Origin of the sequence: Paraburkholderia sp. NMBU_R16, from assembly GCF_013282575.1 — a bacterium.
Classification (GTDB): Bacteria; Pseudomonadota; Gammaproteobacteria; order Burkholderiales; family Burkholderiaceae; genus Trinickia.
On the sequence record NZ_JAAAYE010000014.1, the window covers coordinates 57,672 to 115,342 of the forward strand.

Below are 57,671 nucleotides of genomic sequence, written 5' to 3' on the forward strand. Positions count from 1 at the left end.
ATCTCCTGACGAAACGCGCAACGCGCAACGCGCAGACGCACGGCGCAGCGCATATTTCTTCGGGATGTCATCGCCCCGGCACGCCTTCCTCGACGAGCAATGCAACGGGCAATGCGCTCAGCACCTCGCGCACGAAGAGGCGGCCGTCGTCGCCCACCTTCGGCGCCGCGGGGCTCAACCAGTCGAATAGTGCACGGCCGGCGAGCGCGAGCGGCAACTCGATCGACGTATCCTCCCACCGCGACGGCTCGACGAGCGGCAGGTCGCGTTGCGGCGAAAGCAGCGCGGCGGCGAGCCGGGTCCCGACGACGATGGCATATGCATCACCGTGCCGGCGCGCGAATGCAACCACGTTGCGCGCGCCGCTACCGTGCACGCGCAACGGTAAATAGGCACCCGCGAGAAAAAGCGCCGGCGAGACGGCACGCAGCGCCAGCGCGCGATGAACGATACCGAGCTTGACGCGCGCATCGCGCCACGTGCCAAGTCGTTCGCTCGGTGGCGTATCCGCGAGTGCGGCACGGCGTGCCTCAAAGTCGACGGGCCGGCGATTGTCGGGATCGACGAGGCTGAAATCCCAAAGTTCGGTGCCCTGGTAAAGGTCGGGGACGCCCGGCGATGCAATGCGCACGATGGTTTGCAACAAACTGTTCACGGCTCCCGCAGGCGCGATACGCGCGACGAACACGGCAAGCTCGTTCAAGAAGCCATCGCGGCGCTGCGGAGCGAGGATATCGAAGAGAAATGCGCGCGAAGCTGCTTCGTAGGCGAGATCGGGCGCCTGCCAGCTCGTGCGCAGCTTCGCCTCGCGCAGGGCTTTCAGTTGCCACGTGGCCACCCGCTCGGCGAAGGCCTCGACGCCCCGCGCGTCGGACGGGTCGAGATCGAGCGGCCAACAGCCCACGAGCGTCTGATAGAGCATCGCCTCGGCGCATGCGCCGGGCGCCCAGTCGCGCGATGCGGCCGCTCCAGGCGCGGCCGCATCGGCGGCCAGTTCCCCTGTCGCGGTACGTCGATGCGGCGCGTTGAGCGCCGACCACGCACGCTGCACGGCGCACCACTCGGTCGCGATTTCGCTGAGCACGGCGAGCCGCGCGCGTACATCCTCGCCGCGCTTGTGGTCATGTGTGGCAGTGGTGACGAGACCGTGCGGGAAGCGCTGCGCACGCTCGAGGTTCGCCGCATGGAATTGCTCGACCGTCAACGCGAATACGCCGGGGTCGGCGCCGACCTCGTTGCGCGACAATAGCCGTCCATAGCGGTAAAACGCCGTGTCTTCGACGGCCTTGGCGGCCAGCGGCGCGCTCAGTTGCGTGAAATAGGCGCAGGCTGTGCGGCGTTCGCGGCCCGCCGCGCCGGCGCCCGCGTTCGAAGCTTCCGCCTGCTCGTCGCGTGCATCGTGTCGGCCGAGCCATCGATCGATCTGATCGAGTACGGCCGAGTAGCTTGCCGGCAGCGATGCGCGCGCGCCGTCCAGCGCGGCTTGAAAATACGGTTCGTCGTCCTCCGTCCGGACGCCGTTATTCGGATAGATCCGGTAGACCGGAAAATGCACGGCCAGCTCGGTCAACGCGCGCCGGATCGCGGTGAACGTGAAATCGCGCGTGGTGGGGTGCTCGCGTGCCAACCGGTGCAGGGCACGGCTTGCGCGATCGAGCTCGGCCGAGAGGTTCTCGGCAAGAATCTTTCGACGGGCTGCACGCGCTGTCTCGACGAACGAGGTTTCGCTGCCGGCGAGGTCGTTCCACGCGGCAGTGAGCGGCGCTTCGCCGTTGGGGTCGTGCAGCAGTGCACCGATCTGATCCATGAAGTCGTAGCCGGTCGTGCCGTCGGCGTCCCAGTCGACAGGCAGCGTTTCGCCTGCCGCCAGGATTTTCTCGACGATCAGATATGCGCGCGCATCGCCGAGCTGGGGTGGGCGTTGCCCCTGTCGTTGAGCGAAGCGCTCGCGCAAGCGGTGGCAATAGTCGCGTGGATCGACGAGGCCATCGATGTGATCGATGCGTACACCGTCGATGATGCCCTCGGTATAAAGCCGCAGGATGAGCGCGTGCGCTGCCTCGAAGACTTCCGCGCGTTCGGTACGAACGGCGGCGAGCGAGCCGATATCGAAAAAGCGCCGCCAATTGATTTCGTCGGCGGCCGTGCGCCACCAGGCGAGGCGATAGAACTGGCGATCGAGCAGCCGATGCAGGCGCTCGCGCGAGGCCCCCGCATGCGGGCCATAGGCGGCGAGCGCGTTCTCGATTGCCTGCGTGCCGTGCGTGGCGACATAGCCTCGCAAGGCATCGAGCGCGCTCGATGCGCGGGTGCGGTCCTCCGGCTGCGGCGTGAGGTTGTCGAAGCGTTCGGCGATCGTAGCCAGCGCCGGGTCGAGCTCGGTTTCCGCGGTTGCCCCGCCCCGCAGGATCGCCGCGTAGTCGACGGGGCAAATTGGAAAGACATGCTCCGCATAGCGTGCGGCGAAGCGCGCGTGCTGGGCATCGAACACGAGCGTAATGCGGCCAGCGGCGAGCTCCGCGCCATATTGCGCGCCGAGGCACGGAGCGAGGACCTTGCCGCGCAGGGCCGGATCCGGCGAGTGCCAGTCGATGTCGAAGTGCCGTGCGTAGGTGCTGTGGCGACCCCACTGGAGCACATCGAGCCACCATCCGTTGCCCGCCTGCCAGATGCCCATGTGATTGGGCACGATATCGGCGACGATGCCCATTTGCCGTGCGCGCAGCACATCGGCTAGGCGCTTTAGCGCGGCTTCGCCGCCGAGCTCCGGATTGACGATGCCGTAGTCCACTACGTCGTAGCCATGCATCGAGCCGCGCGCGGCCATCGTCAGCGGAGACAGGTAAAGGTGGCTGACACCGAGTGCCGCGAAGTAGTCGGCGTTGGCGGCCGCATCGTCGAACGTGAATTCGCGGTGCAGCTGCAACCGAAGCGTGGAGCGCGGCAGCGTCATGATCGGCGGGACGCCCTGTCCGGCGCTTGCGCGGGCGGCGCCGTGCCGGCGTTGCCGGTGTTGCGCGGGCGCGCATGGGCGATCGCGCGTAGCCTGTCGTTGAAATCGTCGTCGGCGAAGAGCGCATCGATCGATACCGCGAGACGGCGCCGCCAGTTCGGATGTTCATCCACGGAACCGGGCAGATTGGGTTGCTCGGCGAGACCCATGAGGTCTTCGAGCGGATAGACGACGAGCGGTGCCGGCGTGGCGCACACGTAGGCCAGCGCTTCGTCGATGGGCGGCTGCTCCGGCGGGGGTGCGTCGACGGCGCGCGGGGCAATGCCCGCTTGCTGGAGCGCGCGCCAGAGGGCATCGCGATCGGCAGCGCGTTCCGCCTTTGCAAGCGCGACAGGGTCTCGGCGATCCGGTCGCGCCGCCGTTTGTCCGATACGGTGGCGCCAGTCGATATCGTGACCTTGCCACCACCCCGCGATCGTGGGTAGATCGTGCGTGGTCGTGGTGGCGAGCGCCCGGTCATCCCATTGCCCGGGCGCGGCAAAGCCGCTGCCGTCGGCAGTTCGCTCGAACCAGAGCACGCGCATGCCCAGCATGCCGTGATGCGCGAGACGATCGCGGAAGCCGGCCGGCACGGTGCCGAGGTCCTCGCCGATCACGACGGCATGATGCCGCCACGATTCGAGCGCGATGAGCCGCAGCAGGTCGTCGAAGGGATAGGCCAGGTACGCGCCGTCGGCTGCCCGCGCGCCCTCCGGCACGAGCCATAGCCGTTTGAGTCCGAGCACGTGGTCGATGCGCAGGCCGCCCGAATGCGCGAAGGCGGCGCGCAGCATGTCGATGAATGCGGCGTAGCCTTGTTTGCTCATGGCGCGCGGTGAAAACGTGGTCAGCCCCCACGCTTGGCCTGCCTGATTGAATAGATCGGGAGGCGCACCGACGGAAACGCCTTGCAGCATCTCGTCCCGATACGACCACGCATGGCTGCCGGCGCCATCGCAGCCGACGGCGAGGTCGGCGATCAGGCCGATCGCCATCCCGGCATCGCGCGCGGCATGTTGCGCGTGGTCGAGTCCTTTGGCGGCCAGCCACTGCAGGAACAGGTGAAAGTCGATTTCTTGCCGCTGCTCGCGTGCGAAGGCTTCGGTTTGCGAACTGCGCGGATGCCTCAAATCGACTGGCCAATCGCGCCAGTGATCGTGGCCGTGGCGGTTGCGCTCCAACGCATCGATCGCTTCGAAACGCGCGTGGTCCTCCAGCGGCTGTCCGCCGCGCGCGCAAAACGCCTCGAAGTCGGCTGCATTCGGTGAGCTGCCGGCCCGATCGCGCAGACAGAACCGCTCGAACAGCGCCCGCAGCACGATGAGCCGCAGCCCCACGGCATTCGGCCAATCGACGAGCGGCTCGGCCTCCAGGGCCGCCCACGCCTGCGTCGCTCCGACGGTCTGCAGCGCGCTCTGGGCAGCATCGCGCCCGAGCACGGCCGCGGGATCGATATGCGCGACGTTCAGAAAGAGGCGTGACGACGGGGAGTACGGACTGAACTTGGCCGGTGCCGCGCTGAACATCGCATGCGTCGGGCTGATGGCCAATGCGTGCGCGCCGCGGCGCGCACTCTCGATCGCAAACGCGGCAAGCGCGGAGTAGTCGCCGATGCCGCCGTCCCCGTCGCGGCGCAGACCGTACAACTGCGCCGCGATACCCCACAGCGCGGGGCGCGCGGCCTCGATGCCGGCTGCGCGGCACGCGTCGGTCACGGTATGGCAACGGCTGGGCGCGACGGCCAGCTGCACGCAACGATCATCGACGCAAAGCGTGTGATAGCCGGGCTGCGAGACTGGGACGAGCAGTGCCGTTTCGCCGCTCGGGGTGCCGAGACGCCCTTCGATCGATTCGCCGCCTTCGAGCTCGATCCGATATCGGCTGGTCGGCTTTACGCCGTGTGCGGGCAACGCGATGGCGTGGCCGCATTCGGCGGTGACGAGCTGCGGCAACGTGTGCGCGGTTTGCTCCGCATCCAGCGTGGCAAGGCTCGCTTGCGCTTCGCGGCGCGTGCGGCAGGGCAGCCCTAGAGCATCGAGGAGCGTGGCGAGCGTGTCGTGCGGCACGCGATGCTCGTGGCCGTGGGCGTCCTTCCATCGCACTTTGAAGCCGGCGCGGGTGGCGAGGCGCTCGATCGCGTCGTGTTCCGATCGGTTGGGCGGGGCCTTTGCCATGATCGCGCTCACGTGTCGCGCCGCTGCGTGTCGACGGCGCGCGCATCGTGCCGCAACGCATAGCTGTTGACGTCGCCGGTCAGCCAGGCGATGCAGGCGTACGGCGGCAGTTCCCCGGCGTCCACGGCATCGCGCGTGCGCGGCGGAGTTTCGAAAACGACCATCCCGTCGGGCCGTTCGGGAAACGGCAGCGGATCGGGCGTGAGATTGAGGGCGATCGACAAGATCTCGCCGTCGGCGAGCCGCCAGCGCGCGACGAGCGCATTGGCGTCGAGTCCGCTTGGCATTTTCAATACCGATGCGCCGAGCGCACGCGAATGCGCAATGCGCGGCGCGATCAGTTTGGCGCGCACCGCCAGCGCGGAGCGATAGAAGTGCAACCAGGCGTCGTGTTCGCCCACGGCGCTCGTGCGCGGTGCCGTTTGGGCCTCGCAGACATCGTCCGGTGCCGGCGGCGAAGACAGGGCGAACGTCTGCGCGGCATTCGGATCGGGAATGCGGGCGCGCCGTTCCGGATCGCTGAATGCGGCGAACTTCGCGAACTCCTGCCGCCGCCCTTCGCGTACCGCGTCGGCGAGTTCACCCGCGTAATCGGTGAAATAGAAGAACGGTTGCGTGGAGCCCGATTCTTCCTCCATGAAAATCAGCGGAATTTGCGGCGCGAGCAGCATGAGCGCGCTTGCCGCGAGCAGCGCCTGCGGCGCGCACAACGTGCGCAGACGCTCGCCGAAGGCGCGATTGCCGACCTGATCGTGATTCTGCAAGAACATCACGAACGAGGTGGGCGACAGATGCGCGCTCGGTTCGCCACGCGGCGCGCCATCGTGGATGGGCGAGGGCTCGCCCTGGTAGGCGAAACCTTCGGCCAGCACGCGCGCGAGCTTCTCGATCGGCTTGTCGGCGTAGGCGCGGTAGTAGCCCTCGTGCTCGCCGGTCAACAGTACGTGCAGCGCGTTGTGAGCATCGTCGTTCCATTGGGCATCGAACGGACGGTCCAGCAGGCTTGCCGTGTTGTGCTCGTTCTCGAGCACGAGATGGACGTGGCGACCGGGCTCGATCGAGCGGCGCACGCGTTCGCCCAACTCGCGCAGCCACTCGTCGTTGTCGATGGCATGCACGGCATCGAAGCGCAGGCCGTCGAACCGATATTCGTGCAGCCAGTAGAGCGCGTTCTGACAAAAGAACTCGCTCACTTCCATGCGAGCGAAGTCGATCGCGGCGCCCCAGGGCGTTTTGACGTCGCTGCGAAAGAACGGCGGCGCATAGTGGGGCAGATAGTTGCCTTCGGGACCGAAGTGGTTGTAGACGACATCGAGGAAGACGGCGAGGCCGTGACCATGCGCTGCATCGATCAGCGCCTTGAGGTCTTCCGGGCGTCCGTAGGACGAATCGGGCGCGAACGGCAGCACGCCGTCGTATCCCCAGTTGCGGTGGCCGGGAAAATCGTTGAGCGGCATCAGTTCGATGGCCGTGATCCCGAGTTCGGCCAGCCGCGGCAGGCGCTTGGCGATACTCGCGTAGCCGCCCAGCGCGCCGACGTGCATCTCGTAGATGACCGTTTCCGCCCAGGGCCGGCCTTGCCATTCGGCGTGTTGCCATGCGTAGGCGCGCGGCGCGATGACCTCGCTCGGACCGTGCACGTCTTCCGGTTGAAAGCGCGAGGCCGGGTCCGGTACAGCGAGGCGGCCGACGCCGTGGTCATTGTCGATCAGATAGCGATATCGCGCGCCCGCCCCGCACGCCGCCTGCGCCTCGAACCATCCGTTGCCGGTCGCATGCATGTCGACGAGATCCGTCGACGCGTTGTATTCGATTTCAACCCGCACTGCCTTGCATGCCGGTGCCCAAAAGCGAAAACGGGTACGCGGCTGCGCGCCCGGTGCGGTATCCAGCAGGTGCGCGCCGAAGGGCAGACAGTGCGCGTGTCGGACGGCGCGGTCGAACGGATGTTCGTGCATGAGACTGATCCTTTCTTCAGCGATGAGTGTCGACCGCTGCGGTGCTATCGTGCGCGGCCGATGGACCGGCTTGCGGTGGCTGCGCGCAAAGAACGGCAAACCCGTGTTCGCCGAGAACGAGCGTTTCGCCTTCGAGGCGATGCGAGGGAACCTCCGGCTCCGTACTATCGATCAGCACGTTCCATTCCAGAGCGGGCGCGGGCGGCGTAAACGCGAGCGGCATCGGGCCCCCGTTGAGCATCAGCAACAGCACTTCGATCTCACCCGTCGTGCCCGCTCCTGCACGGCGCAGCGTGAGCGCCCGACCCTCGGGGTCCTGCCACGCTTCGTCCGTCAGTGGTTGGCCGCGCTCGTCGAACCAGCCGACGTCCTTGATGTCGGGCAACACATCGTCTGCGCCGTGTAGAAACCGCTTTGAGCGCAGCAGCGGGTGGCGCTTGCGCAGCGCGACGAGCCGCGCGACGAACGCTACGAGCGCCTGGCCATCGCCGGTTTCGGCGGCGTGCCAGTCGAGCCAGGAAATTTCGTTGTCCTGACAATACGCATTGTTGTTGCCGCCTTGCGTGCGCCCGAATTCGTCGCCGGCCGAAAGCATCGGCGTGCCGAGCGAGGTGAAGAGCGTCGCCAGCATGGAACGCGTGACGCGAGCGCGCGTGGCAACGATCGCGGCATCGTCGGTCGGGCCTTCGGCACCCCAGTTCGCGCTGCAGTTTTCGTTGTGCCCGTCGGCGTTGTTTTCGCCATTGGCTTCGTTGTGCTTTTGCTCGTATGAGACGAGGTCGGCCAGCGTGAAACCGTCGTGCGACGCGAGATAGTTGACCGACGCCCATGGCCGCCTGAAGCGATGATCGAACAGCTCGGCCGAACCTGCGATGCGCGCGGCAAGCTCGGCGCGCATATTCGAATCGCCGCGCCAGAAGCGCCGTACGCAGTCGCGGAACTTATCGTTCCATTCGGCAAAGCCCGGTGGATGCCGGCCGACCTGGTAGCCGCCCGGTCCCACATCCCAAGGCTCGGAAATCAGCTTGCGTTGCGAGAGTATCGGGTCCTGGCGAATCACGTCGAAAAATCCGGAGCCGGGATCGAAACCTGTGCCTTCGCGGCCGAGCGTCACACCGAGGTCGAAACGAAAGCCATCGACGTGATAGGCATTCACCCAGTACCGCAGCGAATCCATGACCATCTGCAGCACGCGCGGATGCGAGAGGTTCAGCGTATTGCCGCAGCCCGTATCGTTGATGTAATGACGCTCGTCGCCGGGGATCAGACGGTAGTAGCTCGCATTGTCGAGACCGCGCCAGCAGACGGTCGGCCCAAGCTCGTTGCCTTCGCACGTGTGGTTGTAGACCACGTCGAGTATCACTTCGATGCCCGCGGCATGAAATTGCCGCACGGCGATGCGGATTTCACTGAGCCGGCGCGTGGAGAGATAGGCGGGGTGCGGCGCGAAAAAGGCCGCCGTGTTGTATCCCCAGTAGTTCCTCAAGCGGCGCTCGAGCAGGAAGCGCTCATCGAGAAACGCATGGATCGGCATGAACTCGATCGTGGTGATGCCGAGTTTATGCAGATGGTCGATCAAGCGCGGCGAGGCAAGCGCGGCGAAGCTGCCGCGTTCGTGGGGACGAATGCCGTCGTCGGTCATCGACAGGCCTTTGACGTGTGCCTCATAGACGATCGTGTCGGCCCACGGAACTTCGGGGCGCACATCGTGCGACCAATCGAATGCTTCGTCGATGACGACGCACTTGGGCATGGCCGGCGCCGAATCGCGCCGGTCGATCGACAGATCGTGGCGGTTCGAATGGACGCGATAGGCGAAAAGCGCATCGGACCACCGAAAGGCGCCAGCGAGTTTCTTCGCGTAGGGATCGAGCAACAGCTTCGACGGGTTGAAGCGATGACCGTCATAGGGATGATAGGGGCCATGCGCGCGAAACCCGTACACCGTGCCTGGATGGGCGCCGGGAAGATAGCCGTGCCAGACCTCATCCGTACATTCGGGCAATGGGTAGCGCGCGAGTTCCTTATGGCCTGTCGGATCGAAGAGACAAAGATCGATTTGCTGCGCGTTGGCCGAAAACACGGCGAAGTTGACGCCGAGGCCGTCCCACGAAGCCCCAAGCGGATACGATGCACCGGCCTCGAGTCTCTCGGGTAATGCGTTCGCCATGCCCCGTCATCCTTTTCGATTCGTATGGTTCGTATCTAGGGTTGCCGCTCATGTCAGTTTGCGCGCAGCACGATCGTCGCGAGCGGAGGCAGCGTCAGCAACAGCGACTGAGGCTTGCCGTGACTCGCGACGTTTTCGGTCACGGCGACTCCGCCGTTACCGACATTCGATCCTCCGTAGATGTCAGCATCCGTATTGACGATCTCGTGCCACGGGCCCGCCCGCTGCATGCCGATGCGGTAGCCGTGACGGGGGACCGGCGTGAAGTTGCAGACTACGGCGACCTCTCTGCCGGCGCCATCGCAGCGCCGGTACGCGAACACGCTGTTCGCACTGTCGTCGCCGACGAGCCATTCGAAGCCGCCCGGCTCCGAATCGAGCGCATGCAGTGCCGGCTCCGCGGCATACAGACGGTTGAGGTCGCGTACGAGCAATTGCACGCCGCGGTGCATCGGATCGTCGATCAGATGCCAGCGCGGCGAGCCGTCGTGATCGAACTCGGTGTCCTGCGCAAACTCCCCGCCCATGAAGAGCAGCTTCTTGCCGGGATGGGTCCACATGAAGCCGAAATAGGCACGCAGATTGGCGAAGCGCTGCCACCGGTCGCCCGGCATTTTGCCGAGCAGCGAACCCTTGCCGTGTACGACCTCGTCATGCGAAAGCGGCAGTACGAAACGCTCGGAATACGCGTAGACCATACCGAACGTCATGTTGTGATGATGGTAGCGTCGATAGACCGGGTCTTCCTGCATGTAGTGCAGCGTGTCGTGCATCCAACCCATGTTCCATTTGAAGTTGAAGCCGAGTCCGCCGTCTTCGACCCGGGCCGTGACGCCGGGCCATGCCGTCGATTCCTCGGCGATGGTGATCGCACCGGGTACCCCCGGTGCGTAGCCCACTTCGTGATTGACGCGTTTGAGGAACGCGATGGCTTCGAGATTTTCGCGGCCGCCGTAGATATTGGGCACCCATTGGCCTTCGGCGCGCGAATAATCGCGATAGAGCATCGAAGCCACGGCGTCCACGCGCAATCCGTCGACGTGATAGCGCAGCAGCCAGGCGAGGGCGGAAGCGATGAGGAACGCGCTGACCTCGTTGCGACCGAGGTTGTAGATCATCGTGTTCCAGTCCTGATGGTAGCCCTCGCGCGGATCGGCATGCTCGTAGAGCGGGGTGCCGTCGAATGCTGCCAGACCGTGCGCATCGTTCGGGAAATGCGCACTGACCCAGTCGAGAATGACGCCGAGGCCCGCTTCGTGCGCGCGATTGACGAATTCGGCGAAACCTTCGGGCGGGCCGAAGCGGGCCGAGGGGGCGAACGGCGAAAGCGGCTGGTAGCCCCAGGAGCCGCCGAACGGATGCTCCGCGATCGGCAGGAATTCGACATGCGTGAAGCCCATGTCGAGCGCGTAGGGGATCAGCCGCTCGGCGAGCTCCGACCAGTTCAGCCCGCGATGCCCTGCTTCATCGATGCGCAGCCACGATTCGGGATGCACCTCGTAGATCGACATCGGCGCGTCGGGTGTTTGCAACGATCCACGGTTCGCAATCCATGCGCCGTCGGTCCAGCGAAAGTGCTCGATACGCTCGACATCGGCCACGACCGATGCGGTTGCCGGTGTGCGCTCCGTTTGCATGGCGCAAGGATCGGCTTTCAGCGGCAGCGTATGGCCGTCTCTCGCAATGATTTCGTACTTGTAAGTCGCGCCTGCCGAGAGGCGCGGGACGAAGAGCTCCCATACCCCGGCGACGTGCCTGAGCCGCATGGGGTGACGGCGGCCGTCCCATGCATTGAATTCGCCGACGACCGAGACACGCCGCGCATTGGGTGCCCATACGGCAAAACGCACCCCGGGTATGCCGTCTTGCGTGCACGGCCGCGCGCCGAGGCACTGTATGACTGCGTAGGGGTCCGATCGCGCGAGCCGTTGCAGTGCGTCTTCGTCGAGCACGGGCCCGAACGAGTAGGTGTCCTCGATCTCCTGCTCGACGCCATGCCAGTCGATGCGCAGTCTGTAGGGTACGGCGCGCTCGACGAAGCCCGCGAAGAGGCCGCCCGCGGCGATCTCGGAGAGTTGGCCGAGGAGAGCGCCGCTCGCGCGTTCGACGACGGCCACGTGCGCCGCACCCGGCAGCAGGGTGCGCACGACATGACCCGCGCTCGTCGAATGCATGCCGAGTCGTGAGAACGGATCGGGATGGCGGGCATCCACGAGCGCCTCGATGTCGACGGGATCGAGCCCGATCGACGGATTGCGGTGAGTACCGGAGGGGCGGGGAAAGGCGGAGTCGTTCATGAGGGCACCGAAGCAAATCAAGGCGACGCGGGCGAGCCGTCGGCGTGGCCGTCGTCACCCGCTGCGCCGGTTTTGCCGCCGCCGCTGCCGCCTCCGGACGCCGGTACGCCGAGCAGCCGGTCCGCGAGCGCGGCAAGGCCACGCACGGGCAGCGCCAGCCAGGTCGGCCGATTGGCGGCTTCGTAGCGGATCTCGTAGGCGGCTTTCTCGATCAGGAAAAGATCGAGCAGGGCGTCCTGCGTCTCCGCGGTGACGAGCGGTTTCACCGCTTTGTCGATCGCCTCGCGATAGCCGGCCAGAAACGCTTCCTCGCCGCTCGTTCGGAAGCGCTCGAACAGCATGCGCTTGCGATCGGCGGTCGGCGCCGGCGCATTTTCCAGCGTCGGCTGCGCGGCGGCGCTTGCATAGGAAAGCGAGCGCAGCAGGCCGGCCACGTCGACGAGCGGGCTTCTCTTCATACGCCGCTCCTCGAGCGACCGCGCGGGCTCGCCTTCGAAGTCGATCAGATAGACATCGTTTTGCGCGATCAGCACCTGCCCCAGGTGGAAGTCGCCGTGCACGCGAATGCGCAACGCATCGACCGTCTCGGGAACATGCTGCTCGATGGCCTCGGTGAGCCGAGCGCGAATCGAGACGAGGTGCTCGGCTGCCGCGCGTGTATCGGGCGAAAGATGGTCGCCGGGTTTGGCGAGTTCCGCGGCGAGGACATCGAGCGCGGCCGCCAGCATCGTTTGCGCGCCGTCGATCCACCCGCGCACGTCTTTGTGCGTGGCGGCCTCCGGCGCGAAGGCCGGGTTGTCGCTGGGCGCCGCGAGTGCCGCGTGAAGCTCGCCGAGCCGGCGCCCGATCGTTCCCGTGAGGCCGCAATAAGCCGCGAACTTGTCGGCTTCCTGTTCCGGCTCCTCCGTTTCGGCCGCGAGCGCGAGTTCGTCGACGACCCGGCGCAGATAGTCGAGGGCCCAGTTCCAGGCGTCGCCCTGGTTTTCGATGAAGCCTTGCAGGAGGACGAGCGTGTGCGGCACCCCCTCGGGATCGACGCGCACGACTTCACCGTAAAGCGGTGCCGTGTTGGCGTAGCCGATTTCGGTCAGATAGCGGCTCATCTCCGCTTCGGGATGAACGCCGCCGACGACGCGCCGCACGAGCTTCAGCACGACGCGCTCGGCCACGATCAGCGAGCTGTTGCTCTGCTCGGCGGCCAGCCAGCGGATCTCCGCGGTTTCGCCGATATCCTCGAGCTCGTCGAAGCGTGCAGTCGGCACGAAGCGGATTTCGCTCTTTTGGACCGTCTGCACGATGGCGCGCTCGCGCAGTTTTTTCAGCACGCCATGCGCGAACTGCGGCAGCGCGAACGCATCGGTCAGATGTCCGATGTTGCGCCCACGTCGCACACGCGCGAGCGCGAGCTGCATGAACAGCGGCACGGTGGTATCGGAACCCCAGGTGATGCCGAGCGGCAGCACATAGCGCTCGGTATGGCTGCCCACATCGGCTTCGACTTCGGTGAAGGCGAAACCGGCGTCGGGAATAGTGGTGAGGGCGGCGAGCCGGACTGCCTTCAGTTTCTGGTCCTTGGAGGCGAACCAGCGCCGACGGCTCAGATACGACGGCAGCACTTCCGATTCGAGCAGCCGCACGTTTTCGGGCGTCGGTCCCGTCTGCTCGGACCGAATGACGAGCGTGACGAATTCGGGCAGTTGCTCGGAACCGGGCTGGCTCCACGACGGACGGTCCTCGCGCGAGCACAGCAAGAACCAGAGGAAGCCGTAGGGCGGGAACGTCAGCAGATAGCTGAGCTGTCCGATGGCCGGAAAGACGGAATCGGCCGTCATTTCGACGGGGACGCGTCCGGCAAACTCCGACAGATCCAGCTCGACGGCCTGCGGCGCGCGCGAAAGATTCGCGACGCAAAGGATCGGCGCCTGCCCTTCGAGCTCGCGCAGGTAAGCCAGAATCTTGCGATTCGCGGGCCGCAGGAAGCGGATACCGCCGCGCCCGAACGTATGGGCCGAACGGCGCGTCGCGAGCATCCGGCGTGTCCAGTTGAGCAGCGAGTGCGGATCGCGCGTTTGCGCTTCGACATTGACTGCGTCGAAGCCATAGAGCGAACCCATCAACGGCGGCAGTACCAATTGCTCGGGGTCGGCCCGCGAAAATCCGCCGTTGCGGTCGGACGACCACTGCATCGGCGTGCGCACGCCATCGCGATCGCCGAGATGGATGTTGTCGCCCATGCCCAGTTCGTCGCCGTAATAGATGACGGGCGTGCCCGGCATCGACAGCAGCAGCGAATTGATGAGTTCGATGCGGCGGCGATCGCGTTCCATGAGTGGAGCGAGCCGCCTGCGAATCCCGAGATTGAGGCGCGCGCGACGATCGCTCGCATAGGTGTTCCACAGATAGTCGCGCTCGGAATCGGTCACCATTTCGAGCGTGAGCTCGTCGTGGTTGCGCAGGAAGATGGCCCACTGGCAACTGGGCGGCAGCTCCGGGGTTTGCCGCATGATGTCGGTGATCGGGAATCGGTCCTCGCTCGCGATCGCCATGTAAAGACGCGGCATCAGCGGGAAGTTGAATGCCATGTGGCATTCGTCTTCATTGCCGAAGTACTCCTGCACGTCCTCGGGCCACTGATTCGCTTCGGCAAGCAGCATCCGGTTCGGGTACTCGGCATCGATCGTCGCGCGAATGCGCTTCAGGATCGCATGCGTCTCCGGGAGATTTTCGTTGTTGGTACCTTCGCGTTCCACGAGGTACGGTACGGCGTCGAGCCTCAACCCGTCGATGCCCATGTCGAGCCAGAAGCGCATGACCTGCAGCACTTCGCGCATCACGGCGGGATTGTCGAAGTTCAGGTCGGGCTGGTGCGAATAGAAACGGTGCCAGTAATACGCGTTCGCGACCGGGTCGTGCGTCCAGTTCGACGGCTCGGTGTCGATGAAAATGACGCGCGTGCCGGCGTACTTCTTGTCCGTATCGGACCAGACGTAGTAATTGCGATAGTTCGAGCCCGGTTTGGCCCGCCGCGCCCGCTGAAACCACGGATGCTGATCCGACGTATGGTTGATGACGAGTTCGGTCACGACACGGATACCGCGTGCGTGGGCGCCCTGGATAAAGCGTCGCACATCGGCGAGCGTGCCGTAATCGGGGTGAACGTTGCGGTAGTCGGCGATGTCGTAGCCATCGTCGCGGCGCGGAGAAGGATAGAACGGCAGCAGCCAGATCGTATCGACGCCGAGCCCGGCAATGTAATCGAGCTTGGCGATGAGGCCCGGAAAGTCGCCGACTCCGTCGTTGTTCGCATCGAAAAACGACTTCACGTGCACTTGATAGATGATCGCGTCCCGGTACCAGAGCGGATCGTCCGCCAGTGGCGATTGCTTTGCGCGACGGCGGGCCCGCTCGCGCTTGCGGCTCGCGTCCGGGGCACGGTCGGCCTCGGCGGTGGCCGGGTCGACGTGATGATCTTCACGCTTCATGATGGGTCTCCGCGGCGGCGGGCCGGCCATGTTCGAGCTGTGCGCGCGTATCGCGCGGCAGCCCCGCCGCAGGCGCGATGCGCATTATCGCGAACGGCAGGGTGTCAGGCTCGATCCGGATGTGCTGGTGGCGGCCACGCCATTCGAAGCGTGCACCGCTGACGAGATCGGTCACGGCCAGTGCATCCCCGTCGAGCATGTGCCAGTGAGAGAAGGTGTGCCACGGCAACTCGACATCCGCCTCTTGCGGCGAAAACGGATCGAGACAGATGGCGACGAGGATCACGTTGTCGCGCGCCGGGGTCGCCTTTTCAAAAAAGAGAATGCGCTCGTTGTGCGCACTGAGGAACGTGAGTCCGAGGTGCGTCTGCAAGGCACGGTTGGCCCGGCGAATCCGATTGAGTGTCGTGACGACATCGACGATATTGCCGGGCCTGTCCCAATCCCAGGCACGCAACTGATACTTCTCGGAATCGAGATACTCCTCGCTGTTGGGCAGCGCCTTCGATTCGCAGAGCTCGAACCCGCTGTACACCCCCCATAGTCCCGAGAGCGTCGCCGCGAGCGCGGCCCGGATCATGAATCCCGCTCGCCCTGACGCTTGCAGGTGACGCGGGTTGATATCGGGCGTATTGACGAAAAAGTGCGGGCGGAAGAATTCGCGCACGTTCGTCTGCGTGAGTTCGGTCAGATAGTCGGTGAAGTCGCGCTTCGATTCGCGCCACGTAAAGTACGTGTACGACTGCGAAAAGCCGATCTTGGCCAACCGGTACATAAGACGAGGGCGCGTGAATGCCTCGGACAGGAAGATGACATCGGGATGCGCCGCGCGGATATCGGCGATCATCCACTCCCAGAACGGCAACGGCTTCGTATGGGGGTTGTCGACGCGAAAAATCCGTACGCCCGCATCGATCCAGAAGCTGATGATGTCGCGCAGCGCGAGCCACAATGCGGGCTTCGCGTCGTGCGCGTAGAACTCCGGGTTCACGATGTCCTGGTACTTCTTGGGCGGATTCTCGGCGTAGCGCAGCGAGCCGTCGGGGCGCCAGGCGAACCACGAGGCATGTTCGGCGAGCCACGGGTGATCGGGCGAGCACTGGATCGCAAAGTCGAGCGCGATTTCGAGGCCGTGTTCGTGCGCGGCAGCCAGCATGCGCTTGAAGTCGTCGAGCGTGCCGAGCTCGGGATGAACCGCCGCGTGCCCGCCTTCCGGGCCTCCTATCGCGTAGGGGCTGCCCACGTCGCCCGGCTGCGCGTTCAGCGTATTGTTGCGGCCCTTGCGATTCGTTTTACCGATCGGGTGAATCGGCGGGAAGTAGAGAACGTCGAAGCCCATGTCACGCACGCGCGGCAGCTTTGCGATGACATCGTCGAAGGTACCGTGACGCGTGGGATCGTCGCTCATCGAGCGCGGGAAGATTTCGTACCAACTGCCGAAGCGGGCCGCGGACCGTTCCGCGTCGATGCGGTAAATCACCGGGTCGCGCGAAAGAAACGGGCGGTGGCGGGCCAGCGAAATGGCGCTTTCCGTCTCCGGCGAAAGCACGATATCGAGCCGAGCCGCCGGATTGGCCTGCGCGAATCGCCGGGCCAACTCTTTGAGGCGCGCGACAGCATCGCGCTGTGCTTCATGGGCGTCATGCTGGTCCCGATGCGGATCGGCGTCGGCCGTATCGGCTGTCTGAGCCTCGGCCAGCACGCGGGCGAGCAGATGACGGGCTTCTTCGAGCTCGAGATCGACGGCCTGATCGGCTTTCAGTTTTTTGCGAATGTGATCGACGAGCGAGGCGAAATCGTCGCGCCATGCGATCACCGTGAATTCATAGCGTCCGACGCGCCCCAGCGCGATCTGCGCACGCCAAAGGTCGAGTCCCGCGGGTTCGGCCGGGACCATGCGTGTCTCGCGCCACTTGAGCTCATCGGCGGCACGCCAGATGACAGCCGCCGCTATCTTGTCGTGTCCTTCGCCGAAGATCGCCGCGCTGATCTCGATCGGCTCGCCCACGACGCGCTTTGCGACGAAGCGGCCGCCGTCGATTGAAGGCGACACGCTTTCGATCGCAAGACGCGGTGCCGCGATCGCTTCCGTAACGGCTGCCGTCGCCGCGCGTTTCGTGGCATGACGCGCGCTCACGCGCGGGCTCGCGATGGCGCGTAAAAGCCGCGTTTCGCCGGGCGCCAGCGTAAACGGTTCGAGCGGCTCGGCCGGTGCCGTGCAGGGCTGGACGAGCGGCTTGAACAACGTCAGGTTGCCGGGCACGCCGTCGAGAAGTTGCCCGGGATCGACGAAGGCCGGCGCGCTGAGGTCCGGGTTGGCCAGTAGCAGTACGCCCTCACGCGCATCGCGCAAGTCGGCGGATTCTCCGCGCAGCAATGCGGCCACGTGCGCGCCGGCGCTCGAAAGGGCACGCAGTTCGCCCACCGTCGCCAACAGAGGCGTCTGTTGGAGCATGCGGTTGGTTTCCGCAATGTACTCGCTCAGATCGAAGCGGCCCGCGTCGAGCGCCGCCCGGTAGGCCGCGGGGCTGCCCGAACGATACGAAAACGGCTCGTCGATGCCGCGCTCGAAGCCCATCGGCACGAGCCAGCCGGTCCCCAGCGCGGCGCACGCATCGATCGCGCGCCGGTAGGCGCGTTCGATCGCCACCGCGTCGGTCGAACCCGTGTAGTCGTTCGCGAGGCGTGGACCATACGGCGCCTCCGGAAAAGCGATCGGTGCGGCGATGCGCGAGAGCGCGGCGTGTTCTTCCACGAGCCAGTCTTGACGGAAGTCCCACCATCGGACCGACGAGAAGACGCTGTCGAATCCCGCGCGCTCGAGACGCGCGAGCTCGCCGCGCGCGAGGCCTGGCGTTGCGGCAAGAAAGCGCGTTTCGGGCTGGCGGGCACGCAGCGCAGCGCCCAGTTCGCGCCAGACATCGGCGCTGACCCGGTGCGGCGAATCGAAACGAAATCCCGCCACGCCCGCGTGCGCGAGCGCGGCGAGCCGTTCGCTCCACCACGCGCCAAGTTCCGCGGCGGTGCGAGCGTCGCCGAAGTTCGCATGGGCGGCATGATCCACCCGCGGCGCGTGCCGTGGATCGAGCTTCCACTCGTCGGTCTCGGAACGATGAAACCACTCGCCGTGATCGCGCACGAGCGCGCTGTTGCCGGCGACGCGGTCGAGTACGACATCGATGAGCAACGCGAGACCGTTGGCGCGGGCATCGCGCGCAAGACGCCCGAGCGCCGTATTCGCATCGTCCGCGCTCGCGAACGCAGGATGAATGCGGTCGTGGTCGGCGACGAGATAGAGATGGCCCGCTTCGTCCGGCGCGAATGGCGAGCCGATCAGGACGTGATCGAACCCGAGCGCGGCCGCGCGCTCGAATTGGGCCGGCCACGCGTCGAGGTGCCCAACGAGAAGGGGGTGAATGAAGTAGATCCGCGGCGCATACGCTTGACGTCGTTCCATCGGTCGATTCCAGGTCGTCCGGCGGTGTGGATGCACGCGGCTCGCGCGCGATCGCATCGCCATAGAAGGTGGCGCTCGAGGCGCGCCGGGACGGGAGGCATCGGCCCGGACCTCGGCGGCGCTTGCGCGCGAACGAGAGCAACGCAAGCAGGTTGCATGCCGCGGTGGCGGGACGGCCCGGCCATGTCGGCGCGATTCGTCAATGGAGACCAGTATGCGCGCGTTGGCCGCGGATGTGAGGTGTTTTGCGCACCGCGAGCGGCGCTCGCGGCCGGGGCCGGCCGGAGCGCGTAAATCTGGCGTGCCGCGCTGGCGCGTTTTTACATCGGATGCCGATTTGGCGCGCATTCGCCCCATCCGGATGCGCGAAGCATTACCCGACGATTGTCGAATGCAGCCGAGACGGCTATATTTCGTCGCTGTGGGCGCCGCCCGCGCATCTCGCACGATCTCGCATAATGAAAGACCGCCAGTTCAAGGGCGGCGCCAAGACCGGATTCGGGGGCGACCTGCAATGCCGGCGCGTGCCGGCAGGGTCGCGATCAGACCTTGGAGCCCACATGACAGATGCCCGAGAGAGCCGGCGCCGCAACGCGCCGGCGGCTTTCGCCCGTAGAACGTTCGTGCTCGGCACGTCCGCCTTCGCGAGTGCGCTATCGATCGCCACCGTGCTGGGCCTGCCGTTCGGCACCCGCTCGGCGTTCGCATTCTCGCCCCCGGCGGGCGGCGGTTTCGATGCGTTTATCGCGCTGACGAAGGAACTGTGCGGAAGAACTCAGCTCGATCCCGCGCTCGGCAAGCGGATCTACGAAGCACTCGTCAAGACCGATAACGCGTTCGCGCAAAACGTCGCCGCAATCAACGCGTGGCTCAAATCGCACGGCGGTGTGCCGCGCGATACCGTGACGGCTGCGCTGCAGGCCGCGGAGCCGCCGCTCGCGAAGACAGTCGGCCAGATCATGCGCGCGTGGTACCTCGGCCTCGTCGGCGAGTCGCCCACCGTGAAAGTGCTCGCGTACGAAAGAGCTCTGATGTTCGATCCCGTCAAAGACGTGCTGACCGTGCCGTCGTACTGCCGGGATGTGCCGTTTTACTGGACGCGCAAGCCTTAGCCGAACCTACTACAACACATGGCAAACAACCCTTCTGCCGATGTCGTCGTAGTCGGCTCCGGTGTGGCAGGCAGTCTCGTTGCGCATCAGCTCGCGTTGGCGGGCGCGTCGGTCATTCTCCTCGAAGCGGGGCCGCGCCTCGCTCGCTGGCAGATCGTCGAGAACTTCCGCAACTCGCCTGCCAAGGCCGACTTCGCGACCCCCTACCCGTCGATGCCCTATGCACCGCATCCGGAGTACTCGCCGCCGAACAACTATTTGATTCAGAAGGGAGAGTATCCGTACGAATCGCAATACCTGCGGCTCGTCGGGGGCACGACCTGGCACTGGGCCGCCGCTGCGTGGCGTCTGTTGCCCTCCGATTTCAAGCTCAAGACGCTGTTCGGCGTCGGCCGTGACTGGCCGTTTCCCTACGAAACGCTGGAGCCTTGGTACTACGCGGCTGAAGTCGAGCTCGGCGTGTCGGGCCCCGAGCTGTCGGTCGATCTCGGTTCGCCACGCACCAAGCCTTATCCGATGCCGGCGCTGCCGCTCTCGTTCATGGATGCGCGGTTTGCCGAAGTGCTCAACGCAAACGCCTTCAAGGTGGTGTCCGAACCGGTCGCGCGCAACAGCCAACCGTACGACGCGCGCCCCACCTGTTGCGGCAACAACAACTGCATGCCGATCTGCCCGATCGCGGCGATGTACAACGGCATCGTGCATGCCGAGAAAGCCGAGCGCGCGGGCGCTCAGCTCATGCCTCAAGCGGTGGTCTATCGAGTAGAAGCCGACGACAAGGGGCTCATCTCCGCCGTGCATTACAAGGACCCTTCGGGCGGGACGACGCGCGTGACGGGCAAGTTCTTCGTGCTGGCGGCGAACGGTATCGAGACACCGAAGCTGATGCTGATGTCGGCGAGCGACAAGTTTCCGCACGGAGTCGGCAATCGCTCCGATCAGGTCGGCCGCAATTTGATGGATCACCCCGGCACCGGTGTGAGCTTCCTTGCGAACGAGGCGTTGTGGCCCGGGCGCGGGCCGATGGAAATGACATCGGTCGTCAACTTCCGGGATGGCGCTTTCCGCTCGCAGTACGCCGCCAAGAAGCTGCACCTGTCGAACGGCGTGCCGACGATGGCGGTGACGGCCGCATTGTTGCAAGCGGGGCTGACCGGCGCCGAACTCGACCGGCAGATCCGCGATCGCGCATCGCGCACGCTCACCATCAACAGCTTCCACGAAATCCTGCCTGAACCGGGCAATCGGATCGTGCCGTCGGCCGACCGTAAGGATGCGCTCGGTATTCCGCAGCCGGAGATCTACTACGCCATCGGCGAGTACGTGAAGAAAAGCGCCGCGCACACGCATGAAGTGTATGCGCAGATCGCGGCGCTGTTCGGCGGCACGGAAGTGACGTTCGACGATCGTTTCGCGCCCAACAACCACATCATGGGAACGACGATCATGGGCGCCGATCCGGCGGACTCGGTAGTCGATGCCGATTGCCGCACGCACGATCACCCGAACCTTTTCCTCGCGACGAGCGGCGTGATGCCGAGCGCCGCATCGGTCAACTGCACACTGACGATTGCCGCGTTGGCGCTACGCCTTGCGGACAAGCTCAAGCATGAACTCTAGGGTCTGTTTACATATGGAACGCACGGCACGTGGCACGCCGATCCGATGGGACTCCCGATGACTAACCCGCGACCTCGCTCCGATCCAGCCGGTATGGGCCACGAAGCGGCAAGGCGCGCGCGGCGGCGGTTGCGGCGCGTTGCCACGGTTGCCACCGCGTTTTGCGGATTTGCGTTGTATCTCGCCTGGCACGCGTCGCTCGATGCCGATCTATCGCCGGCCGATGAGTTGCCGCTTTCGGTCGCGCAGGCGCAAGGACCCGATGCGGCGCTTGCCGCCTCGTCACGCTCGGGCACGGTAGCGGCGCCGGTGCATGCAGCCTCGCCGTCTTCCGGCGCGATTGAAAGCTCCGGTGTATCCAACCCACTTGGCGCATCGGCGAGCGAACCGCGGACGGCGAGCATGCCCGCCGCGGCGGTGCCGGTGTCGAACGTGTCGAACATAGCGGGCTCGGCGTCATCCTCGGCTTCGGCGATAACGGCGGCTTCGGTTGCAGTGGCGAGCGCAGCGACGCCGACCGAATCGCCGTCCGGCGCGCCGGGTCCCGAAGGTGCGTCGGCCGATGCCGCAACGATCGCCCCCACCTTTACGCAAGCCGACGCGGAAAGTGCCGACCTGGTGAAGCGCGGCGCCTATCTCGCCCGCGCGGGTGACTGCATTGCGTGCCATACGGCCGACAAGAGCCGGCCTTACGCGGGCGGATTGCCGATCGGCACGCCGTTCGGGACGATCTATACGCCGAACATCACACCCGATCCCGATACGGGCATCGGCCGGTGGACCGACGCCGACTTCGTGCGGGCCATGCACGAAGGGGTCGGCAAGGGCGGACAGCATCTCTATCCCGCCTTCCCTTACACGGAGTACACGCGTATTGCGGAACGCGACGTATTGGCGATTCGCGCCTATCTGAACACGCTGACGCCCGTTCATTACACGCCGCCGCGTAACGACCTCAAGTTCCCGTTCAATCAGCGGTGGTTGCTGTTCTTCTGGAAACTCTTCAATTTTCGTGAGGGCCGCTTCGTCCCCGATCCGAAGCAAAGCCCGCAATGGAACCGCGGCGCCTATCTGGTCGAAGGGCTCGCGCATTGCGAGGAGTGCCACACGCCCCGCAATTTCATGCAAGGGCTGGAGACGAGCGATCGGCTTTCGGGCGAAGTGCAGGCGGGTTGGCACGCATTCAACATCACACCGGACAAGACAGCCGGTATTGGCAACTGGAGCGACGACGACCTCGTGCGCTATCTGTCCGTCGGCGTTGCGCCGGGCCGCGCCAATGCGGCAGGGCCGATGGCGGAGGTGGTCTCCGACAGCACCCAGTTTCTGACCAACGAGGACCTCCGCTCGATCGGCGTGTATTTGCATTCGGTGCCGCCCATCGCTGGCGGCGACACCCGCCCGCGCGACCAGTGGGGCAAACCTGCCGACGATGTAACGCAATTACGCGGTACGTCGCCTGTCGGCGTGAACGGCGCCCAGCTTTTCGTCGGCAACTGCGCGAGCTGTCACGACTGGAGCGGCCGCGGCATCGGTGGTGACGCCGCGTTGGCTTACCCGTCGCTGATTCACAACTCCGTAGTGGGCGCAAATAATGCTTCCAACCTCGCGTTGGTGGTGCTGCATGGTGTGGTGCGCAAGACGAAGGACGCAAACGTGTTGATGCCCGGCTTCGGCGATCAACTGAACGACGAGCAGATCGCGGCGATCGTGAACTACGTCACGCAGCACTTCGGCGATCCGCGCGCCACGTTGACGGCCGGCGACGTGGCGCAATTGCGCGCGCAGCAGCAATAGAAAATGGCATTGCGGGGCGCGGCAACGCGCACGAGCATAAGATGCGGTATGGAAACTCAAAACATTCCCCTGGTTTGCCGGCATGAATCGAATACGGCGGGCCGCGATTTCGTCGTCGGCGATCTGCATGGCTGCGTGGACGCGCTGCGCTATCTACTGCGCGAAATCGAGTTCGACGACACACGGGACCGGCTCTTTTCTGTCGGCGATCTCGTCGATCGAGGCAGCCAGTCGGAGGAAGCGCTCGCGCTGCTCGACAAGCCGTGGTTCTATGCCGTGCTCGGCAACCATGAGGAGGCATTATGTCTCGTAGCGGAAGGCGGCATGCGCCGCAGTTGGTGGCACGGCATTGGCGGCGAGTGGGCCGACGATTTGTCGGATGAAACGCTGAAGGAGTACGCACGGCGTTTGCGGACGCTGCCGCTCGCGCGGGTCGTCGGCGCCGGGATGCGGCGTTTCAATATTGTGCATGCCGAATTTTTCGGCTCCGACCTCGACCTCGATTCGGGCGTCTTCACCGAGCGCGTCAGACAGCAAATGCTGTGGGGGCGTGAACTTGCGCTTGGCAACGGCAATCCGGTGCGACAGGCGGGTTTATCGCTGACTTATTGCGGCCACACGCCGATGCGCGAAATGGGGCGCATCGGCTCTCAGGTCTTCATCGATACCGGCGCATTCGCCGTGACGGGCAAACTGACCATCACCGAGGCGCTGACGCCACGCGCATGGTCCGTATCGGTCGAAACCGCCTTGGCGGAAGGCGCGTCTCATATGGCGTTGCCCTGATTCGGCCCGGATTCGCATCTAAGGACGGCACGATGCCATCGCTTTAGATATCGACGCCTCGCTGCAGGGTGCCCATCGTTGCGGTAGATTGTGGCGTCGCAATCCGCGGCAGGGCCGCGAGCCGTCATCGAAACAATGGAGCCAACCGGATGACCGTCACGATACGGAAAGCGCAGGCGCATGACGCCTCACGCTGGCGCGAGCTGTGGGACGGCTACACGCGCTTTTACGAGCGCACCCCGTCGGAAGAAGTGACGCACCATGCCTGGGCGCGCATTCTGGATCCGAGTTCCCCGGTCCATGCGATCGTCGCCGAGCGCGACGACGGCTTCGTCATCGGCATCGCCAACTATCTCGTGCATGAAAGCACTTCGCAACTGAGGCCGGTTTGCTATCTGCAGGATTTATTCGTCGATCCGGCGATTCGTGGCGAAGGCATCGGCGGGCAGTTGATCGACTGGCTCGTCGACGAGGCGAAGCGCAAGGGTTGGTCGCGGCTCTATTGGAATACGAAGGAGAACAACTACCGCGCTCGCGCGCTGTATGACCGCTACACGCCGCACAGCGGTTTCGTGCGCTACGTGATCGATTTCCCGTCGAGCTGAACCCGAACCGAGCCGCCGGCTTTATCCGTCGGGCGGCCCGTGCGGGACTCGCCTCAACTTCGCGCCAGTCCCGCCGCGAGAATGCGCAGTGCCGAATGAGCGCGCGGCTCGCGCACTCGCGAATGAAGGACGATGTGCGACCGCGGCAACGGCGGCAGTCCCGCGGCGCTGCCAATATCCACGAGGCCGACGGGCGCCACGCGCCGCGCGAGCGCCGATACCGCAAGGCCGGCGGCTACCGCGGCGCCAACGGCCGCGATCCCACCGCCGACGAACGTTTCCTGCCAGGCGATGTGGGCCCGATCCAGCGTTTGCAATGCCACCGAGCGCACGCCGCACGGACCGGCCAGCGTGGCGAGCGGCAACGGGATTCCGGCAGTACGCTTCCAGCCCGGTGCGGCGACCCATACGAGCGGTTCGACGAAGAGTGCCTCGGCATCGCTGCGCGCACGCCATGCCGGTGTTTCGTTGGCCTCGTAGCGCACGATGCAGGCATCGAGTTGCCGCTCGTCGTATTGCGCAAGGAGTGCCGCCGACAGTCCCAGATGCATTTCCACGACGAGTTGCGGATCGTGCCGGTGCAGGCCGGCAACGAGTTGGGGCAGCTGCGGTCCCGAGGCGTGTTCGCTGAGACCGACTCGTAACCGGGCGCGTTCGGTTCCAAGCGATGTCAGCGCCTGCTCGTGTGCATCGAGCAGGCGGCGCGCCGATTCGAGAAACGCATCGCCCGCGGCCGAGAGTCGCACGGAGCGCGGCGTACGCTCGAACAGCGCCTTGCCGAGTTGGGCTTCGAGGCGCTTGATCTTAAGGCTGACCGCCGACTGCGTCGTCTCCAGCATCTCGCCCGCCCGGGTGAAACTGCGCAGGTCCGCGACGTGGACGAACGCCCGAACCGCATCGAGGTCCAATACTTTCATTTTCAAACGAAATGAATGAAATATCGATAGATGACTGTTCATTATGATGGACCGAACTTATTCTGCCTACTCCATCGTTCAACGCGGAGACAGTCATGCCACTCACTCGTATTTCGCTCGGCGCCGGCAAATCCGACGCCTATCGCGCGGCCTTGGTCGACGGTGTACAACGCGCGCTCGTCGAAACGTTCAACGTTCCGGAGGACGATCAATTCGTCCTCATCGACGAGCACGCCCCCGGGTACCGGGTCTATAACCGGCAATACCTCGGAATCGAGCGCACCGACGACTTCGTCGTCATTCAGTTGACCGTCAGCAATACGCGCGGTCTCGAGCAAAAGGAGGCGCTATACCGGCGCATCGTCGAGCTGCTGGCCGAACGGCCGGGTTTGCGGCCGGAAGACGTGTTCATCAATCTCGTGGAGGTGCTGCCGGAAAACTGGTCGTTCGGTCATGGTGTGGCGCAGTACGTCAAGCGTTGAGCCGGTGGGGCAGCGCGGGTGCCTATAATGGGCGGCGTCGATTCACGTTTCCGCCAACCGTTGCTGTTCCTGTTCCCGTCGAGCCCATGAGCGAAGTGCCACCGTCCCGTGCAACGCCCGATTCCGGCCCGCAGGCGAACGCCCGAGCCGGGGCGTTCGGGCTCGGTGGCTCGCTTTGGCTCAGCGCGGGCGGCGAAACGCTGGCCGGGGCGGCGCGCATCGCGTTGCTCGCGGCGATCCGCGAAACCGGCTCCATCACCGGCGCGGCCAAAGCCGTCGGCATCAGCTACAAAGCGGCGTGGGATGCAATCGATGCGATGAACAACCTCGCAGGGGTTGCGCTCGTCGTGCGCGCGACGGGAGGCAAGGGCGGCGGCGGCACGACACTGACTCCGCGCGGCGAACGTCTTATCGAGACGTTCCGCGCCATCGAGCGGGAGCACCGAAAGTTCATCGAGCACGTGAGCGCGGGGATCGAAGACTTCGCCCGCGATTGGGCATTGATAGGAAGAATCGGTATGCGAACGAGCGCGCGCAATCAGCTGGTCGGAACGATCGTGTCGATCGCACATGGGGCCGTCAACGACGAAGTGACGATGAAGTTGCCGGGCGGACAGCAGATCGTAGCTGTGATCACGCGCGAGAGTACCGAAACGCTCGGCTTGACCGAGGGCGCAACGGCTTACGCGCTCGTCAAGGCGTCGTGGGTCATGCTTGCCGTCGGCAACCCGGACAACCTGGACAGCGTCGCGCCCTTGCGTCTTTCGGCGCGCAATCAACTGCACGGCCGCATCAGCCAGATCGTTCCGGGCGCCGTGAACGCTGAAGTATCGCTCGTGCTCGATGCCGGCGCTGCCACGGACGATGCCGCAGCGGCGCCTGCTCCCACGGTCGTGACGGCCGTTGTCACGAACGAGAGCGTCCGCGAACTGGGGCTCTCCGTTGGGATGCCCGCTATCGCGGCATTCAAGGCGTCGAGCGTGATTCTCGGAACGGACGGCTGATTTGCGTGAGCGGGTCGCTCAGTGCGCCGCGAGCGCGTGGAGCGGCGGGTTGTCTGCCACCTTGCCTTCTTGCAGTCGAATGACTTGATCCCCGAACGCTGCGACATCGGCCGCATCGTGCGTAATCAAAACCATCGGAATGTCGAGGCGCGCCTGCAGCTCCGCCAGTTCGCGCCGCGTCCGCTCGCGCATGCCGGCGTCGAGCGCGGCGAACGGTTCGTCGAGCAGCAGCATGTTCGGCTGGGAAACGAGCGCGCGCGCGAGCGCAACGCGTTGTTTCTGGCCGCCCGACAACTGCGCGGGATAATTGCCGGCTACGCTTTCGAGCGCGAAGGCATCGATCCAGTAATCGACGGACTCGTGCGCTTGCCGCGCGCCCGGGTTGAGCCAGCCTCGCCGCAACGAAAACCCGATGTTCTGCCGGACGTTCAGATGCGGGAAGAGCGCATAGTCTTGAAAGAGATAGGCCGCGCCGCGTTCGCGCGCGGGCAGATCGATGCCGTGCGCCGAGTCGAAAAGGGTCTTGCCCGCGAGCGAGATGACGCCGTCGTCGGGCCGCAATAGACCCGCGATCGCCTGCAACGTCAGCGTCTTGCCGGCCCCCGACGGGCCGAACAGCACGATACGGCGGCAATTGGCCTCGAACGAGACGTCGAGCGTGAAGCGCCGCTCGCGCGTGACCAGCGTTTTCCGGATGGCGACGGAAAGGACCGTCCGCGGTGCGTCGGTGGCGCGTGCAGCGAGCGTGGAACCGTTCGATCCTGTCATCTCAGCGCGAAGTCAAAAGCGAATGTTGCGGAACGAGCCGTCCGGCAATGAGCAGCACCGCGACGCAGACGACAGACGTCACGAGCACGAGCGTGTTGGCGGTTGCATCGTCGCCCGCTTGCACGGCGGCGTAGACCGCGACCGATAGCGTCTGCGTGCGTCCGGGCAGATTGCCCGCGATCATGAGCGTGGCGCCGAACTCGCCCAGCGCACGTGCAAAAGCGAGCAGTGCGCCGGCGAGAATACCGCGCGCGGCAAGGGGCAGCGTGACGCGGAAAAAGAGCGCCGTTTCCCCGAGCCCCAGCGTGCGCCCCGCCTGTTCGAATTGAGGTTCCACGGCCTCGAACGCGGCCCGCGCCGACTTCAATACCAGCGGGAACGCAGCCACCATCGCCGCGACGACGGCACCTTGCCAGCTGAAAACGAGGTGAATGCCCAACGACTCGAGCTGTCCGCCCACCACGCCCCGCCGGCCGAGCAACACCAGGAGGTAATACCCGAGCACCGTGGGCGGCATGACGAGCGGTAACGTCAGCAGCGAATCGACGATGTCGCGCGCGCCGGATCGCCAACGCGCGAGCGCGAGCCCAACTGCAACGCCAAGCACGAGATCGAGCGCGGTGGCCCATCCGGCAACTTTCAACGAGAGGAGCAGAGGCGTCCAGGCGGGTTCCATCATCGGTCGGCCCGTGTGCAGGCATCAATGTCGATCATTGCGCGGCCGGCTTGAAGCCGTATTTGACGAGGGTAGTTCGTCCCGCCGGGGAGCGCACGTAATCGACGAATGCCTTCGCCTCGCCGGCGTGCTGGCTCGTTTTGACGATGGCGATGGGGTAGGCGATCGGTTGCGGCGTCGGCAGCGTTGCCGCGACTTTCACGCGCCGCGCGGCAATGGCGGCATCCGTGCCGAAGACGAACCCCGCTTCGACTTCTCCGCGCGCGACGTAATCGAGGCACTGCCGAACGTTGGTCGCCAGTACCGCCTTCGCCTTGATCGCTTCCCACAGTTGCTTGCTGTCTGCTTCGAGCGCTTTTTGCGTGTAGCGGCCCGCGGGCACCGACGCCGGATCGGCGAGTGCGACGTGTGCGACGTCCGAACGCGTGGCGAGCTCCTGCGGCGTCTTGAGCGCCAACTTGCCGTCGGCCGGCACGATCATCACCAGCGAATTTGCGGCGAAGTCGACGCGCGACGCAGTATCGATCACCCCCGCGCCTACGGCTTTGTCCATCGCCGTCTGGTCTGCGGACGCGAAGACGTCGGCCGGCGCGCCGTTCACAATTTGCCGCATGAGAATGTCCGAAGCGCCGAAATTGAGGATCACCTTCGTCCCGGGATGCTGTTGCTCGAACGCTGCGGCGATGTTCTTGAAGGCGTCCGTCAGGCTGGCGGCGGCGGATACGACGAGTTCATCGGCGCGAGCCGCTTGATGGGAAACGCAGCCGAGTACCGCGACGGCCGCTGCGGCGAGCCGGGCACCGGTGCGCCCGGAAGGCGAAAACAAGATCATGAGGCGCAGGGTCGGAGTGAAAACGCTATCGTAATATAACCGAGGTTATAACGGTTCGCCCACGCACGGTAGTGGGAGTCCATTCCTCGCGCAAAGGAAGGTGCAATGGGTCGATGACGCCGGACGCGGACCGGTTTTCAGGCTACGCCGGGCCCGAGCGCGGCGTCGCGCGGCAAGACGGCTGCGGGCGCTCGCCGTGGCGCCTCGATGCGGGCTTTCCAGCGTGCACGAATGAACGGCCGCTCGCGTCCCGATAAATGAAGGGCGACGTGGGTGATCCAGCGTTGGGTCGGAACGCGCACGTCGTGCAGGGCTACGGCCAGCATCAACAGACTGACCGCGACGGGAACGACCGACAGTTTGCCCGGCCGCGCATTCCACGCATACCTGGCGAACAGCACGGCGACGAGGGCCCCGACGCCGCACCCCGCCACGGCCTCGGACGGCGAATGCGCGTCCAATACCACGCGGGACAGGCCGACCGCGACCCCGGCGGCGAGCCCGATCGCGATACCGGCGATACGCACCTGCGCGCGCGCCGGCAACAGGATCAGAAAGATACCGACGGGATAGACAGCGGTCGAGAGCATGGCATGGCCGCTCACGCCGGTGAAGTCCCAGGCTCGGACACCGACACCCCATCCGAGAAAGGCGATTTTCGTGAGCGCGACGATACCCACGGCGCCCGCGAGCAGCCCGAGCCATGCAAGCGCCAGCCGCCATGTATAGCCGAGCGCGAGCCACAACGCGATGGTCAACGCGAGCGGCAACGTGAGACCCGCGCCGCCGAGGCGCGTGATCGAATACCAGAGGTGAAGCGGCAGGTCGTACATAACGGGGGATGCCGTTCGCGTGCTGCGTCCGGCTTGATCATACGTTCACAACGCGCGAGCCGGCCGCAAGGACGACAAAAACCGTGCGCGAACGAACAGAGTATAGCGGCAGCGTCGGCGGACGAGCGCGGCGCATCGACAGGGGGTAGTATTGTGCATTGCGTCATGAAAGATGGCTGCCAGCACGGTCCTACCTTTGGGAGATCCTGTAGATGACGAAAGGGCTTAGTAAAATCTGGCTTCGCAGCATTAAACGTCTCGTATCTGCGCAGGCCCAATATTTGCGCGCCGCAACAAAAAAGCAGCGTCGCTCGCGCACGGGCAGCGCCGCCAAGGCTGCAACGCCAACCAGGGCTGTTGCCGCGAAGCGGCGTGAAGCGCCCGAATCGCGTGTGCGACCGCGTGCCGCGGCATGGGCCAAGGGAAGCTGGACCCGCTCTTTTCATTCGGCGCCCCCGTCGCCCGGTCGGCTGGTCCATCATTTGTCATACGGTCTGTACCGGCCGCCAGTCAAATCCACGCTGAAGATGCCGCTCGTCGTCATGCTTCACGGCTGCAAGCAGACCATCGACGAATTCGCGGCCGGCACGCGCATGAACTTGCTCGCGGATGCGCAAGGCTTTGCCGTCGTGTACCCCGAGCAGTCTTCTCACGCGCATGCGCATCGATGTTGGCATTGGTACGACGATCGTGATACGGCGGGCCGCGGCGAAGCGCGTGCGGTCGTTTCGCTGGTCGACGCGCTGATCGATCGATACGGCTTCGACGCCGAGCGGGTCTACGTGGTCGGTCTTTCCGCTGGGGGAGGACTGGCCTCCTTGCTGGCACTGCACTGGCCGGATCGCTTCGCCGCTGTCGCCTTGCACTCGGCCCCGGCCTGGGGCGAGGCCCATTCGGGCATGACGGCAATGGACGTCATGCGCCGGGGCGCGCGGCGCGATCCGCTGGCGCTCGCGGCGGCCGCTATCGATCCGGCCACATATCCGGGCATGCCGGCCATCATCGTTCAAGGCGAAGGGGACGCGGTGGTGGCGCCTCGGAATGCCGAGCAGTTGACGGCGCAGTTTCTGTATTTGAACGGCCTCGTCGACGCCCAGGGCACACCCAAAGTCGGTACTTCGCGCGAGACATCGAGCGCGGACGCCCTCATTCGCGATTTCACGGCGCGTGGGCGACGCGTCGTTCGCTTATGTCTCATCCGCGGTCTAGGGCACGCCTGGGCCGGTGGCGACGAAGCGATTCCATTCCACTCGCGCAAGGGGCCCGATGCGAGCGCGTTGATCTGGGAATTCCTGCGGTACCAGCAGCGCCAGCGTGACAGCACGCCGGTTCGCCGCCGCGAAGCTGCGGCCGGTCGCTGAGCCCCACGGGCGCCGCCTTGCCCGGTCTCCGTACGATGTGTGCTCTTCACGAGTTGATGCGAAAACACCACACCGCGATCCCCGGGCCGAAAAAAGTCCTGGCATTCCGATAGGGGTTTTCCCTATAATACGGGTAAATACCTAGGTGTCAGCACCTAACTCAGTGAGGTCCACCATGTTTCTGCTCAGCCGCTTGTTCCTTTTCCTGACGAAGACCGCCGACGAGCGCAAGCAAGCCCGCGACAACGCCTATCTCTCGGAAGCCACGGATCTGTACGATCTGGAATACCGCATGCGCAAGCTCGATCGCGAAGCCGCGATCCCTTCCACTGCATGGTTGAGCCATCGCTGAGCTAGAGCGTCGGCTCTGCGGGGTGTGTCTCCGCGTTCGGGACGAAACACCCCCTATACGTTGCATAAAACGAGCAGTAAAGCATCGTTGTCAGCGTGATCGTGGCGGGAAAGAGCGCCACGATCACGAATGAGCCCGCGCCTAGCGCATCCATCAAGAGCGAGACTGCAATCGACGTCAACGTCATCGTGACGAACCAAAGCGCGGCGTAGACGATGAATGCGCCGCGATTGCGCCAGCAACTCACAACGCTGAAGAACATCGCCTTGATGGGCGGCACGTCGTGCCAGGCGGCCAATACCGGCGCGAACCAGAACAACATGGCCACCGGCACGTAGCAGGCCAGCGCCACGAGCCCCCCGAGCGGCATGTCGGAGCTTGGAGCCGGCGGCGTCTTGTCGGCGGCGCCCAACATCAAGGTAAAGAGCGCCCCGCCGTCCACGAGCGCCGAAGCCGCGAAAACGAGCACGATCGCCACGACATAAAGCGCGCCGAGCTTCAGCAGCCGTCTTGCAGCCACCCCTCCGTACGAGCGGAAGCCGTCGATCAGAACGATCGGCAACACCGCTTTACCCTCGACCGTGTCGCGGCAGGCGGCCATGAAACCTACCGCGACGCCGGGAATGAACGCGAGCGGCAGCACGCCGCCAACGAGCGGGATCATCGAGACCAGCCACATGGCCAACAGATAGGTCGCGAAAATCGTCAGGAAAGCCAGCGGGTTTCTGCGAAAGAGCCAGATGCCTTGCCGATACCAGGCGTAGCCCGTCTTCGCGGGAACTTCGATCAATTGCATAGGGAGAAAGCGTGGGGGGTGGACGCGGCCGTCAGGCGCGCGAGCAGGACGCGCTCGAAATGAGCCGGGTCATGGGGCTGCAACATCGCGGCCGCCCGCGGCAAATAGAAGTCGTATAGGCGAGACACCCAGAAGCGATAGGCACCCGCGCGCAGCATGTCGTTCCAATGCAGGCATTCCTCGCGTGTGAACGGACGCACCGTCTGGTATGCGCGCAGCATCGCCTCCAGTCGCACCCGGTCCAGTTGTCCTGTCGCCAGTTCGATGCACCAGTCGTTGACCGTTACGGCGACATCGAAAAGCCACTTGTCGCAACCCGCGAAATAGAAGTCGAAAAATCCGCCCAGACGGACGCGGTGGCCGGTGCCGGGCTCCGCCGGCGCGAATAGGACGTTGTCGCGGAACAGATCGCAATGGCAAGGTCCGCCCGGCAGCGCGGCGTAGTCGTGCGACCCGAAGAACCGCGTTTGATGGGCGAGCTCGCTCACGAGCAGATCGCGCTGCGCTCCGGAGACGAAAGGCACGATGGCGGGAACCGTTTCGGTCCACCACCCCAGGCTGCGCAGATTGGGTTGGTGCGGGGCGAAATCGCGGCCGGCCAGGTGCATGCGCGCCAGCATCCGGCCGACCTCCTCGCAGTGCTCGACGCCCGGGCTGAGCTCGGCCGCGCCTTCGAGCTTCGTGACGATCGCGGCCGGTTTGCCGTGGAGCATGCCGAAAAGCATGCCGTCATCGCGGGGGACCGGATCCGGAACCGGCACGCTGTGCGACGCGAGGTGGCGCATCAGATCCAGATAGAACGGCAACTGTTCGGCGGTGAGCTTTTCGAAGACCGTCAGCACGTAATCGCCGCGCGTCGTCGTCAGAAAAAAGTTGCTGTTTTCGATGCCCGAACTGATGCCGCGGAAATCGACGACATCGCCCAGATCGTAGTGCCGCATCCATGCGGACAGGTCGGCTTCGGTGACGACGGTAAAGACAGCCATGCGGAAAGAGACTTCGGATTCGGTGTGAAAAGGAGCGGCCCGGGAAAGCGCGGGGTGGGGCGGCGGCGGTATGCCTTGGAGCGGTTGCAACCGAAGCCGCGCGCGGGCCATTTCAGCCCGAGGCGGGCGTCACGGCCCGCCGGCGCGGCGGGCGCGATCAGTAGCGCAGGTTGATCGACGGCAAACGGGTACTGGGTTGGCCATTGTCACGCACCTTGGGCGACGTGTCGGGCGGTGCGCTCATCTGATAGTGCGTGCCGAAATTCGAGCGGACGTCGATTTCGACCGGTTTGCCCTTGTCGCGATATTCGGTGATGACGGTGCCGCTCGGACTCTTTTCGTAATAGCTCGGGGTGCGCGGTACGTTGATATCCACTTTCGACGAGACTTCCGCTGCCGGACGATTGATGGCTTCCAGATCGGGCAGGCCCGCGGCCTCATTGGCGGCATGACGCTGCGCGCGCGTCTGGGCGTCGTTGGCGGATTGCGCCGCCGCGGCCGGATTCGCCGCGGCAAACCACGCGGCGATCGCTACGGCGACGGGAAGATACGGCTTCATGATTTTTCTCCGAGGGAATCTCTCGATTCTAGCAAATGCGCCCTCCTTTCCGGCGCTTGGGCGCGTATGTTTTTGCGCGCGCCCAGCCCCCGGCGGCTCAGCGCCGGAGCCGCGGAGACGGTGCGGTTCGTGGTAATGTCGTCGCATCGAGCGAGGCAAACGAAAATGAAAAACGACATGAACGTGAAACCGCATGCCGGACCGTTGCGTCCGAGCGATTTTCCGACACAGTCTTTCACCGATGCGGCCGACGCCGTCACGCGGCTTTCGGCCGTGTACGAAGCGAACACGGCGTTTTTGCGCGACGCGTTCGCACGCTACCGGCGCAATGAGCCGTTCACGGAGCGCGTGCGCGCTTGCTATCCGTTCGTGCGGTTGCAGACCGAAGTCAACACACGCGTGGACTCGCGCCGCTCGTATGGGTTCGTCGCCGGCCCCGGCGTCTACGAGACCACTGTCACGCGGCCCGATCTCTTTGGCAATTATTATCGCGAGCAGCTGCGGCTGCTTGCCCGAAATCACAATGTGACGATCGAGGTGGGCGTGTCGCAGCAGCCCATTCCGATTCATTTCGCCTTCGCCGAAGGCATCCATCTCGAAGGCGACCTCGGGCGGGACCGGCTCATGGCGATGCGCGACGTCTTCGATACGCCCGATCTCGCGCAGCTCGACGACCGCATCGTCAACGGGACCTACGAGCCGGCTCCCGGCGAACCGTACCCGCTTGCGCTTTTCACGGCGCCGCGAGTCGATTTCTCGCTGCATCGGCTCAGACACTACACCGCGACTTCGCCCACGCATTTCCAGAACTACGTCCTGTATACGAACTATCAGTTCTATATCGACGAGTTCACGAAGCTCGGCCGTTCGTTGATGGCGCGCACCGACGATGAGGAACTGCGCGCCTATCGGAGCGAGTACACGTCGTTCGTCGAGCCCGGCGATGTCGTGACCTACAACGCCAACCTCGGCGAGCAGCCCGATGAGGGCACCTTGCCGGCCCGGTTGCCGCAGATGCCGGCCTATCACCTCAAGCGCGCTGACGGCAGCGGCATCACGATGATCAACATCGGGGTGGGGCCGTCGAATGCGAAGACGATCACCGATCACATCGCGGTGTTGCGGCCGCACGCCTGGGTCATGCTGGGCCACTGCGCGGGGCTGCGTAACACGCAGCGCCTTGGCGACTACGTACTCGCTCACGGGTACGTGCGCGAGGATCACGTGCTCGATGCCGACTTGCCGCTATGGGTGCCGATTCCCGCGCTGGCCGAAGTGCAGGTCGCGCTCGAGCGCGCCGTCGCGCACGTGACGCGGCTCGAGGGCGCGGAACTCAAGCGCGTGATGCGCACGGGTACCGTCGCAAGTGTCGACAATCGTAACTGGGAACTGCGGGATCACCGCGAGCCGGTGCAGCGGCTATCGCAAAGCCGAGCTGTCGCGCTCGACATGGAGAGCGCGACGATCGCCGCCAACGGTTTTCGTTTCCGCGTTCCCTACGGGACTTTGCTGTGCGTATCGGATAAACCGTTGCATGGCGAGCTCAAGCTTCCCGGCATGGCCGATCAGTTCTATCGTGCCCAGGTGGATCAGCACCTGCAGATCGGCGTCAAGGCGATGGAGCTGTTGCGGATGAACGGGCTCGACCGGCTGCATAGCCGCAAGCTGCGCAGCTTTGCCGAGGTGGCGTTCCAATAGCGCTACGGGAGCTGAAGCGCCCGAGAGATACGTCCCGCATCAGAAATAGAACATCCGGTCCTCGTCGGCCTTGGCGGGCGCCTGGTGTTCCGCCTCTTCGCGATCCTCGTAGAACGCGAGCACGGCCTCGAGCACCTGGTCGGGCTCGTCGATGACCTGCATCAGATTCATGTCCTCGGGGTTGATGAGGCCCATCGGCACGAGGGCGCTCTCGAACCAGCCGAGCAAGCCTTTCCAGAACTCGCCACCCACCAGAATGATCGGAACGTGGCGCGACTTCTTGGTCTGGATCAGCGTGAGCACTTCGGCGAGCTCGTCGAGCGTGCCGAACCCCCCGGGCATGACGATCACGGCATCCGAGTTCTTGACGAACGTGACTTTACGCGTAAAGAAGTGGCGAAAGCGCAGCGAAATATCCTGCCACTGATTGCCGGATTGCTCGTGCGGCAATTCGATATTGAGGCCGACCGATGGCGCCTTGCCGGCATGCGCGCCCTTGTTCGCGGCGGCCATGATGCCCGGGCCGCCGCCCGAAATGACGGCGAAGCCCGCGTCCGAGAGCTTGCGCGCGATTTGCGTGGCGAGCTTGTAGTAGGGCGAGTTCGGCTTGAGCCGCGCCGAACCATAGATGCTCACGGCCGGGCGGATCTCCGAGAGGTACTCGGTGGCCTCGATGAACTCTGCCATAATCGTGAACATCTGCCACGATGCGCGGGCCTTTTTGGCTGTCGCGCGCTCTTGGTCTGCGAGCGATCGCAGACTCGGAATCACTTTTCTTCTCTTGTTCATAATGCCTGTAGAACGGAACCTGGAAGGTAAGACTCTGGTATTGGTCGATGGATCGAGCTATCTCTACCGGGCTTACCATGCAATGCCTGACTTGCGGGGTCCTGACGGCGACCCGACCGGCGCGCTCTATGGAATCGTCAACATGTTGCGGCGCATGCGCAAGGACGTCACGGCAGAGTATAGCGCGTGCGTGTTCGACGCCAAGGGCAAGACGTTCCGCGACGATTGGTATCCGCAGTACAAGGCCCATCGTCCGCCCATGCCCGACGATCTCGCGAAACAGATCGAGCCGATTCACTTCGCCGTACGCGCGCTGGGCTGGCCGCTCCTGATGGTGGACGGCGTGGAGGCCGACGACGTCATCGGGACGCTGGCGGCCGAGGCCGAACGGCGCGGCATGAACGTGCTGATTTCCACCGGCGACAAGGATCTGGCGCAACTCGTGAGCGAGCGCGTGACGCTCGTCAATACGATGACGAACGAAACGCTCGATCGCGACGGTGTCATTGCCAAGTTCGGTGTCGCGCCCGAGCGGATCGTCGATTACCTCGCGCTGATCGGCGATACCGTGGACAACGTTCCCGGCGTCGAGAAATGCGGACCGAAGACAGCCGTCAAGTGGCTGACGCAGTACGAAACGCTCGATGGCATCGTCGCTCGCGCCAGCGAAATCAAGGGCGCGGTGGGCGACAACCTTCGGCGCGCGCTCGATTTCCTGCCGCTCGGCAGGAAACTCGTGACGGTCGAGCGGGCGTGCGATTTGAAAAATCATGTCGAGTCGATCGAAACATCGCTCGTCGCGCGTCCGGAGTCGCCGCTCGAATTGCGCGAACTGTTCATGCGCCACGGCTTCAAGACCTGGCTTCGCGAAGTCGAGGCTTTGATCGAGCGGGCCGAGGAGGTGCAAAGCATGGAGCCCGGCGCGGCCGATGTGCTGTTGGCCGAAGCGGCGCCGACCATCGATGCGCCGCGGTGCTACGAGACCGTTCAGACCTGGGAGCACTTCGCAGCGTGGCTCGACAAGATCGAGACAGCGCCGCTCACCTCGTTCGACACGGAGACGACTTCTCTCGATCCGATGGTGGCGCAGATCGTGGGGATTTCACTGTCGGTGGGCGCCGGCTGCGCCGCTTATATCCCATTGGCGCATCGCGGCCCCGACGCGCCCGAGCAACTGCCGCGCGACGAGGTACTCGCCAGGCTCAGGCCCTGGCTCGAGAACCCGGAACGGAAAAAACTCGGGCAGCACCTGAAATACGACGAACAAGTGCTCGCCAATTACGGCATCGCATTGGATGGCATCGAGCACGACACGCTGCTTCAATCGTATGTGCTCGAATCGCATCGTACCCACGATATGGACAGTCTTGCGATGCGCCACCTCGGCGTGAAAACGATCAAATACGAGGACGTGGCGGGCAAAGGCGCGCAGCAAATAGGCTTCGATGAAGTGCCGCTCAGCGCCGCGGCCGAGTATGCCGCGGAAGATGCGGATATCACGTACCAGCTGCATACGGCGCTCTATCCGCAAGTCGAAGCCGAGCCGGGGCTGCTGCACGTCTATCGCGACATCGAAATTCCCACTTCGCGCGTGCTGCGCAAGATCGAGCGCAACGGTGTACTGATCGATAGTGAGCGACTGCGGCAACAGAGCAGCGAGATCGCGGGGCGGCTCATCGAACTCGAAGGCGAAGCCTATGCGCTCGCGGGCGGCGAATTCAATCTCGGCTCGCCCAAGCAGATCGGCCAGATTTTTTTCGAACGCTTGCAATTGCCGGTGATCAAGAAGACGCCCAGCGGTGCACCGTCGACTGATGAAGAAGTGTTGCAAAAGCTCGCTGAAGACTATCCATTGCCGAAGCTGCTGCTGGAGCACCGCGCATTATCGAAGCTGAAGTCGACTTACACCGACAAGCTGCCGCGTATGGTCAACGCCAAGACGGGCCGCGTTCATACGAACTACGCGCAGGCCGTTGCGGTCACCGGACGTCTCGCCTCGAACGAGCCGAATCTCCAGAACATCCCCGTGCGCACCGTCGAGGGGCGCCGCATTCGCGAGGCGTTCATCGCGCCGCCGGGCAGCAAGCTCGTATCGGCCGACTACTCGCAGATCGAATTGCGAATCATGGCGCATATCTCGGGCGACGAATCGCTGCTGCGCGCGTTCGCCGAAGGCGAAGACATCCATCGCGCAACGGCCGCGGAGGTGTTCGGCGTCACGCCGCTCGAGGTGACGAACGACCAGCGCCGCATCGCGAAAGTCATCAACTTCGGGCTGATCTACGGGATGAGCTCATTTGGCCTCGCTTCGAATCTCGGCATTACGCGCGATGCCGCGAAGCTCTACATCGACCGCTACTTCGCCCGTTATCCAGGCGTTGCGCGCTATATGGACGACACGCGGGCGAGCGCCAAGCAAAAAGGCTATGTCGAAACGGTGTTCGGCCGGCGTTTGTGGCTGCCTGAAATCAACGGCGGTAACGGACCGCGCAGACAGGCGGCCGAGCGTGCGGCGATCAACGCTCCGATGCAGGGTACCGCCGCCGATCTGATCAAGATGTCGATGATCGCGGTTCAAGGATGGCTCGAACGCGAACGGGCCGCGAGCCGCATGATCATGCAAGTGCACGACGAACTCGTGCTCGAAGTCCCCGACGATGAATTGCCGACCGTGCGAGAAAAACTGCCGCAATTGATGTGCGGCGTGGCCGAACTCAAGGTGCCGCTCGTGGCGGAAGTTGGCGCAGGCGCGAATTGGGAGGAAGCGCATTGATGCGCTGAGCGGCCTCGCGCGGGCGAGCCGCTCGCCAAGCCTTTTTTTAGAAGCGTGGTCCGCTCGCAATACGGGGCGCCGGCAAGCAGAATCAGCAACGGCAAATACGGAGAATCAGCATGCATCGTTTCGTTGTCGTGGGAGGAGGTGCGGGCGGGCTCGAGCTGGCAACGCGGCTTGGCGACCGCTATGTCCGCCGAAAGGGTAATGGCGCCGCTCGCGCGCAGGTGACGCTCGTCGACCGGTATCCGACCCATATCTGGAAGCCGCTGCTTCACGAAGTGGCCGCGGGCAGCATGGATCCGTTCACGCAAGAGCTCGAGTACGCGGCGCAGGCGCGCTGGCATGGCTTCGAGTTTCAGCAAGGCGAGCTCATCGGGCTCGATCGCACGGCCAAACGCATCGTCCTCGGGCCCCTTCGCGACGACGACGGCGAGGAGCTTTTGCCGCAACGCGAACTCGACTACGACACGCTCGTCATTGCCATCGGCAGTACGACGCATTTTTTCGGCGTCAAGGGCGCCGAAGAGCACTCCATCGCGCTCGATACAGTCGGCCAGGCCGAGCGCTTTCGGAAGCGGCTCATTGCGGCGTGCATGCGAGCCGAGCATCGCGCGCATGAAACGGTCGAAAGCGGTCCGGGCACGTCTACCACGACGGAGCCGCGCATCCAGGTGGCGATCGTGGGCGGTGGTGCGACCGGTGTCGAGTTGTCGGCGGAATTGCGCAACACGGCGCAAGTATTGTCGGCCTACGGTCTGCACAAGCTCGATCCGCGGCACGACATCGGCATCGTGCTGATCGAGGCGGGGCCGCGCATTCTCCCCGCGCTGCAAGAGCGCGTCTCGAGCGCGACGGCGCAGTTGTTGACTCAGCTCGGTGTGAAACTGATGATCGGCGAGACCGTGGCCGAAGTGGCGCCGGGCCTCGTGCGTACGGCGAGCGGCAAGACCGTGCGTGCCGATCTGACAGTCTGGGCGGCCGGGATCAAGGCGCCCGCCGTGCTGTCGAACCTCGACGGGCTACCCGTCACGCGGCTCGGTCAACTCTCGGTGCGGCGCACGCTCCAAACGGAAATCGACGACAACATCTTCGCGATGGGCGATTGTGCCGCGTGCCCATGGCCCGGCAACGAGCGCAACGTACCGCCACGGGCGCAGGCCGCGCATCAGCAGGCGAGTTTTTTGTTGCGAGCGCTGCGCTGCCGGCTCGAGAGCCGGCCGTTGCCGGAGTTCACCTACCGCGATTTCGGTTCGCTCGTCTCGCTCGGCCATTTCAGTGCGGTCGGCAATCTGATGGGTGGATTGATCGGCGGCAGCATGCTGGTCGAGGGGCTCTTCGCGCGCTTCATGTATATGTCGCTTTACCGGCTTCATATCGCGGCACTGCACGGCTATCCGCGCATGATGCTCGATACGTTCGCGCATTGGCTGCGGCGCACGACGCTGCCGCGTGTGAAGCTGCATTGATGCGGGCGACCGGCTGTGCGCGGCTTGCGATTGCGACGGTACAGCCGATTTTCGAAGCGGGCGAGGCCGTAGCGACCGTCGATCAAGGATTCGGCCCGGTCGCGACTGGTCGCGACGGGTCTGCACACCACTCGCTCCACGAGCCCGGATAGAGCGCGGCGCCATGCAGGCCCGCTATCTCCATCGCAAGCGCGTTATGACATGCCGTGGCCCCTGAGCCGCATTGCAGTACGACATGCTCGGGCTGCGTCGAGCCGACGACCGCCTTGAATTCGTCGCGCAGCGTATGAGCGGGTTTGAAACGGCCGTCGGGGCCCAGGTTGTCCTTGAAGAAGCGATTGACCGCGCCTGGGATGTGTCCCGCGACGGGATCGATCGTCTCGTTTTCACCGCGATAACGGTCCGGCGATCGTGCGTCGACGACGAGTCGCTCATGTGTCGTGAGGTTTTGCTCGAGCGCGTGGGCATCGACGGTGACGGCGAGCGGCGCGCCCGCCTTGAAGTTGCCTTGCTTGCGCCCGGCCGGCTCCGTCTCGAGGGTATAGCCGGCGCCCTGCCATGCCTGCAGGCCACCGTCGAGCAGTGCCACCGAGTCGTGACCGAGCCAGCGCAGCAACCACCACAGGCGCGCAGCGAACATTCCGCCTTGCGCATCGTAGGCGACGACTTGCTGGCCCTGCATGAGCCCGTGCGAAGCAAGCATGTCGACCAGTGCCGCGCGATCAGGCAGCGGATGTCTGCCGTTCTTGCCCGTCTTCGCCCCGGACAGGTCGCGCTCCAGATGCAGATAGTGCGCGCCGGGAATGTGGCCGCCCGCATAGGCCTTTTCGCCGGCGTCGGGGTTTGCCAGATCGAAGCTGCAGTCAAAAACGAGCACGCTTTCGGGGGCGCTTGCCAGCCGTTCGGCAAGATTGGCGGCCAGAATCAGCGTCGTGTAATGGGTGTGCGGCATGATGATCCTCGTTGGACGACGAACTTCGTTGAGACACCGGTTGCTTTTGCTTTCAGTCTAGACAAAAAGACGGGCAAGGAGGGAAAGCCTCCTTGCCCGTCTTTCTTGCCGCGCTGGCGAGCGGCAGCCTGACAGCCTACTAGATGTTGCCGAGCTCGCGCCGCAGGAACTCATGGAAGTGCTGCATGCCGTCTTCCATCGGACTTTGATACGGTCCGACCTGAGATTCGCCCCGCCGCATGAGCGCGAGGCGTCCGGCATCCATGCGCTCGGCGATTTCATCGTCCTCGCGCGCCGTTTCCATATAGGCGGCGCGCTCGGCTTCGACGAATTCGCGTTCGAAGAGGGCAAACTCCTCGGGATAGTAGAACTCGACGATGTTCGTGGTCTTGCGCGGGCCGTGCGGAATCAGCCACGAGACGACGAGCACGTGCGGGTACCACTCGATCATGAGGCCCGGGTAGTAGACCATCCAGATCGCGCCGTATTCGGGCGCCTGCCCGTCCCGTACGCGCAGCACCTGGTCATGCCACTTCCGATAGACGGGGCTGCCCGCTTTCGCGAGCCCGGCATTGACGCCGACCGTCTGCACGCTGTACCAGTTGCCGAATTCCCAGGTCAGGTCGTCACAGTTGACGAAGCTGCCGAGCCCGGGATGGAACGGCGCGACATGGTAGTCCTCGAGATAGACCTCGATGAACGTCTTCCAGTTGTAGTTGCACTCGTGCACTTCGACGTGATCGAACATATAGTTCGAAAAATCGAAGTGATGGCGCGCGCCGAGATTCGCCAGATCTTTGGCGACATCGCGGCCCTCGGACTCGAAGAGGAGCCCGTGCCAGTTCTGGAGCGGGGTCGCACCGAGGTTCAGGCAGGGGTTGTCCGCAAAATGCGGAGCGCCGAGCAGCTCGCCGTCGAGGTTGTACGTCCAGCGGTGCAGCGGGCAGACGATGTTTTCGGCCTGACCGCGGCCGTTGAGCATGATGGCCTGGCGGTGCCGGCATACGTTGGACAGCAGCTCGATCTCCGAGCGCTGGTTGCGTACGAGCACGCGGCCCTCGCTCTCGCTGGGCAGCGCAAAATAATTCCCTGCTTCGGGCACCATCAACTCGTGCCCGACGTAGCGGGGACCCTTGCGGAAGAGTACTTCCAATTCGCGCGCAAAAAGCGCTTCGTCAAAGTAAGCCGTGACCGGCAGCTGGCACGAAATGGCCTTGAGCTGCAAAGCATTGCTCAGATTGGACATTCCCACTCCCAATGAAGACGTGAAAGTAGTGAACAACCCAACCATCGAAGATTCGATTTGGGGAGCCCGAGATTATACCCTTTCCCCTTCCCACGGGGCAGATAAGTCCATGATTTACGTAAAAAACAGCGTCGATTGCCGCCAAAAGGGCGCCCCTCACGCCAAATATGCCGCGATTGGCTCCGTCCGGCAACCGCCTGCGCGGCATTTGTCGGGGTTGCGGATTGGCCATGGCCGATGGGTGTCCGCGTTGTAAAAAAGAGGACGGCGATCGTGCGCTACGGGTGGGGATGGGTCGGACTTGGCGCTTTTGCCGTAGAATGTCCGACTTGTTTTTAAATTCACCCTCTTTCGATGGCGAAACCCGCACCCCAGGACCCTGCCGCGCCCGTCGGCGGCCATGATGGCGACGCCCCGCTGCCCGGGAACTACGAGGCGGCGGTCGCGGAATTGGAGCAACTGGTGGCGCGCATGGAGGGTGGCACGTTGAGCCTCGAGGAATCGCTTGCCGCCTATCGGCGCGGCGCGGCGCTCGTGGCGTACTGTCAGCAACAACTGGAGAAGGTGGAGCAGCAGGTGCGCGTTCTCGATGGCGAGACGCTGAAGCCGCTGCCAGCCGGCAACCCTGCCGCCGAGGGCGGAGACGATCTATGACTTTTGACGAATGGATGCGCGCGGTCCTGGCGCGCGTCGAGGCCGCACTCGAACGTTATCTGCCGGGCTCCGACGTGGCGCCGGCGCGGCTGCATGAGGCAATGCGCTATGCGGCGCTCGGCGGCGGCAAGCGCGTGCGTCCGCTTCTGGCCCATGCGGCAGGGGAGTTGACGCTCGCGCGGCCCGCGGCTCTCGAGGCGGCCTCGGCGGCGCTCGAGATGATCCACGTCTATTCGCTCGTCCATGACGACATGCCCTGCATGGACGACGATGCGCTGCGCCGCGGCAAACCGACCGTGCACGTCCAATACGACGAGGCCACTGCGCTGCTCGTGGGCGATGCACTGCAGTCCCAGGCGTTCGTCGCATTGACCGACGCCTCGGCGCTCGACGCGCCGACGCAGGCCGCACTCGTGCGCGAACTCGCGCTCGCGAGCGGCTCGGTGGGCATGGCGGGTGGCCAGGCCATCGATCTCGATAGCGTCGGTCTGACGCTGTCGCGGCCGCAGCTCGAAACGATGCATCGGATGAAAACGGGCGCGTTGCTGCGCGCGTCGGTGCGCATGGGCGCGCTCGCCGGCACGGCGCCCGATGCCGACGCGATGCGGGCGCTCGATGCCTACGCGGCTGCCGTGGGTCTGGCGTTCCAGGTCGTCGACGATATTTTGGACGTGACGACGGATTCGGCGACCCTGGGCAAGACCGCCGGCAAGGACGCGAAGGACGGCAAGCCGACCTACGTATCGATTATCGGGCTCGACGCTTCACGCGCGCTCGCGGCGCAGTTGCGTCGCGATGCGCATGAAGCGCTTGCGCATTTCAGCGGGCGCGCCGTGCGCCTCGCCGAACTTGCCGACCTGGTCGTAAACCGGGTGAGTTGAACGCGAAGCCCGCTGCCGCGCGCGAATGCTACGGGGTGCGCGAGAGAAAAATGCGGGCGCGTAAGTTTTCCTACAATGGAACGACGATGTACGACTTGCTGAAAACCATCGACGACCCGGCGGACTTGCGCCGCCTGGACCGTCGTCAACTGAAACCGCTCGCCGACGAGTTGCGCGCGTTCGTGCTCGACAGCGTGTCGCAGACGGGCGGGCACTTGTCGTCGAACCTGGGCACGGTGGAGCTGACGATCGCGCTTCACTACGTCTTCGACACGCCGCACGACCGCATCGTGTGGGATGTCGGCCATCAGACTTATCCTCACAAAATTCTGACCGGCCGCCGCGATCGCATGCATACGCTGCGCCAGCGCGGCGGCATCTCCGGCTTTCCGCGCCGCGTCGAGTCGGAGTACGACACGTTCGGCACGGCTCATTCGAGCACGTCCATTTCGGCCGCGCTCGGCATGGCGATCGGGAGCAAACTCGAGGGCGAGGATCGCTTTTCGATCGCCGTGATCGGCGATGGGGCGATGACGGCCGGCATGGCGTTCGAAGCCATGAACAATGCCGGCGTGTGCGACGACCTGCCGTTCCTCGTCATCCTCAACGACAACGACATGTCGATCTCGCCGCCCGTTGGCGCGTTGAACCGGCATCTCGCGAGGCTGATGTCCGGGCGCTTTTATGCGGCCGCGCGCGCCGGGGTGGAGCGCGTGCTGCGCGTGGCGCCGCCGATGCTCGAACTCGCACGCAAGCTCGAGGAGCATGCGAAGGGCATGGTCGTGCCGGCCACGCTTTTCGAGGAATTCGGCTTCAATTACATCGGGCCGATCGACGGCCACGACCTCGATTCGCTGATCCCGACGCTGCAAAACATCCGCGAGTTGCGTGGACCGCAGTTTCTGCACGTGGTCACGAAGAAAGGGCAGGGCTACAAGCTCGCGGAAGCCGATCCGGTGCTCTACCACGGTCCGGGCAAGTTCAATCCGGCCGAGGGCATCAAACCGTCCACCGCGCCGAGCAAGAAGACCTATACGCAGGTTTTCGGGGAGTGGCTGTGCGACGCGGCAGAACTCGATTCGCGCGTGGTCGGCATTACGCCCGCGATGCGCGAGGGCTCGGGCCTCGTCGAGTTCGAAAAGCGCTTTCCGGACCGCTATTTCGATGTCGGCATTGCCGAGCAGCATGCCGTGACGTTTGCAGGGGGGATGGCTGTCGAGGGCATGAAGCCCGTGGTCGCCATTTATTCGACGTTCCTCCAGCGCGCCTACGACCAACTGATCCATGACGTTGCGTTGCAGAACTTGCCGGTGGTGTTCGCGATCGACCGTGCTGGCCTCGTCGGCGCCGATGGCGCGACGCACGCGGGCGCTTACGACCTGGCATTCCTGCGCTGCATTCCGAACATGACGGTGATGGCGCCCTCCGACGAGAACGAGTGCCGGCAGATGCTCTACACGGCGCTGCAGCAGCCGAACCCGACGGCCGTGCGGTATCCGCGTGGCGCGGGTGCGGGTGTAGCCACCGTCAAGCAGATGACGGCGCTGCCCGTTGGACGCGGCGAGATTCGCCGCCAGTCGACGGCAGGCAAAGGCAGCCGCATCGCGATCCTCGCATTCGGCACGATGGTCGCGCCGTCGCTCGTGGCGGCCGAGGCACTCGATGCGACCGTCGCCAATATGCGCTTCGTCAAGCCGATCGATGCCGAGCTGCTCGTCGAGCTTGCGCAGACGCATGATGTGCTCGTGACCGTGGAGGAAGGTTGTGTCATGGGCGGTGCCGGCTCGGCCTGCGTCGAATCCCTGCTCGCCAATGGGGTTGTTCGTCCCGTACTACAATTGGGCCTTCCCGACGGATTCATCGATCACGGCGATCCGGCGAAGCTGTTGTCGGAGTGCGGTCTCGATGGCGTGGGGATCGAGAAATCGATCCGTGCGAGGTTCCTCGAACCTGCCGCCAAGCTGGCGCAGCGCGTCGCCTGACGCAGCGCGGGTCAGCCCGCGTTGCACCCGCACACAGACATGGGCCTCGATGGCCCATGTTTCGTTATTGGCATGACCAGCGCTGTGCCGAGGGGCGGCATGACTGGCGCCGCCCCAAGAGGACAGGACACAACACAAGATGAATGACATGAATGCAGCCTTCGTGATGCCCGACGTACAGAGCTCGGTCGATACGCGGCAAATCCCGATCCAGCGAGTCGGCGTCAAGGGGGTTCGGCACCCGCTTGCGGTCCGCATGTCGAACGGCGAAGTGCAGGCGACGGTGGGCACATGGAACCTCGATGTCCATTTGCCCGCGGAGCAAAAGGGCACACATATGTCGCGCTTCGTCGCGCTGCTCGAGGACAGCAAGACGCCGCTCGATTCCTCTGCGTTCGGTGCGATGCTCTCGGCGATGCTGACGAAGCTCGAGGCGCCGGCCGGCCGCATCGAAGTGACGTTCCCGTATTTCGTCAGCAAGACGGCCCCGGTTTCGGGCGTATCGAGTCTGCTCGATTACGAGGTGACGATGATCGGCGAGATGCGCGAGGGTACGCTCCGTACGTTCTTGCAAGTGCTCGTGCCCGTGACGAGTCTTTGCCCCTGCTCGAAGGAGATCTCGCAATACGGCGCGCATAACCAGCGCTCGCATGTGACGATTCGGGCAGAGTGCGTCGGGGAGTTGTCGGCCGAAGCGTTGATCCGCATTGCGGAGCAAGAGGCTTCTTGCGAGCTCTGGGGTTTGCTCAAGCGTCCCGACGAAAAGTTCGTGACCGAACGGGCCTACGAGAACCCGAAGTTCGTGGAAGACCTCGTGCGCGACGTGGCCCAGCGGTTGAACGCCGACGAGCGTGTGGTTGCCTATACGCTCGAAGCGGAGAACTTCGAGTCGATCCACAATCACAGCGCCTACGCGATCATCGAGCACGACAAGCGTCGCGCGAATCGATGATGCGCGCGGCCGCAACTCAACGCGGCAGCGAGGACAAATCCCAACGAGGCTTGACGGTGAACGCGTAATCGCGGCTCGCCTGTTGCGGCCAGCGCGCGAGGCGCAAGGCGCCCGCGAGCGCGATCATGGCGCCGTTGTCGGTGCACAGCGCGAGGTCCGGGTAGTGCACTTCGTAGCCGCGCTTGCGTGCGGCTTCGGAAAGTGCTTCCCGCAGTTGACGATTCGCACCGACGCCGCCTGCCACCACGAGCCGCTTCAAGCCGGTTTGCTTGAGCGCGGCAATCGATTTGACGACGAGCACGTCGACGGCGGCGTCGACGAAGCCGCGCGCCACGTCGGCCTTTTCCTGCTCGCAGACATTGGCGCCGAGCTTTTTCGTCTGCGTCAGCACGGCGGTTTTCAGGCCGCTGAAGCTGAAGTCGAGATCGCCTGAGTGGAGCATCGGCCGGGGCAGGACTACGGCACCGGGCACGCCGTATTCCGCGAGCCGCGATACTTCAGGGCCGCCCGGATAGCCGAGCCCCAGCAGCTTGGCCGTTTTGTCGAACGCTTCGCCGGCTGCATCGTCGAGTGTTTCGCCGAGCGTTTCGTATAGGCCGACATCGGTGACGCGCATCAATTGCGTGTGTCCGCCTGAAACGAGCAGCGCGACGAACGGGAACGGTGGCGGCGCGTCAACGAGCAACGGCGAGAGCAGGTGCCCTTCGAGGTGATGGATGCCGATCGTCGGCTTGTCCCAGGCCATGGCCAGCGCGTTGGCGATGCCGGCGCCGACGAGCAGCGCGCCCGCCAGTCCCGGCCCTTGCGTGAATGCGATTGCATCGATGTCGGCGGTTCTTGCGCCCGAACGCGCGAGCACCTCTTCCAGAAGCGGCAGTGCGCGGCGGATATGGTCTCGCGAGGCAAGCTCCGGCACCACGCCGCCGTACTCCCTGTGCATGGCAATTTGCGAATGCAGAGCGTGAGCGAGCAGGCCGCGATCGCTGTCATAGAGCGCGAGGCCGGTTTCGTCGCAGGAGCTTTCAATGCCGAGAACGAGCATGATGCAAGAGGAGAGCAGCGGGCCGGGCCGTACGATGGAGCACACCGAGGTGGCGCAATGCGCCGGCGCCAGAGGGAACGAGGAAGCACGAAAGTATAACAGTACGCCCCGGAAACCCGGCCGGGCGCGGTTAAAATGCGCGCCATGGAATCCTATGATATCGCCGTGATCGGCGCCGGTGCGGCCGGCATGATGTGCGCGGCCGTCGCCGGACAGCGTGGGCGCCGTGTCGTGCTCATCGATCACGCGGCGCGGCTGGCCGAAAAGATCCGCATCTCCGGTGGGGGCCGCTGCAACTTCACGAACCTTCAGGCAGGACCGGCCAACTACCTCTCGGCGAACCCCCATTTTTGCCGCTCGGCGCTCGCACGCTATACGCCACGCGATTTTCTGGCGCTGCTGAAGTCGCACCGCATCAGCTGGCATGAGAAGCACCGCGGGCAACTCTTTTGCGACCATTCGAGCGAAGCCATCATCGACATGCTCAAAGCCGAATGCGACGCCGGTGCCGTCGCGTGGCGCCGGCCTGTTGCGGTCGAATCGGTGCAGCATGCCGATGGGCGCGGCTTTACGCTTCAGACGAGTGCGGGCTCGATCGGGGCGCGCGCACTCGTGATCGCGACCGGCGGCCTTTCGATCCCTAAGATCGGCGCCACGGACTTTGCTTATCGGCTCGCGAAGCAGTTTGGGCACAAGCTCGTCGAGACGCGGCCCGCCCTCGTGCCGCTCACGTTTTCGTCGGATGTTTGGGCGCCGTTCGCCGCCTTGTCCGGGGTGTCGCTCGAAGTCGAGATCGCTGCGGGGGCGAGCAAGGGGCAGGGTCGGTTCGCCGAAGATCTTCTGTTCACGCACCGGGGATTGTCGGGGCCGGGCGTGCTGCAGGTATCGAGCTACTGGAATCCGGGCGAGCCGATCCGCATCGATTTGCTGCCCGGGCGCGACCCTGCCGCGGAACTGCTCGAGGCCAAGGCGGGCAGCAAGCGGCAAATCGTCAATGCGCTGGCGGAATGGATGCCCGGGCGGCTTGCGCACGCGTGGCTCGCGACCCACGGCATGGCGCCCGAGGCGCGGCTCGCCGATCTCTCCGACAAGTCGCTGCGGCGACTGGGCGAAGCCTTTGCGCAATGGAGTCTCGTGCCGAACGGAACGGAGGGCTACCGGAAGGCGGAAGTGACGCGCGGCGGGGTGGACACGCGCGAACTTTCGTCGTCGACGATGATGAGCGAGCGGGTGCCGGGCCTTTATTTCATCGGAGAAGCCGTCGACGTGACGGGCTGGCTCGGCGGGTACAACTTTCAGTGGGCGTGGGCATCGGCCGTCGCGGCAGGCGAGGCGGCGGCCGATAATGCCCGTGGCGCTTGACACGCCGCTGCATTTATGCAGAACGTCTGCTATACTCCCGAACCTTTGTGATATTTCCGCTTTGGAAACATGACGATTATCCGCGTTAAAGAAAACGAGCCCTTCGAAGTTGCGATGCGGCGTTTCAAGCGCACCATCGAGAAGAACGGCCTTCTGACCGAACTTCGCGCGCGCGAGTTTTACGAAAAGCCGACGGCGGAACGCAAGCGCAAGAAGGCCGCGGCGGTCAAACGCCACTTCAAGCGTCTGCGCAGCCAGATGCTGCCGAAGAAGCTGTACTGATCGAATTTCGTCGCAGCGCCTTTCTTCCCGCTGCCCGTGGGCGGCGGCGGACAAGCGCCCGAATAACCCGCTTGAGGAAGGATCCCAAGCGGGTTTTTGCGCTAGGCGGTACGCGCGGCGCTTCCCTATTTTCCATGCATCGGGTGAAAAATGAGCTTGAAAGATCGGATCAATGAGGACATGAAGGCGGCGATGCGCGCGCGCGAAACCGGACGGCTCGCGACGATACGCCTTCTGCTTGCCGCGATCAAACAGCGCGAAGTCGACGAGCGCACGACGCTCGACGATGCGGCGGTCACCGCCGTCATCGACAAGATGATCAAGCAGCGCAAGGACTCGATCAGCCAGTTCGAAGCGGCCGGCCGGACCGATCTCGTCGATCAGGAAAGCGCCGAGCTCGCGGTGCTGGCGGCCTATATGCCGGCGCAACTGTCGGAAGCGGAGGTTTCGGCCGAGGTCCAGGCCGCCGTCGCGCAAGTGGGCGCGACCGGCCCGCAAGACATGGGCAAGGTGATGGGTGTGCTCAAAGGCAAGCTCGCGGGCCGGGCCGATATGACGGCCGTCTCGGCGCTCGTCAAGGCGGCGCTCGCCAAATAAGGCCGGTGCCGGCCGGCGCCCGGGCTTCGGGTGTCGTGCCGCGCCGGCTTCTTGCCGCCCGACGTGATACCGCATTCGTTCCTGCAGGATCTGCTCAACCGCGTCGACATCGTCGACGTGGTGGGCAAGTACGTCCAGCTGAAAAAGGGCGGGGCGAACTTCATGGGGCTCTGCCCCTTTCATAACGAGAAGAGTCCGTCGTTTACGGTCAGCCCGACCAAGCAGTTCTATCACTGCTTCGGTTGCGGCGCCCACGGCACGGCAATCGGGTTCCTGATGGAACATGCCGGATCGACGTTTCCCGAAGCGGTCAACGAACTGGCTCAGTCGGTCGGGCTCAGCGTCCCCCAGGAGCCATCGCCGATGCGCGGGGGCGGCTCCGGCGCCCCCGGCGAACGCCCGGCGTTCGCGGACCACAAAACCACGGCGGCGCTCTCCGACGTCATGCAAACGGCGTGCGATTACTACCGCAAGGCCTTGCGCGGGGCGCCCGAGGCCATCCGCTATTTGAAAAAGCGTGGCTTGACGGGCGAAGTCGCGGCCCGGTTCGGTCTCGGCTATGCCCCGGACGGCTGGCAGAACCTCGAAGACGCGTTTGCCGATTACCGCAGCGATGCGCTGGTGGAGGCGGGGCTCGTGATCGTCAGCGAAAAGCTCGACGCCGAAGGCCAGCCGCGCCGCTACGACCGCTTTCGCGAACGGATCATGTTTCCAATCCGTAACGTGAAGGGTCAGGTGATCGGCTTTGGGGGCCGGGTGCTCGAATCGGGCGAACCGAAGTATTTGAATTCCCCTGAAACGCCACTATTTAGCAAGGGCAGCGAACTTTACGGTCTTTTCGAAGCACGACTGGCGATTCGCGAGGCGCGTTCGGTGCTGGTGGTGGAGGGGTACATGGATGTCGTGGCGCTCGCGCAGTTGGGCTTCCCGAACGCCGTCGCGACGCTGGGGACGGCTTGCACGCCGGTGCATGTGCAAAAGCTGCTGAGGCAGACCGATACGGTCATCTTCAGTTTCGATGGCGATGCCGCGGGGCGTCGCGCCGCACGCCGGGCACTCGATGCCTGCCTGCCGCATGCGGCCGACAACCGGACGATCCGCTTCCTCTTTCTGCCGCCGGAACACGACCCCGACAGCTTCGTGCGCGAGTTCGGCAAAGAGGCGTTTGCCGAGCAGATCGAGCATGCCACGCCGATGTCGCAGTTCATGTTGAGCGAGGTGTTGGCCGGCAAGGAACTGGATACGCCCGAGGGCCGCGCCCGCGCGCTGTTCGATGCCAAGCCGCTCTTGCAGGCGCTGCCGCCGAATGCATTGCGCGCCCAGATCATGCATATGTTCGCCGATCGGCTCGGCGTGCCTTTCGACGAGGTCGCGGCGCTGTGCGACGTCGATTCGCGGATCGTTGCGGCCGCGCGGCCGGCGCCGCCGCGCAAGGACCGGCGGCGCGTCACGGATATCGAGGAGCGTGCGCTGCGCAATCTCGTCATGTATCCGCGCATCGCCTTGCTTCTCGACGAATCGAGCGAGGAGGCGCTGACAGCGCAAGCGCACGGGGAGCTGTTCGCCGAAGTGGCGACACATGCGCGCGCGCTGGGCGATGCAGCCGAATTCCGGCTGCTGTCCGACCTGTTGCGTACGGGTGCGAACGCGGCAACCTTCGAAGAAATCTTCCGCGAAATTCTGGACTATGATGAAAACGTGCGTGATTTGCTGCTGCAGAGCCCGGAAGACGACGCCGCTGTCGAACAACAGAGGGAGCGCGAGCGTATCGCGGCCGAAGAGCTCCAGGCGGCAATCCTGAAAATGCGCTACGACGCCTGTTGTCAACGGCTTGAGCGCTTGTCGCGACAATCGCGGCTCACTTCGGACGAGATTGCGGAATATGCGGAGCTCGACCGCCAACGGGCGGATATGAAGCGCCGACTCGGTGCCTGAGGACTGCGGACTGGCGAGCCCGTGCTATAATAAAAGGTTCTCAGTGGTTTGATTTTTCAGGAATTTTCGGCGACAGCGGGCAGAGGTGCTCAAGCACAGGCGAGGCGAGACAAGCGATGGCAAAGACGACAGGCGCGAAAACGACGGTGGCGGGCACGGCTGGAGCGGGCAAAGGCAAGAGCCCGGGCTCCGGCAGGGGCTCGGCGCAGCCGGTGCGCAAGGCGTCCGCGGCCACGACCGTCGGGGCCACAGCGGCCGGAAAAAAATCCACGAGCAGAACGGCTGCGCGGGCTTCGGCCGCGGCGGCTGGTGTAACCAAGGCGGCCAAAGCGTCCGCCAAAGCGCAGACGGGAGCTGCCGCCGCGAAACGGGCGGGGGCGGGTTCGAAAAGCGTAAGGGGTGCGGCTGCCACGCCGGACGATTTGGCAGTGCGCGAGACCCAGGTATCCACGGTGCAACCGGCTGAAGTCCAACAGCCGCGAGTCGAGATTAAAGCCGCTACGGCCAACTCCATGACGAAAAAGCTGAACGAAGTATCCGTCGATGACGACGCAACTCAGGGCGAAGAGCAGCAACCTGCCCCGGGCAAGGCTGAGAAGGCCAGGGCGCGCGACCGTCGCGCGAAGGAGAAAGCGCTCCTGAAGGACGCATTCGCGTCGACCCAGCCGGGCACTGCCGAGGAGCTCGAAGAGCGGCGCGCGAAGCTGCGCGCGCTGATCAAGCTCGGCAAGGAGCGCGGCTTTCTGACCTATGCCGAAATCAACGATCACCTTCCGGACAACTTCACGGAGACCGAGGCGATCGAGGGCATCATCAGCACGTTCAACGACATGGGTGTTGCCGTCTACGAGCAGGCGCCCGATGCCGAGACGCTGCTGTTGAACGACAACGCTCCGGCCGTTTCGTCCGATGACGAAGTCGAGGAGGAAGCGGAAGTCGCGCTGTCCACCGTCGATTCGGAATTCGGACGGACGACCGATCCGGTGCGGATGTACATGCGCGAGATGGGGACGGTCGAGCTTCTCACGCGCGAGGGCGAGATCGAAATCGCGAAGCGCATCGAGGATGGCCTCAAGCACATGGTGATGGCAATCTCGGCGTGCCCGACGACGATCGCCGACATCCTCGCGATGGCCGAGCGCGTGGCGAACGAAGAGATCCGCATCGACGAACTCGTCGACGGTCTCATCGATCCGAACGCCGAAGACACGGACGGTTTCTCGGCGCAGGAAGCCGAGACGATCGAGAGCGAGGCCGAGGACGTCGAAGAGGAAGACGAGGAAGAAGAGGAAGAGGACGACGGCACTGCTCAGGCGACGGCCAATGCTGCGCAGCTCGAAGCGCTCAAGCGTTCGTCGCTCGAGAAGTTCGCGCTCATCAGCGAGTGGTTCGACAAGATGCGCCGCGCGTTCGAGAAGGAAGGCTACAAGTCGAAGTCGTATCTGAAGGCGCAAGAGGCGATTCAAAACGAGCTGATGTCGATCCGCTTCACGGCGCGTACGGTCGAGCGGCTTTGCGACACGCTGCGCGCGCAGGTGGATGAAGTCCGTCAGGTCGAGCGTCAGATCCTGCATATCGTCGTCGACAAGTGCGGCATGCCTCGCGCGGAGTTCATCGCGCGTTTTCCGAGCCACGAGACGAATCTCGAGTGGGCCGACAAGATCGTCGACGAGAGCCATCCGTACAGCGCGATTCTGTCGCGTAACATTCCTGCCATTCGTGAGCAGCAGCAGCGGCTCATCGATTTGCAGGCGCGTGTGGTGCTGCCGCTGAAGGACCTGAAGGAAACGAACCGTCAGATGGCTGCGGGCGAGCTGAAGGCGCGTCAGGCCAAGCGCGAGATGACCGAGGCGAACCTGCGTCTCGTGATTTCGATCGCGAAGAAGTACACGAATCGCGGGTTGCAGTTCCTCGATCTGATCCAGGAAGGCAACATCGGTCTGATGAAGGCGGTGGACAAGTTCGAATATCGCCGTGGCTACAAGTTCTCGACGTATGCCACGTGGTGGATTCGCCAGGCCATCACGCGTTCCATCGCGGACCAGGCGCGGACGATCCGGATTCCGGTTCATATGATCGAGACGATCAACAAGATGAACCGTATTTCGCGGCAGATTCTGCAGGAGACGGGTCTCGAGCCCGATCCGGCGACGCTTGCCGAGAAGATGGAGATGCCGGAGGACAAGATCCGCAAGATCATGAAGATCGCGAAGGAGCCGATCTCCATGGAAACGCCGATCGGTGACGACGACGATTCGCATCTGGGTGACTTCATCGAAGATACGAATACGGTTGCGCCTGCCGATGCGGCGCTGCACGCGAGCATGCGCGATGTCGTGAAGGATGTGCTCGATTCGTTGACGCCGCGCGAAGCGAAGGTACTGCGGATGCGTTTCGGTATCGAGATGAGCACGGATCACACGCTCGAGGAAGTCGGCAAGCAGTTCGACGTGACGCGCGAGCGTATTCGCCAGATCGAGGCCAAGGCGCTGCGCAAGCTGCGCCATCCGAGCCGTTCGGACAAGCTCAAGTCCTTCCTCGAAGGCAACTGATCAAGGTATCATTCAGTGCCAGGCCCGGCGTGAAAACACCGGGTCTTTTTTTGCGGCCGGAGTTAGTGCTTTAGCACTTACTCGAGTCCCATGCTGGGTCGACCTGCGTTAGTGCTTCATCGCTTACGCAGGTCTCTCCAGCGGCGTTTGTTCAGGGCCCGTAGCTCAGGGGTTAGAGCAGTCGACTCATAATCGATTGGTCGTTGGTTCGAAACCAACCGGGCCCACCATTCATTGTGCCGGGAATGGTCAAGGTAATTGAGTCGGCACCTCAGATCGTAGCGATCCAGGGATTGATAACCCGCAGTCCACCCGCTTCGTAGGGCGACGTATCGCGGGAGGCGACGATAAATTTCCGCGAGGATGCAATGGCGGCAATATAGCCGTCCGGCGTCGGGAAGCCACGCCCTGCCTTTCGTGCCGTCGCGGCCAGTTCCGAGTAGTGTTGTGCCGCGTTCACGTCGAATGGCAGCACACGCCCCTCGAACAGTCCGACCAAGCCGTCCAGTGCGTTAGCCAGAAGATTTTTACGTTTACCGCGGGGCAGCGCTGCGATACCAAACAGCAGTTCCGCCAACGTCACGCTCGATAAGTACAGTGTTTCGGCGGCCTGCTCGTTGAGCCAAGCCCGGACGGCCACGTCCGGCTGCGGCTTCATGGCTTCTGAAACGACGTTGGTATCCAGAACGATCATTCAAACCTCATTGGTTCAGCCGGCGTCTGATCCCGCGCCTGATCCAGGGCCGCGAAGTCGTCATTCGTTAGACCGATCTTACGGCCCAGGGCCGCCAGAGCATCGCCCAAACGCACGCGTTTCTCCGGCTTTACTACGCTAGATAGAATTTCGCGAATTTCAGCTTCAGTGCTATGTCCGTGCTGGGCAGCACGAAGTCTCAGGGCACGGTGCACCTCGTCTGGCACGTTGCGTACAGTCAGAACGGCCATCGTCAAATCTCCTTGTGTGCTGGCAGTGACGTCAATTGTAGCATTTTGCTGTCATTCCTTGCCGGCGTCCATTGAAGTTAGCGCGCGTGTCGCCACGCACCGATGAACGCGCGGGATTCGTGGTCTCCCGGGGATGCTGGTCCTCAAGCAGTGGATTTAAACGCACGAATCGATCGGTATCATCAGTCCCTTTTCATTTCGTCGAGACTCCCTGCCAGTCGATACTGCCGCGGAGCCGGCGAAGCTCCTCCTGCCGCTTCAACTGGATGATCTTCTGCAAGCCAAGCTCGACGACTTCCTGCATCGTTTTCAACCCGGACTCAGCAAGAGCGTCGGATATGAGAGCGTCGTCTAGTCGATGTTGATACGCACGATGATGTATGTCACGCGATAGTCTCGTGCGCATGATGCTGCGAGGACGCCGCCGAATCAACTATCAGCCTGGGGCGGCGAAGGTCATCGGCGTCGGTTGACGAACCAACCGCCTCCACGTGGACCTGTACTCCCCAGATCACGTGGAGTGCGGCATCATCGACCATCGCTCGGCCCCGAGATCACTCCCCGATCAATGCGGTATCAGCACCGTTCCGTGATTCGCCTCGATCGCATTGCTGCCCGGATTGTCCACGATGGCCGGCAGATTGGCTAAACTGAGCGCCGGTGCCGCACCCGGGGTGCCGCCGCGCGGCACGGTCCTGATCACTTGCGAAGGCGGCAGCGACGCACCGCTCTTCAAGTGCGCCCACATCAGATTCAGCGCCTGCAGATAGTAGTAATGCACAGGCACGAACCGCGTATCGAATCCCGGCACGCCAAGAAACGCGTCGAAGTGCTGACCATTCGTCACCTCGTACAGCGAGACCTGGCTATGCGGTTCGCGCACGCTGTTGGCCGCAAGATAGGCGCGCGACGCGTGATTGATCGGCACGAGCGCATCGCTGCGTCCCTGCACGATCAGAGTCGGCTTGCCATGCAGTTGAGCATTGACGCGAATGGCGTCAACGCTCGCGACCATGCGCGGGTCTTGCCCAGTCCAAAGCGCGCGTAAGCATGCGGCGCCCGCAAAGCTCGCATCGGCCGTGGCAAGCCGATGGTCGGCCCCTCCCGGGGGCGTCGGGTTGTAGACGAGATTGATGCCGTTGGTAGGCGGTACGCCATTGCCGAAGCCGAACACCGTTGGCATCGGCGAAACCACCGGCGGAAAACCCGCTGCACCCGTTGCCGGATTCGTCGTGCCGAAACTGAAGCCACACAGATTGTCCGTCACGCTCGAACGCGTGTAGGCGTCGGCATAGGTGACAGCAACGGCCGGCACGGCCTGCGAGTCCCACATCGACGCGTGCAGCACGTCCGAATCAGCCTCGTAACCGGCCGCATGAAGCCGGGCGAGCGCATCGGTTGCCTGTGCCTGTGTGTCGCCGCCATTGACCATCCCCGCTGCCGCCAGCGACGCGCAGCGTGCTGTTCGAATCGCGTTTGTCGTCGCAAGGGGCAATGCGCTCAGATAAGGCGCGCCGGCCGCGGCAGGCGCTAGTGCTGCACAC

The 57,671-nt window shown here is 64.4% G+C and carries 44 protein-coding genes and 1 tRNA gene (1 of these 45 only partly in view); 22 read left to right on the plus strand and 23 right to left on the minus strand.

The genetic code is table 11. From position 1 onward, the window contains the following. Window positions 1-67: 67 nt before the first annotated feature. Genes treY through GWC77_RS09520 form a run of 7 tightly spaced genes read right to left on the minus strand, consistent with a single transcriptional unit; the run spans window position 68 to window position 18,530 of the window. Window positions 68-2,953: a malto-oligosyltrehalose synthase gene (treY, locus tag GWC77_RS09490; RefSeq protein ID WP_173256658.1), complete on the minus strand. Its 2,886-nt coding sequence runs from the start codon at window positions 2,951-2,953 to the stop codon at window positions 68-70. Beyond that, the gene (gene malQ / locus GWC77_RS09495) at window positions 2,950-5,166 is read right to left on the minus strand and encodes a 4-alpha-glucanotransferase (RefSeq protein ID WP_173256659.1); all 2,217 of its coding nucleotides are present in this window, start codon (window positions 5,164-5,166) and stop codon (window positions 2,950-2,952) included. The genes treY and malQ overlap by 4 nt, the downstream gene beginning before the upstream one ends. An 8-nt stretch (window positions 5,167-5,174) precedes the next feature. Next, window positions 5,175-7,124, minus strand: a complete 1,950-nt coding sequence (gene treZ, locus GWC77_RS09500) for a malto-oligosyltrehalose trehalohydrolase (protein WP_173256660.1) — start codon at window positions 7,122-7,124, stop codon at window positions 5,175-5,177. Window positions 7,125-7,140: 16 nt separating this feature from the next. Then, complete coding sequence (gene glgX / locus GWC77_RS09505) at window positions 7,141-9,294, minus strand: glycogen debranching protein GlgX (protein WP_173256661.1); 2,154 nt, start codon at window positions 9,292-9,294, stop codon at window positions 7,141-7,143. Between the two features lie 53 nt (window positions 9,295-9,347). Further along, window positions 9,348-11,591: a 1,4-alpha-glucan branching protein GlgB gene (gene glgB / locus GWC77_RS09510; RefSeq protein ID WP_173256662.1), complete on the minus strand. Its 2,244-nt coding sequence runs from the start codon at window positions 11,589-11,591 to the stop codon at window positions 9,348-9,350. A 17-nt stretch (window positions 11,592-11,608) separates the two neighbouring features. Further along, entirely contained in the window at window positions 11,609-15,073 is a 3,465-nt protein-coding gene (gene treS / locus GWC77_RS09515; RefSeq protein WP_173256663.1) for a maltose alpha-D-glucosyltransferase, read from the minus strand. After that, window positions 15,063-18,530, minus strand: a complete 3,468-nt coding sequence (locus tag GWC77_RS09520) for a maltotransferase domain-containing protein (protein WP_173256664.1) — start codon at window positions 18,528-18,530, stop codon at window positions 15,063-15,065. Before GWC77_RS09520 ends, treS begins: the two co-directional genes overlap by 11 nt. A gap of 560 nt (window positions 18,531-19,090) precedes the next feature. On the opposite strand from GWC77_RS09520, the gene GWC77_RS09525 reads away from it, so the two are divergent. From GWC77_RS09525 to GWC77_RS09545, 5 genes are all read left to right on the plus strand, one after another. Then, window positions 19,091-19,642, plus strand: a complete 552-nt coding sequence (locus GWC77_RS09525) for a sugar dehydrogenase complex small subunit (protein ID WP_173256665.1) — start codon at window positions 19,091-19,093, stop codon at window positions 19,640-19,642. Between the two features lie 18 nt (window positions 19,643-19,660). Further along, a complete protein-coding gene (locus GWC77_RS09530; RefSeq protein ID WP_173256666.1) occupies window positions 19,661-21,262 on the plus strand; it encodes a GMC family oxidoreductase in 1,602 nt (533 codons plus the stop codon). Between the two features lie 57 nt (window positions 21,263-21,319). Continuing rightward, window positions 21,320-23,059 (plus strand): cytochrome c, encoded by a 1,740-nt coding sequence (locus GWC77_RS09535; protein ID WP_254366889.1) that lies wholly within the window; start codon window positions 21,320-21,322, stop codon window positions 23,057-23,059. Window positions 23,060-23,107: 48 nt separating this feature from the next. Then, window positions 23,108-23,845: a metallophosphoesterase gene (locus GWC77_RS09540; RefSeq protein ID WP_173256667.1), complete on the plus strand. Its 738-nt coding sequence runs from the start codon at window positions 23,108-23,110 to the stop codon at window positions 23,843-23,845. A gap of 149 nt (window positions 23,846-23,994) precedes the next feature. After that, window positions 23,995-24,450 (plus strand): GNAT family N-acetyltransferase, encoded by a 456-nt coding sequence (locus GWC77_RS09545; RefSeq protein ID WP_173256668.1) that lies wholly within the window; start codon window positions 23,995-23,997, stop codon window positions 24,448-24,450. 53 nt (window positions 24,451-24,503) lie between these two features. On the opposite strand, the gene GWC77_RS09550 is transcribed toward GWC77_RS09545, so the two are convergent. After that, the gene (locus GWC77_RS09550) at window positions 24,504-25,367 is read right to left on the minus strand and encodes a LysR family transcriptional regulator (RefSeq protein WP_173256669.1); all 864 of its coding nucleotides are present in this window, start codon (window positions 25,365-25,367) and stop codon (window positions 24,504-24,506) included. 95 nt (window positions 25,368-25,462) lie between these two features. Between GWC77_RS09550 and GWC77_RS09555 the strand changes: the two genes are divergently transcribed. Together GWC77_RS09555 and GWC77_RS09560 are read left to right on the plus strand one after the other, a co-directional pair. After that, a complete protein-coding gene (locus GWC77_RS09555; protein WP_173256670.1) occupies window positions 25,463-25,849 on the plus strand; it encodes a tautomerase family protein in 387 nt (128 codons plus the stop codon). Window positions 25,850-25,935: 86 nt separating this feature from the next. After that, on the plus strand, window positions 25,936-26,853 hold the full coding sequence (locus GWC77_RS09560) for a TOBE domain-containing protein (protein ID WP_173256671.1): 918 nt from the start codon (window positions 25,936-25,938) through the stop codon (window positions 26,851-26,853). 18 nt (window positions 26,854-26,871) lie between these two features. On the opposite strand, the gene GWC77_RS09565 is transcribed toward GWC77_RS09560, so the two are convergent. The 4 genes from GWC77_RS09565 to GWC77_RS09580 form a co-directional block, all read right to left on the minus strand. Then, window positions 26,872-27,621 carry an ATP-binding cassette domain-containing protein gene (locus GWC77_RS09565; RefSeq protein ID WP_173256672.1) on the minus strand — a complete coding sequence of 250 codons (750 nt, stop codon included), beginning with the start codon at window positions 27,619-27,621 and terminating at the stop codon, window positions 26,872-26,874. Between the two features lies 1 nt (window position 27,622). Then, window positions 27,623-28,297 carry a molybdate ABC transporter permease subunit gene (gene modB, locus GWC77_RS09570; RefSeq protein WP_173256708.1) on the minus strand — a complete coding sequence of 225 codons (675 nt, stop codon included), beginning with the start codon at window positions 28,295-28,297 and terminating at the stop codon, window positions 27,623-27,625. A gap of 34 nt (window positions 28,298-28,331) precedes the next feature. Then, window positions 28,332-29,129: a molybdate ABC transporter substrate-binding protein gene (gene modA, locus GWC77_RS09575; protein WP_173256673.1), complete on the minus strand. Its 798-nt coding sequence runs from the start codon at window positions 29,127-29,129 to the stop codon at window positions 28,332-28,334. Between the two features lie 137 nt (window positions 29,130-29,266). After that, complete coding sequence (locus GWC77_RS09580) at window positions 29,267-29,962, minus strand: phosphatase PAP2 family protein (protein ID WP_173256674.1); 696 nt, start codon at window positions 29,960-29,962, stop codon at window positions 29,267-29,269. Window positions 29,963-30,174: 212 nt separating this feature from the next. On the opposite strand from GWC77_RS09580, the gene GWC77_RS09585 reads away from it, so the two are divergent. Both GWC77_RS09585 and GWC77_RS09590 read left to right on the plus strand, forming a co-directional pair. Next, window positions 30,175-31,323: a PHB depolymerase family esterase gene (locus tag GWC77_RS09585; protein ID WP_173256675.1), complete on the plus strand. Its 1,149-nt coding sequence runs from the start codon at window positions 30,175-30,177 to the stop codon at window positions 31,321-31,323. Window positions 31,324-31,498: 175 nt separating this feature from the next. After that, window positions 31,499-31,675 carry a DUF3563 family protein gene (locus GWC77_RS09590; RefSeq protein ID WP_173256676.1) on the plus strand — a complete coding sequence of 59 codons (177 nt, stop codon included), beginning with the start codon at window positions 31,499-31,501 and terminating at the stop codon, window positions 31,673-31,675. A gap of 1 nt (window position 31,676) precedes the next feature. On the opposite strand, the gene GWC77_RS09595 is transcribed toward GWC77_RS09590, so the two are convergent. The 3 genes from GWC77_RS09595 to GWC77_RS09605 all read right to left on the minus strand — a co-directional run bounded on the left by GWC77_RS09595 (window position 31,677) and on the right by GWC77_RS09605 (window position 34,016). Then, window positions 31,677-32,471, minus strand: coding sequence for a BPSS1780 family membrane protein (locus GWC77_RS09595; protein WP_173256677.1), 795 nt, complete (start codon window positions 32,469-32,471; stop codon window positions 31,677-31,679). Continuing rightward, window positions 32,462-33,457, minus strand: a complete 996-nt coding sequence (locus tag GWC77_RS09600) for a homoserine kinase (RefSeq protein WP_173256678.1) — start codon at window positions 33,455-33,457, stop codon at window positions 32,462-32,464. The genes GWC77_RS09595 and GWC77_RS09600 overlap by 10 nt, the downstream gene beginning before the upstream one ends. A 157-nt stretch (window positions 33,458-33,614) precedes the next feature. After that, window positions 33,615-34,016 (minus strand): hypothetical protein, encoded by a 402-nt coding sequence (locus GWC77_RS09605; protein ID WP_173256679.1) that lies wholly within the window; start codon window positions 34,014-34,016, stop codon window positions 33,615-33,617. A gap of 177 nt (window positions 34,017-34,193) precedes the next feature. Here GWC77_RS09605 and GWC77_RS09610 point away from each other — a divergent pair, with 177 nt between their 5' ends. Beyond that, a complete protein-coding gene (locus GWC77_RS09610) occupies window positions 34,194-35,714 on the plus strand; it encodes an AMP nucleosidase (protein WP_173256680.1) in 1,521 nt (506 codons plus the stop codon). A 39-nt stretch (window positions 35,715-35,753) separates the two neighbouring features. Here the strand turns inward: GWC77_RS09610 and GWC77_RS09615 are convergent, their stop codons facing one another. Then, entirely contained in the window at window positions 35,754-36,503 is a 750-nt protein-coding gene (locus GWC77_RS09615; protein WP_173256681.1) for a TIGR00730 family Rossman fold protein, read from the minus strand. Window position 36,504: 1 nt separating this feature from the next. Between GWC77_RS09615 and polA the strand changes: the two genes are divergently transcribed. Both polA and GWC77_RS09625 read left to right on the plus strand, forming a co-directional pair. Beyond that, a complete protein-coding gene (polA, locus tag GWC77_RS09620) occupies window positions 36,505-39,276 on the plus strand; it encodes a DNA polymerase I (protein WP_173256682.1) in 2,772 nt (923 codons plus the stop codon). Between the two features lie 119 nt (window positions 39,277-39,395). Then, complete coding sequence (locus GWC77_RS09625; RefSeq protein ID WP_173256683.1) at window positions 39,396-40,745, plus strand: NAD(P)/FAD-dependent oxidoreductase; 1,350 nt, start codon at window positions 39,396-39,398, stop codon at window positions 40,743-40,745. An 82-nt stretch (window positions 40,746-40,827) separates the two neighbouring features. Here the strand turns inward: GWC77_RS09625 and GWC77_RS09630 are convergent, their stop codons facing one another. Both GWC77_RS09630 and GWC77_RS09635 read right to left on the minus strand, forming a co-directional pair. Further along, entirely contained in the window at window positions 40,828-41,697 is an 870-nt protein-coding gene (locus tag GWC77_RS09630; protein WP_173256684.1) for a sulfurtransferase, read from the minus strand. Window positions 41,698-41,836: 139 nt separating this feature from the next. Then, the gene (locus GWC77_RS09635; RefSeq protein ID WP_173256685.1) at window positions 41,837-42,943 is read right to left on the minus strand and encodes an SRPBCC family protein; all 1,107 of its coding nucleotides are present in this window, start codon (window positions 42,941-42,943) and stop codon (window positions 41,837-41,839) included. Between the two features lie 354 nt (window positions 42,944-43,297). On the opposite strand from GWC77_RS09635, the gene GWC77_RS09640 reads away from it, so the two are divergent. The 4 genes from GWC77_RS09640 to folE2 all read left to right on the plus strand — a co-directional run bounded on the left by GWC77_RS09640 (window position 43,298) and on the right by folE2 (window position 47,412). Then, on the plus strand, window positions 43,298-43,597 hold the full coding sequence (locus tag GWC77_RS09640; RefSeq protein ID WP_173256686.1) for an exodeoxyribonuclease VII small subunit: 300 nt from the start codon (window positions 43,298-43,300) through the stop codon (window positions 43,595-43,597). After that, window positions 43,594-44,478, plus strand: a complete 885-nt coding sequence (locus tag GWC77_RS09645; protein WP_173256687.1) for a polyprenyl synthetase family protein — start codon at window positions 43,594-43,596, stop codon at window positions 44,476-44,478. The genes GWC77_RS09640 and GWC77_RS09645 overlap by 4 nt, the downstream gene beginning before the upstream one ends. A gap of 86 nt (window positions 44,479-44,564) precedes the next feature. Beyond that, window positions 44,565-46,460: a 1-deoxy-D-xylulose-5-phosphate synthase gene (gene dxs / locus GWC77_RS09650; protein ID WP_173256688.1), complete on the plus strand. Its 1,896-nt coding sequence runs from the start codon at window positions 44,565-44,567 to the stop codon at window positions 46,458-46,460. A 139-nt stretch (window positions 46,461-46,599) separates the two neighbouring features. Then, the gene (gene folE2 / locus GWC77_RS09655) at window positions 46,600-47,412 is read left to right on the plus strand and encodes a GTP cyclohydrolase FolE2 (RefSeq protein WP_173256689.1); all 813 of its coding nucleotides are present in this window, start codon (window positions 46,600-46,602) and stop codon (window positions 47,410-47,412) included. A gap of 16 nt (window positions 47,413-47,428) precedes the next feature. On the opposite strand, the gene tsaD is transcribed toward folE2, so the two are convergent. Further along, complete coding sequence (tsaD, locus tag GWC77_RS09660; protein WP_173256709.1) at window positions 47,429-48,454, minus strand: tRNA (adenosine(37)-N6)-threonylcarbamoyltransferase complex transferase subunit TsaD; 1,026 nt, start codon at window positions 48,452-48,454, stop codon at window positions 47,429-47,431. 144 nt (window positions 48,455-48,598) lie between these two features. Between tsaD and GWC77_RS09665 the strand changes: the two genes are divergently transcribed. The 6 genes from GWC77_RS09665 to GWC77_RS09690 all read left to right on the plus strand — a co-directional run bounded on the left by GWC77_RS09665 (window position 48,599) and on the right by GWC77_RS09690 (window position 55,412). Next, window positions 48,599-49,816 (plus strand): NAD(P)/FAD-dependent oxidoreductase, encoded by a 1,218-nt coding sequence (locus tag GWC77_RS09665; RefSeq protein ID WP_173256690.1) that lies wholly within the window; start codon window positions 48,599-48,601, stop codon window positions 49,814-49,816. A 69-nt stretch (window positions 49,817-49,885) separates the two neighbouring features. After that, complete coding sequence (gene rpsU, locus GWC77_RS09670) at window positions 49,886-50,098, plus strand: 30S ribosomal protein S21 (protein WP_136891987.1); 213 nt, start codon at window positions 49,886-49,888, stop codon at window positions 50,096-50,098. A 150-nt stretch (window positions 50,099-50,248) separates the two neighbouring features. Next, window positions 50,249-50,695 (plus strand): GatB/YqeY domain-containing protein, encoded by a 447-nt coding sequence (locus tag GWC77_RS09675; protein ID WP_173256691.1) that lies wholly within the window; start codon window positions 50,249-50,251, stop codon window positions 50,693-50,695. A 63-nt stretch (window positions 50,696-50,758) separates the two neighbouring features. Then, window positions 50,759-52,630, plus strand: coding sequence for a DNA primase (dnaG, locus tag GWC77_RS09680; protein WP_173256710.1), 1,872 nt, complete (start codon window positions 50,759-50,761; stop codon window positions 52,628-52,630). Between the two features lie 116 nt (window positions 52,631-52,746). Continuing rightward, on the plus strand, window positions 52,747-55,182 hold the full coding sequence (gene rpoD, locus GWC77_RS09685; protein ID WP_173256692.1) for an RNA polymerase sigma factor RpoD: 2,436 nt from the start codon (window positions 52,747-52,749) through the stop codon (window positions 55,180-55,182). A gap of 154 nt (window positions 55,183-55,336) precedes the next feature. Further along, a tRNA-Ile gene (locus tag GWC77_RS09690) sits at window positions 55,337-55,412 on the plus strand. A 41-nt stretch (window positions 55,413-55,453) separates the two neighbouring features. Here GWC77_RS09690 and GWC77_RS09695 read toward each other — a convergent pair. The 4 genes from GWC77_RS09695 to GWC77_RS09710 form a co-directional block, all read right to left on the minus strand. Continuing rightward, entirely contained in the window at window positions 55,454-55,876 is a 423-nt protein-coding gene (locus tag GWC77_RS09695; protein WP_173256693.1) for a type II toxin-antitoxin system VapC family toxin, read from the minus strand. Then, a complete protein-coding gene (locus tag GWC77_RS09700; protein ID WP_173256694.1) occupies window positions 55,873-56,127 on the minus strand; it encodes a plasmid stabilization protein in 255 nt (84 codons plus the stop codon). The genes GWC77_RS09695 and GWC77_RS09700 overlap by 4 nt, the downstream gene beginning before the upstream one ends. Before the next feature lie 193 nt (window positions 56,128-56,320). Next, a complete protein-coding gene (locus GWC77_RS30285) occupies window positions 56,321-56,431 on the minus strand; it encodes a hypothetical protein (protein WP_367949029.1) in 111 nt (36 codons plus the stop codon). A gap of 261 nt (window positions 56,432-56,692) precedes the next feature. Beyond that, window positions 56,693-57,671 carry the final stretch of a D-(-)-3-hydroxybutyrate oligomer hydrolase gene (locus tag GWC77_RS09710; protein ID WP_173256696.1) on the minus strand. 1,139 nt of this gene lie beyond the right edge of the window, so the window shows 979 of its 2,118 coding nt (coding positions 1,140-2,118); the start codon falls outside the window, past its right edge — the gene reads right to left on this strand; its stop codon occupies window positions 56,693-56,695.

Bases quoted from the DNA above. Each gene is read 5' to 3' on its own strand.
- GWC77_RS09695 (WP_173256693.1), bottom strand. From the start codon at position 55,876: ATGATCGTTCTGGATACCAACGTCGTTTCAGAAGCCATGAAGCCGCAG.
- GWC77_RS09645 (WP_173256687.1), top strand. From the start codon at position 43,594: ATGACTTTTGACGAATGGATGCGCGCGGTCCTGGCGCGCGTCGAGGCC.
- GWC77_RS09610 (WP_173256680.1), top strand. From the start codon at position 34,194: ATGAACGTGAAACCGCATGCCGGACCGTTGCGTCCGAGCGATTTTCCG.
- folE2 (WP_173256689.1), top strand. From the start codon at position 46,600: ATGAATGACATGAATGCAGCCTTCGTGATGCCCGACGTACAGAGCTCG.
- GWC77_RS09530 (WP_173256666.1), top strand. From the start codon at position 19,661: ATGGCAAACAACCCTTCTGCCGATGTCGTCGTAGTCGGCTCCGGTGTG.
- GWC77_RS09525 (WP_173256665.1), top strand. From the start codon at position 19,091: ATGACAGATGCCCGAGAGAGCCGGCGCCGCAACGCGCCGGCGGCTTTC.
- GWC77_RS09580 (WP_173256674.1), bottom strand. From the start codon at position 29,962: ATGTACGACCTGCCGCTTCACCTCTGGTATTCGATCACGCGCCTCGGC.
- treZ (WP_173256660.1), bottom strand. From the start codon at position 7,124: ATGCACGAACATCCGTTCGACCGCGCCGTCCGACACGCGCACTGTCTG.
- treY (WP_173256658.1), bottom strand. From the start codon at position 2,953: ATGACGCTGCCGCGCTCCACGCTTCGGTTGCAGCTGCACCGCGAATTC.
- GWC77_RS09595 (WP_173256677.1), bottom strand. From the start codon at position 32,471: ATGCAATTGATCGAAGTTCCCGCGAAGACGGGCTACGCCTGGTATCGG.
- GWC77_RS09700 (WP_173256694.1), bottom strand. From the start codon at position 56,127: ATGGCCGTTCTGACTGTACGCAACGTGCCAGACGAGGTGCACCGTGCC.
- treS (WP_173256663.1), bottom strand. From the start codon at position 15,073: ATGAAGCGTGAAGATCATCACGTCGACCCGGCCACCGCCGAGGCCGAC.
- modB (WP_173256708.1), bottom strand. From the start codon at position 28,297: ATGGAACCCGCCTGGACGCCTCTGCTCCTCTCGTTGAAAGTTGCCGGA.
- GWC77_RS09675 (WP_173256691.1), top strand. From the start codon at position 50,249: ATGAGCTTGAAAGATCGGATCAATGAGGACATGAAGGCGGCGATGCGC.
- GWC77_RS09535 (WP_254366889.1), top strand. From the start codon at position 21,320: ATGACTAACCCGCGACCTCGCTCCGATCCAGCCGGTATGGGCCACGAA.
- GWC77_RS09585 (WP_173256675.1), top strand. From the start codon at position 30,175: ATGACGAAAGGGCTTAGTAAAATCTGGCTTCGCAGCATTAAACGTCTC.
- tsaD (WP_173256709.1), bottom strand. From the start codon at position 48,454: ATGCTCGTTCTCGGCATTGAAAGCTCCTGCGACGAAACCGGCCTCGCG.
- GWC77_RS09640 (WP_173256686.1), top strand. From the start codon at position 43,298: ATGGCGAAACCCGCACCCCAGGACCCTGCCGCGCCCGTCGGCGGCCAT.
- GWC77_RS09545 (WP_173256668.1), top strand. From the start codon at position 23,995: ATGACCGTCACGATACGGAAAGCGCAGGCGCATGACGCCTCACGCTGG.
- GWC77_RS09665 (WP_173256690.1), top strand. From the start codon at position 48,599: ATGGAATCCTATGATATCGCCGTGATCGGCGCCGGTGCGGCCGGCATG.
- polA (WP_173256682.1), top strand. From the start codon at position 36,505: ATGCCTGTAGAACGGAACCTGGAAGGTAAGACTCTGGTATTGGTCGAT.
- GWC77_RS09635 (WP_173256685.1), bottom strand. From the start codon at position 42,943: ATGTCCAATCTGAGCAATGCTTTGCAGCTCAAGGCCATTTCGTGCCAG.
- GWC77_RS09590 (WP_173256676.1), top strand. From the start codon at position 31,499: ATGTTTCTGCTCAGCCGCTTGTTCCTTTTCCTGACGAAGACCGCCGAC.
- GWC77_RS09565 (WP_173256672.1), bottom strand. From the start codon at position 27,621: ATGACAGGATCGAACGGTTCCACGCTCGCTGCACGCGCCACCGACGCA.
- GWC77_RS09615 (WP_173256681.1), bottom strand. From the start codon at position 36,503: ATGAACAAGAGAAGAAAAGTGATTCCGAGTCTGCGATCGCTCGCAGAC.
- GWC77_RS30285 (WP_367949029.1), bottom strand. From the start codon at position 56,431: ATGCAGGAAGTCGTCGAGCTTGGCTTGCAGAAGATCATCCAGTTGAAG.
- dxs (WP_173256688.1), top strand. From the start codon at position 44,565: ATGTACGACTTGCTGAAAACCATCGACGACCCGGCGGACTTGCGCCGC.
- modA (WP_173256673.1), bottom strand. From the start codon at position 29,129: ATGATCTTGTTTTCGCCTTCCGGGCGCACCGGTGCCCGGCTCGCCGCA.
- GWC77_RS09560 (WP_173256671.1), top strand. From the start codon at position 25,936: ATGAGCGAAGTGCCACCGTCCCGTGCAACGCCCGATTCCGGCCCGCAG.
- GWC77_RS09630 (WP_173256684.1), bottom strand. From the start codon at position 41,697: ATGCCGCACACCCATTACACGACGCTGATTCTGGCCGCCAATCTTGCC.
- GWC77_RS09550 (WP_173256669.1), bottom strand. From the start codon at position 25,367: ATGAAAGTATTGGACCTCGATGCGGTTCGGGCGTTCGTCCACGTCGCG.
- GWC77_RS09605 (WP_173256679.1), bottom strand. From the start codon at position 34,016: ATGAAGCCGTATCTTCCCGTCGCCGTAGCGATCGCCGCGTGGTTTGCC.
- GWC77_RS09600 (WP_173256678.1), bottom strand. From the start codon at position 33,457: ATGGCTGTCTTTACCGTCGTCACCGAAGCCGACCTGTCCGCATGGATG.
- GWC77_RS09520 (WP_173256664.1), bottom strand. From the start codon at position 18,530: ATGGAACGACGTCAAGCGTATGCGCCGCGGATCTACTTCATTCACCCC.
- GWC77_RS09555 (WP_173256670.1), top strand. From the start codon at position 25,463: ATGCCACTCACTCGTATTTCGCTCGGCGCCGGCAAATCCGACGCCTAT.
- GWC77_RS09540 (WP_173256667.1), top strand. From the start codon at position 23,108: ATGGAAACTCAAAACATTCCCCTGGTTTGCCGGCATGAATCGAATACG.
- rpsU (WP_136891987.1), top strand. From the start codon at position 49,886: ATGACGATTATCCGCGTTAAAGAAAACGAGCCCTTCGAAGTTGCGATG.
- GWC77_RS09625 (WP_173256683.1), top strand. From the start codon at position 39,396: ATGCATCGTTTCGTTGTCGTGGGAGGAGGTGCGGGCGGGCTCGAGCTG.
- glgB (WP_173256662.1), bottom strand. From the start codon at position 11,591: ATGAACGACTCCGCCTTTCCCCGCCCCTCCGGTACTCACCGCAATCCG.
- glgX (WP_173256661.1), bottom strand. From the start codon at position 9,294: ATGGCGAACGCATTACCCGAGAGACTCGAGGCCGGTGCATCGTATCCG.
- malQ (WP_173256659.1), bottom strand. From the start codon at position 5,166: ATGGCAAAGGCCCCGCCCAACCGATCGGAACACGACGCGATCGAGCGC.
- rpoD (WP_173256692.1), top strand. From the start codon at position 52,747: ATGGCAAAGACGACAGGCGCGAAAACGACGGTGGCGGGCACGGCTGGA.